Genomic DNA, 57,311 nt, shown 5'->3' on the forward strand with positions numbered 1-57,311 from the left:
GGCTGGTAGAGCACGGGGGTGCGACCGTGGTACTCGGTGGTGTAGATAAGGTTTACCTGCTCAACCGGAGAAGCTGTGATGCCGGGAGCCGTGACGTGACGGGTCAGTTTGGCGGCGAGGTCGGTGTAACGGTTCTGCATGGAGTCTCTTTTGTGGTGATTCTGGCGGGTTTGTAGAAATAGGCAAGAATCAAGCAGGATGTTGTCTTGATGGTAGAGGTGGTCTGGAGAAAAATGCAATCACATTTTGCGGCCTGGCCGCCCGAAACATAGAAAGGCAATGTCGATGAACAACTTTACTCTGCATACCCCGACCAAGATCCTGTTCGGCAAGGGCCAGGTTGCCCAGCTTCGTGAACAGCTCCCGAGCGATGCCCGCATCCTGATCACCTATGGCGGTGGCAGTGTGGTGCGTACCGGCCTGCTGGCCCAGATCCGCGACGAGCTGGCGGGCATGACACTGTTTGAATTCGGTGGCATCGAGCCCAACCCCACTTACGAGACCCTGATGGGGGCGGTGGCGCTGGCCCGCGCCGAGCGAATCGACTTTCTGCTCGCCGTCGGCGGCGGCTCAGTGCTGGATGGCACCAAGTTTATCGCTGCCGCAGCCCACTACGACGAGGCCCGGGATCCCTGGCACATACTCGAGACCGTTGGTAACGAGGTGCGCTCCGCCATTCCGCTCGGCGCCGTGCTGACCCTGCCGGCCACCGGTTCCGAGATGAACATGGGCGCCGTGGTGACCCGCCGCAGCACGGGTGACAAGGTGCACTTCTTCTCGCCCTTCGTGATGCCTCGCTTCGCCGTGCTGGATCCCGTGCTCACTTACACGCTGCCGGCTCGTCAGGTGGCGAACGGCGTGGTGGATGCCTTTATCCATATCCTGGAGCAGTACCTCACCTACCCGGTCAATGCCAAGGTGCAGGATCGCTTCGCCGAAGGCCTGTTGTTGACCCTTGTCGAAGAGGGCCCCAAGGCGCTGCTGGAGCCTGAAAACTACGAGGTGCGCGCCAACATAATGTGGAGTGCCACCATGGCCCTCAACGGTCTGATCGGTGCCGGTGTGCCCCAGGACTGGGCTACCCACATGCTGGGTCACGAGCTGACCGCCCTGCATGGCCTGGACCACGCCCAGACCCTGGCTGTGGTGCTGCCCGCCCTGTTGCAGGCCAAGCGCCAGCAGAAGCATGCCAAGTTGCTGCAATACGCAGAGCGGGTGTGGGATCTGCGCAGCGGCAGCGAGAGCGACCGTATCGACGGGGCCATTGCCGCCACCCGTGACTTCTTCGAGCGGATGGGCGTCAAGACTCGCCTGCGGGACTATGGTCTGAGCGAGTTGGGCATCGACACCCTGATCGGCAAGCTGGCGGAGCACGGCATGACCGCCATTGGCGAGCATGGCGATATCGACCTGGTGCAGAGCCAGCATATTTATGAAGCCGCCTGGTAACAGCACAGGGGCAGAACGTCGGGATCGAAACGATTAATTCAGAGGGGTCGGGGCCTGCCATTTGGCGGGTGGCCGGCCCCTTGTCTGTTACAAAACAGTTACTTTTCCTGTTTTCGCCCCGATATCTGTGATCGGAGCAGATTTCGTAAGAACAAAAAGCGCTAAGATAGAGGGCCGGTAAAACATTTTTTTTGACTGGTTGGATCACTTTTTCCAGTGCTTTTTACTGGTATAAGTCGCTAATTTGGTTTGTTTTTTTAAATCCAGGTCCGGGATGGGCTGAATTCTGTACGCGCACCATCGGGACTGCGGTTGTAATAAAACTCCAAAATTTGATACTAATCACCTTCGCGCCTGAGAAGCGGGGGCCTGACCATGACAGGAGGTTGAGGTAAAGCCTACTGATTTTCATAACAAAGGGCCCGTGACCTGCACTTTGGTCATGTCTTGTTTCGCCAGAAATGCGACACTGGGCAGCGATTGTTTATTAACCATCAGGGAATAGTCATGCAGATTGGAATACCGAGAGAGAGTCTCGCCGGTGAGACCCGGGTCGCAGCGACCCCGGCCACCGTTGAGCAGCTGAAAAAGCTCGGCTTCGAGGTCGCCATCGAGGCCGGTGCCGGCCAGCTGGCCAGCTTCGATGATGCCGCCTTCGAGGCTGCCGGTGCCAGCGTGGTACCGAGCGTCTGGCAAGCCGACCTTATCTTCAAGGTCAACGCGCCGACCGATGCCGAGATCGCACAAATTAAAGATGGTGCCACCCTGGTGAGCTTCATCTGGCCTGCCCAGAACCCTGAGCTGGTCAAGAAGCTGTCCGAGCGCAACATCAATGTGATGGCGATGGACATGGTGCCGCGGATCTCCCGTGCCCAGTCCCTCGATGCCCTCTCCTCCATGGCCAACATAGGCGGCTATCGCGCCGTGGTCGAAGCTGCGCACCAGTTTGGTCGCTTCTTCACCGGCCAGATCACTGCCGCCGGTAAAGTACCGCCCGCCAAGGTATTGGTGATCGGTGCCGGTGTGGCCGGTCTGGCTGCCATCGGTACTGCCGGTTCCCTCGGCGCCATCGTCCGTGCGTTCGATACCCGTCTGGAAGTGGCCGAGCAGATCGAATCCATGGGGGGTGAATTCCTCAAGCTGGACTTCGGCAGCGAAGATGGTGCCTCCAGCGATGGTTATGCCAAGGTCATGTCCGATGAGTTCATCGCAGCCGAGATGGCGCTGTTTGCCCAGCAGGCCAAGGAAGTGGACATCATCATCACTACCGCCCTGATCCCGGGTCGTCCGGCTCCCAAGCTGATCACCAAGGAGATGGTCGACAGCATGAAGCCGGGTTCCGTGATCGTGGATCTGGCGGCGGCGACGGGTGGCAACTGTGAATACACCAAGCCGACCGAGTTGTTCGTGACCCCCAACGGCGTCAAGGTGATCGGTTACACCGACCTGCCGGGTCGTCTGCCTGCCCAATCCTCCCAGCTCTACGGTACCAACCTGGTCAACCTGATGAAGCTGATGTGCAAGGAGAAGGACGGCCAGGTTGCCATCGACTTCGAAGACGTGGTCCAGCGCAACATGACGGTGATCCAGGCCGGTGAAGTGACCTTCCCGCCGCCCGCCATCTCCGTCTCTGCTGCGCCGCAGAAGCCCGCAGCTGCCCCGATCAAGAAGGCCGAAGCGAAGCAGCCCTCCAACAAGAAGTTCGTGTTCGGTGCCCTTGGCATCGCCGCCTTCGGTTGGGTGGCGGCCGTGGCACCTGCTGCCTTCCTGTCTCACTTCACCGTATTCATCCTGGCCTGCGTGGTCGGTTACTACGTGGTGTGGAACGTCTCCCACTCCCTGCATACGCCGCTGATGTCGGTCACCAATGCCATCTCCGGCATTATCGTGGTCGGTGCCCTGCTGCAAATTGGTCAGGGTTCTACGCTCGTCACCGCGCTCTCGTTTGTCGCCGTGCTGATTGCCAGTATCAACATCTTTGGTGGCTTCACAGTCACCCAGCGCATGCTGAAGATGTTCCGTAAGGATTAAGGGGGTTTAACGTGTCTCAAGGACTGGTAACAGCATCCTATATCGTTGCCGCCGTGCTCTTCATCCTCAGTCTCGCGGGACTGTCGAAGCAAGAAACGGCCAAGCATGGCAACTTGTTCGGTATCGCGGGTATGGCCATCGCCCTGCTCGCTACCGTATTCAACCCGGAAACCAGTGGCGTGCACTGGATCATCCTGGCCATGGTGATCGGCGGTGCCATCGGCGTGCGTCTGGCTCTCAAGGTCGAGATGACAGAGATGCCCGAGCTGGTAGCCGTGCTGCACAGCTTCGTGGGTATGGCGGCCGTGCTGGTGGGCTTCAACAGCTTCATCGACTTGCACCCGTCTGCGCCGGCCGAGGTGGTGGTGTCCGTCGGTTCCAACCTGGATGCGACTCTGGCTGCTGCCCGGGCGGCGTTCGAGCAGGCGGCCAGTGTCGCCCAGGTCGAGCACCTCTCCGGCGCCATGCTGAACATCCATCTGGTGGAAGTGTTCCTGGGCGTCTTCATCGGTGCCGTGACCTTCACCGGTTCCGTGGTGGCGTTTGGCAAACTGCGTGGCCTGATCTCTTCCAAGCCGCTGATGCTGCCCCATCGCCACAAGCTGAACCTGCTGGCCGTGCTGGCCTCTCTGGCGCTGATGGTCTACTTCGTCAATGCCGGTGGTTCTACCTTCGCCCTGTTGGTGATGACCCTGATCGCCTTCGCCTTCGGCTGGCATCTGGTTGCCTCCATCGGTGGCGCCGACATGCCGGTCGTGGTCTCAATGCTCAACTCCTACTCGGGTTGGGCGGCGGCAGCGGCGGGCTTCATGCTCTCCAATGACCTGCTGATCGTGGTGGGTGCCCTGGTAGGTTCCTCCGGTGCCATCCTGTCTTACATCATGTGCAAGGCGATGAACCGCTCCTTCATCTCCGTCATTGCCGGTGGCTTTGGCTCCGATGGCGTGGCCTCCACGGCCGACCAGGAGATGGGCGAATACCGCGAAACCAGCGCCGAGGAAGTGGCTGATCTGCTGAAGAACTCCAGCTCCGTCATCATTACCCCGGGCTACGGCATGGCGGTGGCGCAGGCCCAGTATCCGGTGGCCGAGATCACCCAGAAGCTGCGTGATCGCGGCATCAAGGTGCGTTTCGGTATCCACCCGGTTGCCGGTCGTCTGCCAGGCCACATGAACGTGCTGCTGGCGGAAGCCAAGGTCCCGTACGATATCGTGCTGGAAATGGACGAGATCAACGACGACTTCAACGATACCGATGTGGTATTGGTGATCGGTGCCAACGACACCGTCAACCCGGCTGCGATGGAAGATCCGGGCAGCCCGATCGCCGGTATGCCGGTGCTGGAAGTGTGGAAGGCGCAGAACGTCATCGGCTTCAAGCGCTCCATGAACACTGGTTATGCCGGTGTCCAGAACCCGCTGTTCTTCAAGGAGAACACCCAGATGCTGTTTGGCGATGCCAAGGCCAGCGTCGAGGCCATCCTGAAAGCGCTGTAAGCGTCGGCCAGGAAAGACAAAAGGAGGCTTCGGCCTCCTTTTTTATTACTCACTTTTTGGTATATCCTCAGCCAATGCATGGATGGAGATCACGGCATGATGTGGCGTAAAGGATGGATCCTGCTCTGCCTCTGGTGGGGATGGACGGTACAGGCGAACGAACAGCCGAGCCTGACTCTGTTGACCGAGTTGTGGCCGCCCTATGTGATGCGGCTGGACGACGGCAGTCTGGGGGGCGCCGATCTGGAGCTGGCCCGCAAAGTACTCACAAAAATGGGCTATCGCACCACAGTCAAGGTACTGCCCTGGAAACGGGTGCTGCAGGAGGCCAGATTCCAGAACGGGGATGCCATCGTCGATGCCTTCTTCGAAGAGCGGCGGCTGGAGTGGCTGCACTATCCGGATGAGCCGCTCTCCCAGAGTGGCGAAGTGATATTTTTCCCCCTGAACAAACCCGTCGACTTCCAGAGCCTCGCCAGCCTCAAGGGGCTGCATATCGGCACCCAGGCGGATTATGCCTATGGCGAAGCCTTCCTCACCGCGACCGAGTTCACCCGCTTTCCCATGACGGGAGAGAGCAACATGATCAAGCAATTGCACATGATGATGGCGGGGCGGCTCGATGCTGTTGTGATGAACCAGAGGGTGGGGTTGCATCTGCTCAAGGGGCAGGGGTTGCAGGATCTGGTGGGCCATAGCATCAAGACGGTGACCGACAACAACCGCAACTTTCTCGCCTTCACCCATAAACCCGGCCACGAGCGCCTGGCCTATCAGTTTTCCCTCGCCCTCAAAGCCTTCAAGCAGACCCCCGAGTATCAGGCTCTGCTGACCCGCTACGGGCTCTGAGGCGCGGCCAAGTCCCGTTTGTTGAGTCGTGTCACCAGGCGGGTCCTTTTGTTGTGCTCTCGTTCACAATCTGTGGCACTTTGCTGCCACTTGGGCATAATGCCTGCGCAAAAACCGATGCGGCTCAACTTTATTTGAGTCTTATTGCTTTAGCGTTACCCCAAGTTGACTGGATGACTCCTATGATGCAGGCCACCCCATTACGCCAAGCCAGTGCGTTGACCGATGAAGAGCGCCACCTGATCGCCAGCTTCGAACCTGCCGTGGAGGCGCTCTCCGCCCTGTTCGGCCCGGGTTGTGAAGTGGTGCTGCACGCTTTTGACAGCCTGCACGCTTCTGTCATCAAGATCGCCAACGGCCATATCACAGGCCGGGAAGAGGGGGCACCTGTCACCGACTTTGCCCTCAACAAATTGCAGAGCGCCGCAGGCAGCCAGTGGAGCAGCTACTTTTCCCGCACCCGGGAGGGGGGGCTGCTCAAGTCTTCCTCCATCACCATCAGCAACCGGGAGGGCAAACCCATCGGCATGCTGTGCGTGAACTTCAGCCTGGAGACGCCGCTCGGGGCCCTGCTCGATACCTTCTCGCTGCCCGCTGCGCCAGCGCCCCTCAACAACGAGACCTTTGCCAGCTCGGTTGACGATCTGGTCGCCCAGGTGATCCACAAGGTGGATCAGGATGCGAGCCTCGGCAGCAGCGTGCGCAACAAGGCGATCGTGCACCGGCTCTACGACATGGGCATCTTCGAGATCAAGGATGCCGCCCAGCTGGTGGCCGAGATGCTCGGCATCTCCCGTCATACCGTCTATCTGCATATCCGCAACCGCAAAGCGGATCTGAACGAACAATAACAGCCCGATCGTGGGCGCCAGAACATGAGAAACACAGCAATGAAAGCACAATGGATCGACTTTATTACCCTGCTCAAGCGTGAAGTGGTGCCGGCCCTGGGCTGCACCGAGCCCATGTCGGTGGCGCTGGCTGCTGCCAACTGCCGCAAGCTGCTGGGACAAACGCCGACCCGTGTCAGCGTCTGGGTCAGCGGCAACCTGTTCAAGAACGGCATGGGGGTCGGCGTGCCGGGTACCGGCATGATAGGTCTGCCGGTGGCCGCCGCCGTCGGGTTCACGGGGGGCAACCCGGATGCAGGGCTGGAAGTGCTCAATACCCTGACCCCGGCCCAGGTGGAAGAGGCCAAGGGGCTGTTGCCCATCATCAAGGTGGACGTGAAGGATGTGCCGGATGTGCTCTACGCCGAGGTACTGGCCGAGGTGGAGGGTCACAGTGCCCGTGTGGTGATCTGCACCGATCACACCCGCATCGTCTTGATGGAGCTGGATGGTGAAGTGCTGATGGAGCAAAACAGTGCCCCGGGCGTGCAGATCCAGCCCGCCAAGTCTGACAAGCCCGCCATGACACTGCGCGAAATCGTGGCGTTTGCGTTGGAGGTGCCGCTGGCGGAGATCGACTTCATCGGTGCCGCCGCCACCATGAATCAGGCGCTGGCGGATGAAGGGCTGCAGGGTTACGGCCTGCGCATCGGCAAGATCCTGACCGAGCAGGTGGAGCGCAAGCTGCTCTCGGACGATCTGATGACGCTGGCCATGCGGCTCTCCTCCGCAGCCTCCGATGCGCGGATGGACGGTGCCATGCTGCCTGCCATGTCCAACTCCGGCTCCGGCAATCAGGGCATAGCCGCCACCATGCCGGTGGTCGCCGCCGCCCGCTTCCTCAAGGCGAGCGACGAGCAGCTGACCCGGGCGCTGGTGATGAGCCATCTGGTGGCCATCTACATCAAGACCCATCAGAACAAGCTGTCGGCCCTCTGCGCCGCCAGCACGGCTGCCATGGGGTCGGGGGCTGCCATCACCTGGCTGCTGGGCGGCCAGTTCGAGCAAATTAGTCACTGCATCAACAACATGATCGGTGACGTTTCCGGTATCATTTGTGACGGCGCAGGCAGTGCCTGCTCCATGAAGGTCTCTACCTCCACCTCGGCGGCAGTCAAATCGTCGCTGATGGCCATCAACAATCTGCACGTGCCCCAAAGCGAAGGCATAGTCTCCGACGACGTGGACGAAACCATCGCCAACCTGGGTCGCCTCTCCAAACTGGGGATGCTGGATACCGATATCGAGATCATCAACATCATGCGGGCCAAGCAACAAGGCAAGGCCCAGTGATGCAAGGGGTGGCGCAGGCCACCCTCTGTTTTTCCGTCTGCTGACGCCACTCCGGCCACGGAGCGTCCGATGCGGTCGATGTCAGGGAGGTGCCTGCCCGGCATGTCCCGGTTTTGCGTCACCCCGGTTGCACCGGGGGACGTGCCGCCACGATGCGGCGAGTTTCAGGGAGGAGTGTGCGTACCGGGCACTCGTCCGTACACCTCGGGCCCGGCCCGATTATTTTGGGGAATATCGTCATGACTCTTAGCGTTATAGGTAATCTGGCCATTGCGGCCATCTTGCTGCTGTTTCTCTATCGCTTGCAGCAAAAACATGTGAGCTTCACCCGTCGGGTGTTTGCGGGTCTGGGGCTGGGCATACTGTTTGGTGCCGCCTTGCAACTGCTCTACGGGGCTGGTGCAGGGGTCATAGGCCAGACCATCGACTATCTGGATATCGTCGGCAGTGGCTATGTGAAGCTGCTGCAGATGATCATCACGCCGCTCATCATGGTCTCCATCATAGGGGCCATCCTCAAGCTTAATGGCGGCACTGCCCTTGGCAAGATCAGCGCCATGACCATAGGGGTGCTGATCTTCACCACCATGCTTGCCGCCGGCGCAGGCATACTGATGTCCAACCTGTTCGGTCTGACTGCTGAAGGGCTCACCGCCGGTGCCGCCGAGACCGCCAGGGGCGCTGCATTGCAGACCACCCTCGGCAGCGTCGAAAGCATGTCCTTTGCCAAGATGGTGCTGGAATTCATTCCGGCCAATCCCTTCCTCGACATGACAGGTTCGCGAAAGACCTCCACCATAGCCGTGGTGATCTTCTCCATTTTCATCGGTCTGTCCGCCACCGGCATAGCCCGCAAGAAACCCGAGATCTTCGAGAGCTTCGGCCGCTTCATGGAGGTGGCCCACGTCATAGTGATGCGGATGGTGACTCTGGTACTGCGCCTCACCCCCTATGGCGTGCTGGCGCTGATGGCCAAGGTGGTCTCCGGCTCCAACTATGCCGACATCCTCAACCTGCTCAACTTCGTCATGGCTTCTTACGGCGCCATTGCCATCATGTTCGCCGTGCATCTGCTGCTGGTGGGGCTGGTGGGGATCAATCCGCTGCGTTTTCTCAAGAAGATCATGCCGGTACTGGCATTTGCCTTTACCTCTCGCACCAGTGCGGGCTCGATCCCGATGAACGTGCAGACCCAGACCAAGGCGCTCGGCATTCCAGAGGGGATCGCCAACTTCGCCGCCTCCTTCGGCTCCACCATCGGCCAGAACGGCTGCGCAGGTATCTATCCGGCCATGCTGGCGGTGATGATAGCTCCCACTGTGGGGGTCAATCCCATGGATCCCGGTTTCATCATGACGCTGATCGCCATCATCACTGTCAGCTCCTTCGGGGTGGCCGGGATAGGTGGTGGTGCGACGTTCGCCGCCTTGATCGTGCTCTCAGCCCTGGACTTCCCGGTGGCGCTGGCGGGCCTGCTCATCTCCATCGAGCCGCTGATCGACATGGGCCGTACCGCCCTGAACGTCTCCGGTTCCATCACTGCGGGCACTGTCACCAGCCGCTTGCTGGGCGAGACAGACATGCAGGTGTTCAACAGCGAGCGCGCAGTGTGTCTGGACGGCGAAGAGTCCACCATCTGACCCGCTTGCCAGGGCAGGAGCCAGCCCCTGCCCATCGATAGACCAGAGGGAGGGCATGCCCTCCCTCTGCCATTGAAAGGAGAAAGTATGAGAATCCTGATCATAGGTGGCGAAGCCGCTGGTATGAGTGCGGCGGCCAAGGCCCGCCGTCTGGCCAAGGATGCTGAAATTGTGGTGTATGAGGCGTCCGAGGTGATCTCCTTCGGTGCCTGCGGCCTGCCCTATTTTGTCGGCGACGAGTTTCAGGAGCCGGGATACATGGCCGAGTTCACCCCCGAGCAGTTCGCCGCCAAGGGGATCGAGGTCAAGACGGGCCATAGGGTGCTGTCGCTCGATGCCAGCGCCGGTACTGTGCAAGTGGAGCACCAGGGTGATGTCTTCACCGACACATACGATCGTCTGATGGTCGCCACCGGTGCCCGTGAAGTGATGCCCCCCATTCCCGGCCTGCAGCAGCAAGGGGTGTTCGGCCTGCGCCGCATGGCCGACGGTCTGGCGCTGAAGGGGGCTGTGCAGGACAAGCGAAATACCCGGGCCCTGGTGATCGGCTCCGGCTTTATCGGACTTGAAGTGGTTGAGGCGCTGGTGCATCAGGGTAAAGAAGTGCGCCTCATCGAACTGGCGGATCGGGTCATCCCGGATGCCTTCGACAACGAAATCACCCGGCACATCGAAACCGAGCTGCGCGAGCAAGGGGTCTGTGTCCATCTGGGTGAGCGAGTCGAGGCTTTGCTGGGGGATGGCAGGGTGACCGGCGTGCGTACCGACAAGGGAGAGTATGAGGCCGATATAGTGGTGGTCTGCACCGGGGTCAAGCCCAACACCGAGTTCCTGGCCGACACCGGCATCAAGCGGCTGGCCAATGGTGCCATCGAGGTGGACAAGCAGGGCCGCACCTCGCTGGCCAACATCTGGTCGGCTGGCGACTGCGCCAGTGTCTGGCACAGCGTCAAGCAGCAGCAGGTCTATGTACCGCTCGCCACCATAGCCAACAAGCTGGGGCGCATGGTGGGCGAGAACCTGGCCGGGGCCGAGCAGGTGTTCCCGGGCACGTTAGGCTCTGCGGCGCTCAAGGTGCTGGGGCTGGAGGCGGGTCGCACTGGTCTCTCTGAGCAAGAAGCCCAGGCGATGGGCATCGATTACCGCACCGTCGTCATCAAGGACAAGTGTCACACCAACTACTGCCCAGGCCAGTCCGATATTCACGTCAAGCTGGTCTACGAGGCGGACAGCAAACGCCTGCTGGGGGGCCAGATCCTGGGTCGCAAGGGGGCGGTACACCGCATCGATGCGCTGGCGGTCGCCATCACAATGGGGGTCACTACCGAGCAGCTCGGCATGCTGGACTTTGCCTATGCGCCGCCTTTCTCCCGCACATGGGACGTGCTCAATGTGGCGGGCAACGTCGCCAAATAAAAAGCGAGGGTATGACGACACTGCATATATGCGCCGTCTCTCTCCTCCCGCACCTGGGATGTACTCAATGTGGCGGGCAATGTGGCCAAGTAGCTGACTGAAGATGGCGGCGCGTACACGGCGCTGTCATGCCAGTTGCACTCTGCAGGTAAATTGCAGACATAAAAAAACCGATGCCTGGGCATCGGTTTTTGTTGCTACCGGTCTAGCCGTTTCACTCAGCCGCGACCGAGGCGGTTATCCGGGTAGTTCTTGGCCAGCACTTCGCGGGCATGCTGAGCTAGGGCCGGCATCTTCAACGTGTCGTAAGACTCGACCATGATCTCCAGCGCCTTTTCGGTTTCAGCCGTGTCGGGATAGGTCTCGACAATCAGCTTGGCACGGTTGGCGGCGGCGATCAGAGCATCACGCTTCACGTAGTACTCGGCCACGCTCAGATCGTAGCGGGCAAGGCGGTTCTTCAGGCCGATCATGCGAGCACGGGCATCGGCGGCATAGACGCTGTTGGGATAATTCTGCAACAGTGTCTTGAAGTCCTGGAAGGCCTGACGGGCATAAGAGGGGTCTTTATCGTCCCGATTGATGCCCAGGAAGTCCTGGAAGAAGTTGTAATCGCCGGCCATGTTGGTCAGACCGCGCATATAGAACACATAATCGATATTTTTATGCGCCGGATTGAGGCGGATAAAACGGTCGATATTGGCGATCGCCTGAGCGGTATCGTCCTGTTTGTAATAGGCGTAAATCAGGTCAAGCTGAACCTGGTTGGAGTAGGCGCCGAAAGGATAGCGCGAGTCCAAAGCTTCCAGTAACTCGATAGCATTCACATAGTTACCGGCATCCAGCTTGAGGCGTGCTTTCTGGTACAGGGTCTCCGGCGGTTCGTCGGGTACCTTGGGTTTTGTGCTGGAACAGCCTGTGATCAAGGTAGCGACCAAGGCGAGTGACATCAGCAGGTGAGACTTCTTTCCCATCAACAACATCCGGTCCATTTCCACGAAATTGGCAAAGTATCCGTTATGCTTGGCTAAAAGAAAAGCTAGAATACCCGGATTATTTCGAATTGATACCCCCCGCTCAAGAGACCATACATGAGCCAGCATATTGAACTGACAGGCGAATTTCAGGATCACCAATTCGGGCAGCGACTCGACCAGGCCCTGGCCGAATTGTTTCCAGACTACTCCCGAACCCGCATCAAGGAGTGGATTTTACAGGACAGAGTGACCCTGGACGGTCAGGTTGCGAACACGCCGCGCGAGAAGGTACTTGCCGGGCAACAGGTGCATGTAGATGTCGAGCTGGAAGATGACACCCGCTGGGATGCCCAGGACATAGCACTCAACATCGTCTACGAAGATGAACACATTCTGGTGATCGACAAACCGGCCGGTCTGGTGGTTCACCCGGGCGCAGGCACGCCGGATGGCACCATTCTCAACGCCCTGCTGCACCGTTATCCCGACATCGCCGAGGTGCCTCGCGCCGGTATCGTGCACCGTCTGGACAAAGACACCACAGGTCTGATGGTGGTGGCCAAGACGGTACCGGCCCAGACCCATCTGGTGGAAGCGCTGCAGGCGCGCCAGATCACCCGTGAGTACGAAGCCATCGCCATCGGTCACATGACCGCAGGTGGCACGGTAGATGCCCCCATAGGTCGTCACCCTACCCAGCGTACCCATATGGCCGTGGTGCCCAATGGCCGTCCTTCCGTGACCCACTATCGGGTACATGAGAAGTTCCGTGGCCACACCCGTCTGCGTCTGCGACTGGAAACCGGTCGTACCCACCAGATCCGCGTACACATGTCTCACATCAAGCATCCGCTGGTAGGGGATCCCGCCTACGGTGGTCGTCTGCGCCCGCTGCGCAATGCGACACCCGAGCTGACCCTGGCGCTGCGTAACTTCAACCGTCAGGCGCTGCATGCCACCATGCTGCAACTGGCTCACCCCATCACGGGGGAAGTGATGCAGTGGCACTCGCCCACGCCGCAGGACATGCTGGATCTGATGGAAGTGATGCGGGCCGATACCCTCGCCAATCCGGATGATTTGGTCTGGAACTGATGAGCTGATAAACAAGGCTGTCCGCGACGGTTTCTGCCGTTGCCCGGCCTTGAAGCATGCCTGAAACGGGGCTCCTTGACTGGCAACAGCGAAGGAGCCCCGTTTTTATATGTAGAAATGTGAGAGGAGCCTCAGATGAAATGGATCGAACCCGACTGGCCGGCACCGGCTCGTGTCAGAGCGCTGTCGACCACCCGGGATGGCGGTGTGAGCCAGGGTGTCTTCGCCGGTCTCAACCTGGGAGCCCATGTGGGTGATGAAGTGGCGCGGGTTGAGGACAATCGGGCCCGCCTGCAGCAGGCGGCGCAGATCCCCGGGTCCCTCAGCTGGCTCAATCAGGTGCATGGCACCGCAGTGCATCAGGTCAGCAAGCAGTATGATGTCGTGCCGGATGCCGATGCAGCCTGTGCCCATGAGGCGGGGTTGGCTTGCATAGTGATGACAGCCGATTGCCTGCCGGTGTTGTTCTGTGACAGAGCCGGCACTGTCGTGGCGGCAGCCCATGCCGGTTGGCGCGGATTGTTGGGCAATGAGCAGGGTGGCGTACTGGAAGCCAGCATTCAGGCCATGGGGTGCAATCCTGCCGATATCCTCGCCTGGCTTGGCCCCGCCATAGGCCCCGGGGCCTTCGAAGTGGGGGGCGAAGTGCGCGACGCCTTTATGGCGCAGCAGGCCGAAGCAGAAGCTGCATTCGTACCTTCATCCAACGAGGGGAAATGGCTGGCGGATATCTACTTGCTGGCCAGGCTGCGGCTGGCCCGTGCCGGGGTCGGCGCCGTTTACGGTGGCGAGTACTGCACCTTCGGCGATGGCGAGCGGTTTTACTCGTATCGCCGCGATGGCCAGACGGGCCGCATGGCATCACTTGTCTGGTTGGCACAATAGCCTGTGCCCGGCTCTTTTCTCCGGAAAAGGGCCGGGATCCAGCCCATCCCCGCCTTGCAGAAAAAATAACCAGCCCCTGCCCTTGAAATAACCCGTACGGGCCTCATCTTTCTTGTCAGAAAGTTATGTTGTTTGCCGCGCAAGCGGCGTCTGCCTTGAAGGGGGAGTGCAATGCGCCTCGATCGTCTTACCAGCAAATTCCAGATTGCTATTTCCGATGCCCAGTCTCTTGCACTGGGTCGTGATCACCAATTTATCGAACCCGTCCATCTGATGACAGCGCTGGTCAATCAGGATGGCGGCTCCATTCGTCCACTGCTCACCCTGACCGGGATGGACATCAATACCCTGCGCTCACGCCTGGGGATTGAGCTGGATCGACTGCCCAAGGTGAGCGGCGTGGAGGGCGATGTTCAGCTCTCCAGCGGCCTCGGTCGCCTGCTCAACGTCTGTGACAAGCTGGCCCAGCAGCGCAAGGATCAGTTCATCTCTTCCGAGCTGTTCGTGCTGGCGGCCCTCGACGAGAAGGGCAACCTGGGTGAGCTGCTGCGTGCCCAGGGGCTGACCAAAGAGAAACTCGAAGCTGCCATCGACAAGGTGCGTGGCGGCAGAAAGATCGATGATGCCAACGCCGAGGAGAATCGCCAAGCGCTGGAGAAGTACACCATAGACCTCACGGAGCGGGCCGAACTCGGCAAGCTGGATCCGGTGATCGGTCGCGACGAAGAGATCCGCCGCACCATACAGGTGCTGCAACGCCGGACCAAGAACAACCCTGTGCTGATCGGTGCCCCCGGCGTCGGCAAGACCGCCATTGTCGAAGGGCTGGCCCAGCGCATCATCAACGGTGAAGTGCCGGAAGGGCTCAAGAACAAGCGGGTATTGTCGCTGGATATGGGGTCCCTGGTGGCCGGTGCCAAGTATCGCGGCGAGTTTGAAGAGCGGCTGAAAGCTGTACTCAACGATCTGGCCAAGGAGGAGGGCAACGTCATCCTCTTCATCGACGAGCTGCACACCATGGTCGGCGCCGGTAAAGGCGAGGGCGCCATGGATGCGGGCAACATGCTCAAGCCTGCGCTGGCCCGTGGCGACCTGCACTGCGTCGGTGCCACCACGCTGGATGAGTACCGTCAGTACATAGAGAAGGATGCAGCCCTCGAGCGCCGCTTCCAGAAAGTGCTGGTGGAAGAGCCGAGCGTGGAGGACACCATCGCCATACTGCGCGGCCTGAAAGAGCGTTATGAACTGCACCACCATGTGCAGATCACCGACCCCGCCATTGTGGCGGCAGCCCAGCTGTCTCATCGCTATATCGCGGATCGCCAGCTGCCGGACAAGGCCATCGACCTCATCGACGAGGCCGCCGCCAGCATTCGTCTGCAGATTGACTCCAAGCCGGAGTCTCTCGACCGGCTTGAGCGACGCATCATCCAGTTGAAACTGGAGCAGCAGGCGTTGATGAAAGAGGATGACGATGCCAGCCGCAAGCGGTTGGATCTCATCAGCAAGGAGATTGGCGAAAAGGATCGGGAATACAACGAGCTGGACGAAGTGTGGAAGGCCGAGAAGGCTGCCCTCGCCGGTACCCAGCACATCAAGGCGGCGCTGGAACAGGCCCGTCAGGATCTCGATGTCGCCCGTCGTGCCGGCGATCTGGGCCGGATGTCAGAGCTGCAGTACGGCCGTATCCCCGAGCTGGAGAAACAGCTGGATCTCGCCACCCAGGCAGAGATGCAGGAGACCAGCCTGCTGCGCAACCGCGTCACCGACGTAGAGATAGCGGATGTGCTGGCCCGCTGGACCGGTATTCCGGTGGCACGCATGCTCGAAGGGGAGCGTGACAAGCTGCTGCGGATGGAAGATAAGCTGCACAGCCGGGTGATCGGTCAGGAGGAAGCGGTCGAGGCCGTCTCCAACGCCATTCGTCGCTCCCGTGCCGGGCTCTCCGATCCGAACCGGCCCATAGGTTCCTTCCTGTTCCTCGGGCCGACCGGGGTGGGCAAGACAGAGCTGTGCAAGGCGCTGGCCGAGTTCCTGTTCGATACCCAGGATGCCATGGTGCGGATCGACATGTCCGAGTTCATGGAGAAACACAGTGTGGCCCGTCTGGTGGGTGCACCTCCCGGTTACGTGGGTTACGAGGAGGGGGGTTATCTGACCGAGGCGGTACGCCGTCGTCCCTACTCGGTGATCCTGCTCGACGAAGTGGAGAAGGCGCACCCGGATGTGTTCAACATACTGCTGCAGGTGCTCGATGATGGCCGTCTGACCGATGGTCAGGGTCGCACTGTCGATTTCCGCAACTCTGTGGTGATCATGACCTCCAACCTGGGGTCGGATCTGATCCAGGAGCACCACTCCGAGAAGGATTACGACGAGATGAAGGCCCTGCTGATGGAGGTGCTGACCCGCAGCTTCCGACCGGAGTTCATCAACCGGATCGATGAGACAGTGGTGTTCCATCCGCTCGGCGAGGATCACATCAAGTCCATTGCCCGCATCCAGCTCAAGAGCCTGATGGGTCGTCTGGAGGCCCAGGGTTACGAGGTGGAGGTGAGCGAGGCGCTGCTCGAGAAGCTGGTGCATGCCGGGTTCGACCCCGTCTACGGGGCACGGCCCCTCAAGCGGGCGATCCAGCACAAGGTGGAAAACCCGCTGGCCCAGGCACTGCTCTCCGGTCGCATCGTTCCCGGCAAGAAACTGCTGCTGGGGGCCGACAGCAACGGCCTGACCATGACCCAGTAATGGGATTGTCGATGAAAAACGCAGGCCCTGTGCCTGCGTTTTGTTTTCTGGGGGATTGAGATGATGAAGTTTTCCATCTTGGTGGATGATGATGTGCATCTACCCGGCTGCTTGCCTGAAAAGGGGCTGTCGTTACTGTTGGAGTGCGATGGCCTCAAAGTGCTGTTTGACAGCGGCCGTGGTCAGGTGTTGCAACACAATGCTGATGTGATGGGGATCGATCTCGCCTCGCTCACCCACGTGGTGCTGTCCCATGGTCATTATGATCATGTGGGCGGTATTGGTTCGCTACCCCTCTACTCACCAGCTATTCCTCTGATCGCCTGTCCGGATGTGTTCTGCGAGCGTGGCTATTTTCTATCGCTCCCCTTCTTGCGCCGCAACCTCTATCGCCTCTCGGGGGATCTTGAGCGGGAGTCGCTGAGCGCAAAGGGGCTTCTCCCCCACTGCTCCGCCGAGCCAGTGTGGCTCTCTGATCGTTTGGTGTTCCTCGGGAGCATTTCGCGGCGCGACAGGGCAACCCCTTCACTGCTTGGTTACATATTGCGAGGTGGGCGAATAGAGAAGGATGCCATATCGGATGATTCGGCGCTGGCCTACAAGAGCCCACGTGGACTCATCATCTTCATCGGCTGCGGCCACTCCGGGGTCGAGAACATAGTGCAACGGGCCAGGGAGGTGTGCGGTGATGAGCGGGTGCATGCCGTCATCGGTGGCCTTCACCTGAAGTTTTCCGGCCCGCAACGGGCGGTGGCGTTGGGTATGTATCTGCAACAGGAGGGAGTGGAAAGCCTCTTTGCCTGCCATTGCACCGGCAAGCGGAAAGTGGGGTTGCCACGGCAGACCAACATAGGTGCGGGGTTCGCATATGTATTTCCGCCATAAAAAAAACGGCAATCCTAAGATTGCCGGGAGGAATGTAGTCATGCGACCTGACGTGGGTTGAGCGGGTCGCAGGGGCAAGCCCCGGTTTCGCAGAGGGTCGGAATGATCCTCTCCTTACAGCATGCCCGTGATGCGCTCTCTCATCCCGGGCGGCCACACACCTGTCAGGCCTGACCTGAACGCCGCAGCATGCGGGTCAGACCCATTGAATCATCTTGCTTACAGCATGCCAGGGATGGCGGCCTTCATCTCTGAGGGCCAAACGCCGACCTGAACCTGACCTATATGCTCTTTTTGCAGCAGCAACATGGCCAGACGGGATTGGCCTATGCCGCCCCCTATGGTCTGCGGCATCCGCTCTGCCAGCAGATCCTGGTGCCAGTCATATTGCAGGCGACCTTCATCACCAGTGATGGCGAGCTGGCGGCGCAGGGCCTCTGCGTCCACCCGGATCCCCATGGAGGAGATCTCGAAGCTGTCTTCCAGCACCGGGTTCCACACCAGAATGTCACCGTTCAGACCCGCCAGACCCAGTTCGCTGTGGCTGCTCCAGTCGTCATAGTCCGGGGCGCGCACATCGTGACGCTCACCGTGGGAGAGTGCGCCGCCGATGCCGATGAGGAAGACTGCACCCAGCTCCTTGGCGATGGCGCGTTCGCGCCCCTTGGCATCGAGATCCGGGTAGCGGGCCAGCAGCGCTTCGCTGTGGAGGAACTGGATCTCTCCCGGCAGGAAGGGAGTCAGTTCGTGTTCGGCGCAGACGGCACGCTCGGTGGCCTTGATGGCGGCCCAGATGCCGCGCACGGTTTCTTGCAGATAGGCGAGATCGCGGCGCTCGCTCGGCATCACCTTCTCCCAGTCCCACTGATCCACGTAGACGGAGTGGATGGGGGTGAGCTTGTCTTCGTCCGGGCGCAGTGCCTTCATGTGGGTGTAGATGCCTTCACCCGGGCCGAAGCCGAAGCGACCCAGGGTCTGGCGCTTCCACTTGGCAAGGGAGTGAACCACTTCGTAGCTGTGTCCGGGGAGTGTCTTCACCTTGACCTGCACCGCATTCTCGCTGCCTGACAGGTTGTCCTGAGTACCATCTCCGACCCGGCTCAGAATGGGGGCTTGCACCTCCATCAGGCCCAGCTGCTGGGCGAGTTGGCGGGAGAACATCTCTTTGACGAAGCTGATCTGCTGTTGGCTGCGAATGTAGTGCTGTTTCATGCTGAATACCTGTCTAGAACCCGTTGGATGTGACGATTCTTCAACAGAACGAACACTAAATTCAATATTCGATAATAGAAATAGGCTTTACACATTTTTTTGTTCAAAATAAACCGCAAATTAATGAGATATCGTCAACGGGAGTGCAAAAAAGTGCCGGAAAATTATCGGATCGATAATCTCGATCAGGCCATCCTCACCGCCCTGATGGAGAATGCGCGGATCCCTTATGCCGAGTTGGCCAAACAGCTGGCGGTCAGCCCGGGTACCATCCATGTGCGGGTGGAGAAGATGAAGCAGGCGGGGATCATCGAGGGAACCCGGGTGCAGGTGAACCCCAAGAAGCTGGGTTACGACGTCTGTTGCTTCATCGGGATCAATCTCAAAAGCGCCAAGGATTACCCCTCTGCACTGGCCAAGTTGCAGGCGCTGGACGAGGTGGTGGAGGCCTACTACACCACGGGTCACTACAGTATCTTCATGAAGGTGATGACCCGCTCCATTGACGAGTTGCAGACTGTGCTGATCCACAAGATCCAGACCATAGACGAGATACAGTCCACCGAAACGCTCATTTCGCTGCAGAACCCGATATTGAGGGACGTGAAACCTTGACGAGCCGTCTGACCGTCGGGATCAGGGTTCGATATAGGGAATGCCGTACTTGTCGTAGATGGCCTTGAGTCGGCCATCCCGCTTCATGCGCAACAACTCGGCATCGTAGGCGGCCATCATGGCTGGTGTATCGGCATCGGCCTTGGCCCTGGTCCAGACGGTGTAGTAGGGGCTGGCCTTGAGTGGCTTGGGCAGGTAATCGAGTTTGCCCTCCAGCCCCTCCTCTCTGATCTGGGCGAAGGCGGTAACCAGCGGCATGGGCACTGTATCGATGCGCCCGGCGATCAGTTTGCGCAGTTGCAGCTGGTTGATGGGGATCTCCTGGATCTGATAGGCGGGGTCCTTGAGCGCCGCAGCCAGTTCGGGAGTGTAGGCAAAATCCTTGGTCAGCCCGATGCGCCAGGGTTTGAGGTCTTCCAGGGTATCGTAGCGGATCTTCAGCATGTCGGCCTTGCGCACGAAGAAGTGCCAGCTGTGACGCAGATGGGATTGCTGTGGATAGAGCAGGTAGCTCTCTCGCTCCGGCTTGTAGGAGTGGGTCATCACAAGGTCATACACGCCGGTCTCGGCATTGCGGGTGAGGCGGGCACCCGCATCGGTCAGTTCGATCTTGATGGGGATCTTGAGCTTGTTGAAGATGGCGGTGACCACGTCCACATCGAGTCCGCCAGGCTGGGCCTTGTCATCCAGAAACTTCAGCGGCGGCTCAAGGGTGCCGCCTATGACCAGTTCTTTGGCCTGGAGCCAGAGAGGGAACAGCAGACAGAGCAGGGGTAACTTTCGCAAACCACATCTCCTGCACGGAATAGGGAATCGCCCACGGGCATGATTCAAGTATATTGGCCCGAATATTCAACAGAGACGACCCCGGATGGCAAATCCTGAAATCGAAAGTGAGTTGGATGGCATCGACAGGTTATCTGTCTGCTTCTATCGTCTTGGCTTGAGTCTGGCAGCTTTATTGCTGGTGTGTCGAGGGGCCAGCCTGCTGATCGGGCAGGATTTTTTAGCGCCCTCAGTCTGGTTGACGGCGCTGGTGGTAGCCAGCGGGGTATGCGGACTCTGCCTGCATGTCTATGACAAGCGCATCCGTTTCATCTTGCAGGTGTTTGCCTGGGGTGCCCTGGTGCTGAGTGCCAGCGGAGCGCCCGAGGTGCTGGTATTGGGGGCGTCGTTGGCGACGCTCTCCGGACTGGCGTTCAAGGAGCAGTTCTGCTTCGCCATTCCGGGCATCAAGGCGCTGCCCCTGCTGTTGCCGTTGCTGTGGGGACTGGAGTGGGCACAACTGGGCTGGGCCGCCGCGCCGGTTGCCCTGGCGTGCGGCCTGTTGTTTGGCTTGCTCTGTCTGGCAAAGTGGCGGATGCCCCTGCACTTCGACATCGGTGACAAGGGGCGTTACCAGATTTAGGTCTGATGGCAGCCTTTCATCTGCTGATTGAGGGCTTGCATCACTTGATGGCGGCTGATGATGCCGATCACTTTGCCCTGCTCCAGCACCGGATAGATCTTGGGTTTTGCCCCGGTCATCTGGCGCGCCAGATCCAGAATGCTGTCGTCCGGGTCGACCGAGAGAGGCGTCCGGCTCATCATGTCTTCCACTTGAGTGCGGGTATCGCAGTGGTAGCTGCCGGTGATCAGACTGGGAATGCAGTCCTGTTCGGAGAGAAACCCGACCAGCTGTTGTTGGTCATCCAGCACAGGCAGGCCGCTCAGCCCTGAGTGGTGCAGCCGATCCAGCGCTTCGGCCAGACCGAGTTGCGGGGTGAGGAAGTGGGTCAGGCGACCCATGTGATCGCGAATATGTAGCATATGATGGCTCCAGAAGCGGGGTGTAGTGCCACTATGGGCGCGGTGAGGCGGACAAGGCCAGCGGTTTGTGCCATAGGGATTGATAGGTGTCGCCGTCGCGGGTATGCCAGTGGCTGGTGGCAATGACAAAAGGAGAGGTTATGCGTGCATTGGTAACGGGGTGTGGCCGTCGACTCGGTTTCTACCTGTGTGAACAGCTGGTGGCGGCAGGTTGGCAGGTAACGGGCAGCTATCGCAGCGAGCGACCCGAGCTGGCTCGGCTGCGTGCACTGGGAGTGACGCTGGTGCAGGCGGATTTCGCTTCTGAAGAGCAGGTCGGCCAGCTCATTGAGGTGCTGGCATCACAGCAGGATCTGGCGCTGGTGATCCACAACGCCTCGGCCTTCGAACCAGAGGCGGCAGATGCTGCGGCGCAGCTGGCCCAGTTCGATCAGTTCTATCGGGTACACATGGCGGCGCCATTTCGGCTCAACCGGGCGCTGGCGCCCCGGCTGGCCCGCAATGCCAATGCCAGCATCATCCATATCACGGATATCTATATTCACGCTCCGGCGCCCCAGTTTGCCAGCTATGTGGCCACCAAGGCCGGAGCCCACTCCCTTGCCATGAGCTTTGCCCGCGAACTGGCGCCTGCCATCCGGGTCAACACCATAGAGCCGGGCCCTATCCTGTTTCTCGACGAACATGGCGACGCGTGGCGCCAGCAAGTGCTGGCGAAGACGCCGCTGGCGCGGGAAGGCGGGCTTGAGCCTATCTGGCAGGCGGTGCAGCTACTGATGGGGAACGACTACATGACGGGGGCCAGCATCCGGGTAGATGGCGGCCGCAGCCTGGCGGTCATCTGAACCCTGACTGAGCCGCAAGGGGGTCAAGCCTACCTGCAGCTCCTCGATCACCTTGCCCTTCATCAGCCGGGTATGCAGTGGCAGCGTGACCTTGTGGTCATGCACTTCTCCCTGGCCATACAGCTCAGCCAGCAGTTCATTGAGATAGGCATCGACACGAGTCGCGGCAAAATCGTCTGCGGCACTGCTGGCAAGAATGTCAATATCCAGCGGCCGGTCGAGCACCTTGCAGTTCGGATCGCTGCGATCCCGGCCATGGGCCAGTTCCATGGCGATGAAGAGGGTTTTCAACTGCTGGGCTGTCAGCCCGCTTTCGGCAACGAACAGGCAGTTGAGGAAGTCGTGCCTGGAGTGCATTCCCACCGGTTTGGTCTGGATCACCGAACTCAGCTGCAGGCGGCCAAAGTGTTCAAGCAGTTCGCCAACCACCTGACTGACGTGAATATGGGGATCAAGATTCGATCCAATGCTGCACAGATAGAACATGCTCACCGATCCTTGGGTTGGGCTCATCTGAAATGTATACACGGCTCACGGTTATGGGATTAACTATGCATTAACATACATTTGTCTGTTGTGATCAGGCTCTTGTTGGCAAGAAAGGAGGTTTGCATGAGTGTGGAACTGAAATGGGCACTGTTGACCGCATCCAGCGCGTTGGCAATGATCCTGATTATCTGTGTGGCATCCGTCGGTCTGGCGTGAACCCCGTCCCTCATTTGCGGTATGAACCGGCCTCCTGGCCGGTTTTGCTTTTTGGGGGAGTGCAGATATGCTGACCCACCCATGATGAATCGAGACAGCACAAGATGACCAAGGTACGCCCACGTTCCTTGCTGCAAGTGGTATTGATGGGCTTCGTCCTGGTATTGATGCCGCTGGGCGGCATGATCTGGCACGACAGTCAGGCCCTCGAACACTTGAGCCAGTTGACCAGCGACGAGCTGGAGCGGGCGGTGCGCGATACCCGTCGGGCGACCCTGCTCACAACCCAGGCCATTGATCTGGAACGTACTCTTCGCCGTTATGCGGTACTGGGGGATGAGCGCATCCTGGCCAGTTACCAGCAGCAGCTTGCCAGTTACCGCAGCCTGCTCGCCGCTCATCAGGGCTCGATCCCGGATGCCGAGGCTTACACCGGCCTCGAGCAGGTGCTGGCCTGGCTCGAGAGCCTGCAGGATCTGGCCAAGGCCAGAGCCGCCTCGGCCAGCCCGCAATTTGATGAATTTAATCAAATTAATCAGCAGCTTGAAGTGATTACCCGAGGCCAGGTCGATGAGCATGTGAGCCGGGTACGCGCCATGATTGCAGAATTGATGAGAGAGATCTGGTGGGTCAGCGGTTTCGTGGCCGTGCTCAGCCTGCTGCTGGTGTTGTTGTTTACTTATCTGATTATCCACCCTGTGCGTCAGATTGAGTCGCGGATCTTGAGTCTGGGCGCGGGTGTGGAGCCGGACAAACGACCCGTGGACGGGCCGGCAGAGTTGGTGGTATTGGGGGAGCGGATCAACTGGTTGCACGACAAGCTCAAGGAGCTGGAACAGCAGAAATACCAGTTCCTGCGCCATGTTTCCCATGAGCTCAAGACGCCGCTGGCGGTGCTGCGGGAGGGCTCGGACCTGCTTGGCGAGCAGCTGGTGGGGCCGCTTACGCCGGATCAGCAGGAGATCTGCCAGATGCTGGAGGAGAACAGTCGCCGATTGCAGACCCTGATCGAACGTCTGCTCGATTTCAACCGCCTCAGCCAGCAGGAGGTGTTTACCCTGACGCCGGTGGCGCTGGCGCCCTTGCTGTCAGAGTTGACAGCTGAGTACCGGCTGGCGCTGGAATCCAAACAAATCAGTGTACACTTGCCGACCGATCCCATCATGCTGCAGGCGGAGCCGTATCGCTTGCGGTTGATCCTCGATAATCTGTTTTCCAATGCGGTCAGCTATGGCGCCAGGGGTGGCCGGATCTGGATCCGCGCCGGGCAGGATGCCAACGGCGGCTGGCTGGAGGTGGCCAACGAAGGGCCCGTCATTCCGGTAGCCGAACGGGAGCGGATCTTCGAGCCATTCGAGCAGGGCAGTATAGTGCGGCAAGGTTTGTTGAAAGGCTCCGGCATGGGGCTTTCCATCGCCCGCGAGTCGGCGATGAGCCTTGGCGGTGAATTGGTATTGATTGAAGACGAACAGGCTGATGTCTGTTTCCGGTTGACGTTGAAGTGAAGCAAAAGATGAAACAATGTGTTGTTCCGGTATTGATGATGGGCCTGCTCACAGGCTGTTCTTTGCTGCCAGCGCGTGACCCGGCGGCGTCGCCGGATCTCGCCCTCGCCAAGCGCATGGAGTTTGCCAACAAGGAGATGCAGGTACGCCTGCAATACTCGGACTGGCTGCTGGCCAGTCACGCTCAGCAGCGGGCGCAGGAGCGTCAGCGCCTCAAGGGTGCGACCGATGTCGAGAGCCGCGTCAGTCTGGCCATGGTCAATACCCACCCCTCCGAGTCGGTGGCAAACCGTCGGGCCGGGCTGGACAAACTCAAGAGCCTGCTGCCCGAGCTCGGGCTCGATGCCCAGGCTTTCCTGCGCAGCTGGATTGCGCTGGGTGAGGAGCTGCTGGTACGTGACAGCCGTCGTGACGACCAGAGTCAGGAGGTGCAGCGTCTGCGCCGCCAGATTGAACAGCTCTCCGCCATCGATGAACAGCTCAATCAACGCAAGCTCAACGGCAGTGGCGAGGCCCTGCCATGAGCCGGATCCTGCTGGTTGACGACGATGTCAGCCTGCTCAAGCTGATGAGCATGCGCCTGCGCAGCCAGGGCTACGAAGTGGATACCGCCGACAGCGCCGAAGGGGCGCTGGACAGATTGCGCCAGCAACGGGCCGATCTGGTGTTGAGCGACTTGCGCATGGCCGGCATGGACGGCCTGGCGCTGTTCGAGCGCATCCAGTCACAGTGGCTGGGGTTGCCTGTCATCATAATGACAGCCCACGGCACCATTCCCGATGCCATCCAGGCTACCCGCTCCGGGGTATTCAGTTTTCTCACCAAACCCATCGACAAGGATGAGCTGTTTGCCACCATAGAGCATGCGTTGAGCCTGACACGCCCAAAGCAGCAACAGGAGTGGCAATCGCTTATCCTGACCCGCAATCCGCAGATGGAACAGTTGCTGATCCAGGCCAATAGCATAGCCGGCATGGAAGTGCCCGTGCTGATCATGGGGCCGTCCGGTTCAGGCAAAGGGGTGATGACTCAAGCCCTGCATCAGGCCAGCAGTCGCCGTGACAAGCCGCTGCACGTCATCAACTGCGCCGCCTTGCCGTGGCCTGCGCTGGATCTGCAGCTGTTTGGCGAGGACGGTCAGTCCGGCCTGTTCGAACAAGCCAAAGGCGCGACACTGTTTCTCGACGAGATAGGAGATCTGTCGGAGTCGCTACAGGCCAAGCTGTTGCAGGTGTTGCAGGAGTACGGTCAGGGGACGCCCGAGGTGCGGGTCATCAGCTCCAGCCATCAGGATCTGGTGACGGCGATGGAAGAGGGGCGTTTTCGGGAAGATCTCTTCTACCGCCTCAATGTGGCCAACATCACCTTGCCACCTCTCAGCGCCCGCAGTGAAGATATTCCGCTGCTGGCCAGACAGGCGCTGGACGAATATCGCAGTCGTCACAGTGACTGTGCGGCCCTGGGTTTTTCACCCGAGTCGCTGGCCATGCTGGCGGCCGCAGCCTGGCCCGGTAACGTGCGTCAGCTCTACAGCGTGGTGGAACAGCTGGCGAGCCTCTGTTGCAGTCCTGTGATTGGGGTGTCCATGGTGGAGTCGGCCCTGAGTGGCGGCGGTGGTGGCATCCCCTCGTTCAACGAGGCGCGGGCCGAGTTCGAGAAGGAGTATCTGATCCGTCTGCTGCGTACCACTGAGGGCAACGTGACCCTGGCGGCCAACATGGCGGGCAGAAACCGTACCGATTTCTACAAGTTATTGAATCGGCACGGCATAGAGGCGGCAAACTTCAAGTCGAAGGGATAAGCCGGACAGTATAGGCTTGCGTCCCGGCGAAGGATTATTCGCTGGTGAGTGCCATTCAGGCGGGATCGACTACGGCGGTAGAGGTTTGGGCTTTCTGGGTTTTCTGGGATAGCCAGAGCCCGCTCGCTTTCATCAGGTAACCGAACAGCGCGCCTATCACCAGGGACGGCAGTATCAGGCGCCACTCCCCCGCGGCACCGAAGGTGGCGCAGCAACCGGCGAAGGTGCCGGGAATGTAGCCCAGCCACTGCTGCTTTGCCTGCACACACATCAGGGTCGCAACCACCCCCGTCATCATATAGCCCGCCATACCCGCTCCCCACCAGGCATCCCCGTGGATCAGCAGCAATGCCCACAGCATGCCGCTCCCATTGCACAGCATGGTTTGCAACAGCGCCTTGTAGCCACCGCTGGAGGCGAAGTAGCTGGTGCAGCCGAGAAAGCCGACCCAGGAGATGAGGCCGAGTGTGACGGCAACCCAGCCCCAGACGGCAGAGAGGATCCCGGTCGTGATGGCGATGGCGATCAATGGGCTCATGGCGTGACTCTTCAGTAGTGGAATTCGTAAAGAAAGGGAGCCTACCCCGCGCAGGGGGGGCGGCAAGCAGGGGCGAGATTGTGTGTGATCTTCATCACTCATTTCAACTCAGGAATACGCTTGCGCTCGCGAAAAAAATTCATTGGAGGCGTGCTCGACCCTGCACCATAGTTATGGGCCCTGTCCTGCTCATGGAGTGAGTCTGATGGCGCCAAATGTGATCGTTCCTCTGCTGGTATTCGTAGCATTGTTTCTGGTCGGAACCATGGCCAAGGCTCTGCCCCTTTACCAGCTCATGTAAATTTTCGTGAAATAAAACTCGGCCGGGGCAGGTCTTATGGTTGTTACCCTCATAGCCCCGGGAGTTTTTCCATGTTGATCAAGCGCCGTTCTTCTCATCATCCCACCGAACAGGATGTTACCCCGGAAGCCGTCTATCAGGATCGCCGCCTTATCCTGAAAGGGTTGGGGCTGGGGGCTGCGACCCTGGCGTTTCCCGCTCAGGCTGGCGTGCTCGACCTCTTCTCCGCCGACAAACCGGCACCTGCCGCATCGACCAGACCGCTCAACATTCGCGCCGCCGCCAGACCTGAGGGCGTGGTCATCACCCCGGAGGAGAAGGCCACCACCCACAACAACTTCTATGAGCTGGGTACTGACAAGGGGGATCCGGCTCGCAATGCTCACTACCTCAAGCCCGAGCCGTGGCAATTGCGGGTAGAGGGGGAGGTGGCCAAGCCCTTCACCTTGGATGTGTGGGACCTCATCAACAAGACAGAGCTGGAGGAACGCATCTACCGGCTGCGCTGCGTAGAGGCCTGGTCCATGGTGTTGCCCTGGAGCGGTATCAGTCTGGCGGAGCTCATTCGCCGTGCCGAGCCCACCAGTCGCGCCAAGTTCGTGGCCTTCGAGACCCTCTATGACCCCGAGCAGTTGCCGGGGCAGGCATCCCGTTCTCTTGGAGGGGGCATAGATTATCCCTATGTGGAGGGGCTGCGTATCGACGAGGCGATAAACCCGCTCTCCTTCCTGGCGATGGGCCTCTATGGCAAGACGCTGCCCGCCCAGAACGGGGCACCGATCCGGCTGGTGGTGCCCTGGAAGTACGGCTTCAAGAGCATCAAGAGCATAGTTTCCATCCGGCTGGTGGAAGAGATGCCACCGACCACCTGGAATCTGCTGGCATCGAACGAATATGGCTTCTACGCCAACGTCAACCCGGAGGTAGATCATCCGCGCTGGAGTCAGGCCAGCGAGCGCTTCATCGGGGAGGGTGGCATCTTCGGTGCCAAGCGTCAGCCTACCCTGATGTTCAACGGTTATGCCGACGAGGTAGCCTCGCTCTATCAGGGAATGGATCTGAGACAATGGTACTGAGACTGACAACAGCTCATACCAAGGGCCGCCCCCATGGGGTGGTCCTCCCTTATCAAGCCATGGATCCAAGAAAATGGTACTGAGACTGACAGCGGTTCACATCAAGGGCCTGCGAGTGCTGGTGCATCTGGGTTCTCTCGGCTTTCTGCTCTGGCTGGGGTATGCCTTGCCAGCCGGGTTGCTGGGGGGCGACCCTGTGCAGGGTTTGACCCACTATCTCGGCAAGGGGGCGCTCAATCTCTTGCTGATCACCCTGCTGGTGTCACCGCTCGCCAAGCGCTGGCGGCAGGGGCAGCTCATCAAGCTGCGCCGCCCTCTCGGGCTCTGGTGCGCGGCCTGGGCCGGGTTGCACTTTATGGTGTGGCTGGGGCTGGATCTGCAATTCGACTGGGAGCTTATTGGCGGCGAGCTGGTGAAGCGCAGCTACATACTGGTGGGGGCAGTGGCGCTCTTGTTGCTGGCGGTGCTCAGTCTGACCTCTATCCCCGCCCTGCTGCGGGCCATGGGGCCGGCCTGGCAGAAGTTGCACAACTGGATCTATGCCGTTGCCCTGCTGGTGCCGGTGCACTATTGGTGGTCGGTGAAGAGTGGCTGGCAGGAGCCGCTCATCTACCTGCTGCTGGCCTGTGCTCTGCTATGGCCACGGCGGGAGAAGTTGCTGCGCCCCTGGCGTCAGCGTCAACGCCAGAAGCTGAAAGAGGCGTGAGTTGCCGCTCAGGCATCACAGCGCAGAACTCGCATAGCAAAAGAGGCCTAATCGGCCTCTTTTTTGGTGATGTCGCCCGTGTAGGCATCGACCAGCAACTGCACTCGCTGTTCGTCGGCATCCAGGGTTTCTACCTCGAATTTATCCCCTTCCAGCTCCACTTCCCGAATGTCGTGGTACCCTTGGGCCAACAACAACTTGACCAGCGCCGGCATGTCGAGACGCGCCTGGGCCGCCCAGCCAAGGGTGGAGAAAAGGCAAAGGATCAGCAGGAAACTGCGTGGGATCATATTCATTCCGGATTCATGGCTGGCAGACTATAAACGGCATTATGTTAGGTTTTTGGAGATGAATCACCCATGAATAGAGCCCTGTCTCTGCTGGGGTTGCTGCTGCCCGTGATGGCGCAGGCGACCACGCCGAACGAGGCCTTGCTGCAACAAGCTGTCAGCGAGGGTCGGGTCAGGCCCTTTCATGAGGTGATGGAGGTGGCCTCCCTCCTGCCGGTGCGCGTGCTGCGCGTCGACCTGGGGGAAGAGGATGGCATCTGGCTGTATGAGCTCAAGCTCATCGACAGCGAGAACAGCGTGATCAAGGTCGGCTATCGCGCCGACAATCTGGAGATGGTGTGGCTCAAGGGCCACCATCTCGAGCGGCTGTTCGAACCACGCCCGCCGCAAGAGGAAGATTGACCTTTGGGTGGGTGCCAGGTTGGGCTCCAAACTGACAATCCGGCACAACTGTTCAACCTTCCCATCTCCGTTGACGCAAGAGTAACCCTGCTTTGGATACCCATTTATGCGAATTCTGATAGTTGAAGATGAGAAGACCCTGGCGGGCCAGCTGGCCGAACAGCTGCGTCTGTCCGGTTTCGTGACCGACCTTTGCCACGATGGCAACGAGGCCGGCTTTCTCGGCGAGACCGAACCTTATGACGCCATCATCCTGGATCTCGGCCTGCCGGGTCGCGATGGCCTGAGCGTGCTGAAAGAGTGGCGCAGCAAGGGGATAGATACCCCTGTGCTGGTACTGACCGCCCGAGGCCAGCTGCACGAGAAGATTGAGGGGCTCAATGCCGGTGCCGACGACTACCTCACCAAGCCGTTCCAGGTGGCGGAGCTGGTCGCCAGGGTGCAGGCGCTGGTGCGACGGGCAGCAGGCAATGCCAGTTCGATCCTGGAGATCGGCGGAGTGCGGCTCGACATGGCGGCCTCCCAGGTGTGGTACGAAGGCACCCCCATCAAGCTCACCGCCCACGAATTTCGGGTGCTGGGCTACCTGATGCAGCACAGGGGCAAGGTGGTGTCGCGCAGCGAGCTGATCGACCACATCTATGCCCAGGATTTTGACCGTGACTCCAATACCGTCGAAGTCTTCATCGGCCGGATCCGCAAGAAGACCCACGCCGATCTCATTGAGACTGTGCGTGGCCTTGGATACCGGATCAACGAATGAGTCGGGCCTTGATGCAACCCCTGCCAGGGTGCGGTGAATGAGGCTGGTCAGGACCCTGCGGGGGCGGCTGGTAGTCATAGCGCTGGTCTGGTGCGGTCTCTTCCTGTTTGCCACAGGTTTCAGCCTGCAGACCATGATGCGCAACTACTGGCAAGAGGCGGAAGCCGACGGCCTGCGCCTGCAGCTCTACGATCTGCTCTCCCGCCTCGAGATCCAGCCAGACGGCCTGCCCATCGTCACCGAACCCATGGCCGACCCCCGCTTTCGTCAACCCTATTCCGGCTACTACTGGCAGCTGGAGCTGGGGGATGAGGTGGTCAGCCGCTCGCGATCCCTGTGGGATGTGCACCTCAAGGTGCAGGGTCTGAAGTCGGCGTTCGGCGATCCGGATCTGTTTGTCGGCAGGGGACCTAACAAGGAGCCCCTGCTCATCATGACGCGTACCGTGCTGCTGCCCGGGTCGGATCGGACGTTTACTCTGGTGATGGCCAAGGACAGCAGCGCCTTGACCCAGACCCTCAAGAAGACCCGCATCAGCCTGTTCCTGGGCCTCGGCTTCGCCGCCACGGGTCTGGTGCTGGGCTTCATGTTCCAGATCGTCTATGGTCTGCGTCCGCTGCATCTGCTGCGCCGCGAACTGGGACGGGTACATCAGGGGCATCAGGAGGGATTCCGGCTGCGTTATCCGCTGGAGATACAGCCGCTGGTGGAAGACATCAACCGCCTGCTGCACCACTACAGCGAGCTGCTGCAGCGAGCCCGCTCCCACACCGGCAATCTGGCTCATGCCCTCAAGACGCCGCTCAGCATAATGCGCAATCAGGTGGCCCAGTTGTCGCCGGAGGATCAAGCCGCCATCGGTGAGCAGCTTGACCAGATCCAGCGTCACATCGACTATCACCTCGGCAAGGCGCGGGTGACCGGCGCCGCCAAGATCCTCGGGGTGTCGACCCCGGTGCGGGCACGGGTGGAGTACATCTGCCGCGCCTTCTCCCGTCTCTATCCGGGCAAGGAGGTGGATCTGCAGGTGCCAGCCAATCTGGCGGTCGGGGTGGAGGAGCAGGACTTCGACGAGATGGTGGGCAACCTGCTGGAGAACGCCTACAAGTGGTCGGCCGGTCAGCTGCGTATTTCCAGCGCCGAGCTGGGGGGCTGGATCACGCTGCGCATCGAGGATGACGGCCCCGGCATGAGCGAGGATCAGATCGCCAAGGCTGTGTTGCGCGGGGTACGGCTCGACGAGAAGGTGCCGGGCTCGGGGCTCGGCCTCAACATAGTCTCCGATCTGGCCGAGGCCTATCGAGGCAACCTCATCATGGGTCGGGCGGAGTTGGGTGGTCTGGCTGCGTCTCTGTCACTGCCCAAGGTGGCCAGGGTAGAGAGCTAGATATTATCAGCCCCGTTATGGGGCGGATGGAATTGTGGTGGTCTGGCTGCGTCCCTTCACTGCCCAAGGTGGCAAGGGGGGAAGGTCAGGCATAAGATAAGACACTTGTTCAAGCCTGAGGAAGGGTAGCAATGACAGACGATCCATGGGCACTATGTCACCTTGATGACTCGTTCGATTCCTCCGTGTTGGGGATCAAGGGGGCACAGCTTCAGTGGTTTGAAGACAGAGATAGCCTGATCGCATTCCTGCTGGAAGATTTCATCGATCTGCTGGCCGATGCAGGTGAGCTGGACGAAGACGAAGTTGCCAGCGCCCGCGAGCGCTTCACTCTGCTGGTGGAGCAGATCAGCGACGATCGTGCGTTGGTGGATGCGCTCAACGATCTTGCCTCCGGCCTGCGTCGTATCGCCTGGCTGGGACCGCTCTCCGAGCTGGCCGAAGTCAGTGATGACTTCGCCGCCGGCCTGCGCCGCTATTTCTGGACCCAATACGATGGCGACGAAGATGACCCGGATGCCTGGGTGCCGGAAGAGCTCTGGCCCCAGCTGGTGGAGTGCGCGGAAGAGTATATGCAGGAAGGCGACTTCTGAGTCACTTTGCCAATGCTCTGGCGGCAGAGCGGGTGGAGTGTACGGAAGAGTACATGCAAGAAGGCGACCTCTGAGTCACCACTGTCATAGCTAATTGACAGCAATAAAAAAACGGCGCCTGATGGCGCCGTTTTTGTTGGTCGAGTGTGGACTCAGCCGTTGGCCGGGACCGCGTGAGCGGTGTTGGCCAGTGCCGGGCCCCTGTATTTCTCGATCTGCAGCTGGGCCATGTGGCCGCAGTTGCCCTGCGCCAGGCTGGAGGTGCCCTCGTCGAAGGTCAGGCAGTTGACGTTGCCGTTCTTGCAGATGGCCCCCGCCTCACCCGGTTTGGCCGGGTCGAACCAGGCCCCTTCACAGATGCGCACCACGCCAGGACGTATGTCTTTCGACACCAGAGCGCCCACCAGGATCTGGCCGCGATCGTTGAAGGCGCGCACCAGATCCCCATCCTGAATGCCACGCGCCTTGGCATCATCCGGGTGGATCAGAATGGCCTCCCGATCGGCGATGGCGAATTTGTCTCGCAGTGGCGTGTTGTCCAGCTGTGAGTGCAGGCGCTGGGTCGGGTGCGAGGTGTTGAGCGACAGCGGATAACGGCTGGCCGCCTCGCTCTTCACCCACTCCTTGGGCTCATACCACTTGGGATGGCCGGCGCAGTCGGCATACCCCATGCCGGCGATGGTGTTGGAGAAGATCTCGATCTTGCCGGACGGGGTGCCGAGCGGGTTGAGCAAGGGATTCTCGCGAAAATCGGCGTGACGGATCCACTGGCGATTCGCCTCCGGAATGGGGAAGCGGATGTAGTTGTTGGATTCCCAGAACATGTTGAACGGCGGCAGCGCCACCCGCGCGCCACGGGCCTGGGCGGCCATGCCGTCATACATCTGTTTGAGCCACAGCATCTCGTCCTTGCCTTCGGTGTAGGCTTCCAGCAAGCCCAGCTTGGCGGCAATGGCGCTGAAGATGTCGAAGTCGTTGCGTGACTCGTGCTGGGGCGGTACGCACTGGTGCATGGGGAACACGTAGCGTTGGGAGTAATCGCCCCCCATCTCCAGATCGTTGCGCTCATAGCTGGTGGTGGCCGGCAGCACTATGTCTGCGTGCTTGGCGGTGGCGGTCCAGTAGGGTTCGTGGACTATCACCGTCTGCGGCTTGCGCCAGGCCTTGAGCAGGTTGTTGGTGTCCTGATGGTGGTGGAAGGGGTTGCCACCCGCCACATAGACCAGCTTGATGTCCGGATAAGTCACCTGACGACCGTTGAAGTCGATGGTCTTGCCTGGGTTGGCGAGACAGTCGGCGATGCGGGCTACCGGGATCGGGGCCGGGCTGTTCTTGGGCGCGTTGCCGGCCGAGATACCCGCCAGGATGCCGCCCTTGGCGGTGGGGCTGCCACCGGAGGAGTAGTGGTAGCTGAAGCCGTAGCCGCCACCGGGCAGGCCGATTTGGCCCAGCATGGCGGCCAGGGTCACCAGCATCCAGTTGGGCTGCTCGCCGTGATGCTGACGCTGCATGCCCCAGCCCGCCATGATCATGGTGCGCTTGGACGCCATGTCGAGGGCCAGCTGACGGATCACGGCGGCATCGACGCCGCAGACAGTGCTCGCCCACTCGGCGCTCTTCGGCTGGCCATCGTCCTTGCCCAGCAGGTAGGTGAGGAACTTGTCGAAACCGCTGGTGTAGCGATCGAGGAAGGCCTGATCGTGCTTCTGCTCGGTATACAGGGTGTGGGCCACCCCCAGCATCATGGCCACGTCGGTATAGGCGTTCGGCGCAATCCACTCGGCCCCGGCCAGTTTGGCGGTCTCGTTGTAGACCGGATCGATGCTGATGATGCGGGTACCCTTCTCCTTGAGCGCCTTAAAGCCGGCCTGACCTTCGTGGTCCGGCATGTTCCAGCTGTTCTTCAGAGTCACCTGGGCGTTGACGCCCCACAGCACCACCAGTTCGGCGTGTTCGATCACGTTCGGCCAGGCGGTCTGCTGCTCATACACCTCGATGGAGCCCATGACGTGGGACATGATCACCTGGGCGGCGCCAGCGGAGTAGTCACCGGCATAACCGGTGAAGCCACCGGCCAGGTTCATCAGGCGGTGCAGCAGGGTACGGCTGTTGTGGAACATGCCGACGCTCTTCCAGCCGTAGGAACCGGCGTGGATCGCCTGCGGGCCGAAGTCGCTCTGCACCCGGCCAATCTCGCCGGCTACCAGCTCGATGGCCTTGTCCCAGCTCACCCGGACCCATTCGTCGGCGCCGCGCAGCTCGGGTCTGGCACCAGGGCCGTGCTCCAGCCAGCTCTTGCGCACCATGGGGTACTTGATGCGGTTCTTGGCGTGAACCTGGAACGGGGCCATGTCGATGAGATCGTTCGGCGCCGGATCATCGGCCACCGGCTGGACGCGCACCATGCGGCCCTCTTCGACTATTGCCTCGAAGGCACCCCAGTGGGCGCCGGTCAGTATGCCTTTCTGGGCCGGGACCAGGGTCGGGAACTGTTCCAGCGCCGTGCTGATGGCCTGGGCCAGGGCACTCTTCGGGAAGATGCCGGCGAGCAGCGGCAGAGCCGCGCAGGCGCCGAGCCCCTTGAGAAGGTTGCGGCGGGACAGATTGGTTTTCTTATCGGTAAAAAAAGTCATGACGATTTCCTCTGTGCCAGCCTTAGTGCGCCGCGCTCATGTCACTGGCATGTTTCTGGACGTATTGGGTCAACATGCGAGCCTGTTCCGGGGTCAGGGAGGTACGGGATTCCATCCCCTTGATGACGCCGATCCACTGGTTGGCATTGAAGTGATCCAGCGCCGTGAGGCCGTGGCAGCCGGTACAGTTGTTGGACATCAGGGTGGAGGCGTATTGCCACAGCTTGCCCTGATCGCCGATGAGCTGGCTCTGATCCACCCAGGCGGTCAGCTTGACCTGATGCCAGGTGAGGTTGGTGGCGCTGTCGGTTTCGCTCTGGCCGGTGACCAGGGATTTCTTGGCGTTATCGCCGACCAGTACGCTGAGGATCCGCTTGCCGGGGGCGGCGTAGAACACTTCGCTCACGCCGTCCTGCTGCCAGCCTTCGATCTGCACCTGGGCGCGGCCATTCTCGTTGGCCAGTACTTCCACCTTGGTGGAGGGCATCAGGGTGCCTTCATCTGTCTTGGCGGCGGCATCGAGGAACAGCGGCGCCGTGGCGATGGCGTAACGGGTGGTGACGTTGGCCGGGGTCTGGGCGGCAGCCTGGGCCAGCTCGCTCGCACCGGCGGCAGCCAGCTCGCTCATGTCAGGCATGATGTGGGCGACACCGCGGTGGCAGTCGATGCAGGTCTGGCCTTCCTTGATGGCGACCGGGTGCTCGGCCCGGGCATTGGGGCGCTGGGCCAGAATGTCCATGGCGGCGTAGCTGTGGCAGCTGCGGCAGGTGGCGGAGTCATTGGCCTTGAGCTCGTCCCACACCGACTGGGCCATGCGCAGCTTGTGTGATTCGTATTTCTCTGGGGTATCGAGGGTGCCGATAGCCTCATGATAGATATCCTTCACGGCGCGGATCTTGGTCCACAGATAGGCGCTGGGTTCATTGGGGATGTGGCAGTCTGCACACTCGGCCCGGATGCCCTTCACGTTCTGGAAGTGGACGCTGCCCTGATACTCGGCCAGCGGGGTCTGCATGGAGTGGCAGGAGACGCAGAACTCGGTAGAACTGGTTTTATGCATCACTGTCACTGTGACACCCAATGCCGCGACGCCCAGCAGGGCCCCGAGCAGCAGGAGCCAGAACCAGGTCTTTCTCAATAATTTTCCAAGCATGGCGGCGTTTTCCTACGATCAAATATTACCAATATAGTAGTAGCTAGGGAGAGGTAGGGGCTTGACCTCTATCATGGTTTTTATTTTGTATTGTTATTTTAAATACATTTATTATTTCGTATTTTATCATTTAATTGAATTTAATTTAAATTCAGCTCTTTTGTTATCCCGTTCGCACTCGTTCGGGCCAAGTTTCATCATCTGGCTCGCATGAGCATCCTCAAGGGTAGTTGCATCCTTGACCCCGAGTCGCGTCGCTGACCGACAGCGTGCTCGTGATCACCGAACCCGCGGGTGGCCGGGCTTGGGCTTTGCAAAAGGCTCGGTATATACTGTTCGCATATACAGTATTCAGGTATGTTTGCCATGCGACTCTTTATCGCCGAGAAGCCCAGTCTGGGCCGCGCCATTGCCGATGTGTTGCCCAAGCCCCACAAGAAGGGGGAGGGCTTCATCGAGACTGCCGAGGGGGACGTGGTGACCTGGTGCATCGGCCACCTGCTGGAGCAGGCCGAGCCCGATGCCTACGACGCCGCCTTCAAGCAGTGGCGCATGGAGCAACTGCCCATCATCCCTGCCCAGTGGCAGCTGGTTGCCAAGCCCAAGACCAAAGCCCAGCTCACCGTCATCAAGCGGCTGATCAAGCAGGCCGACTGCGTGGTGAATGCCGGCGATCCGGACAGGGAAGGGCAACTGCTGGTGGACGAGGTGATCGATTTTCTCGGTTACCCCAAGACCAGGCCGGTGCAGCGCTGTCTCATCAGCGATCTCAACCCGCCGGCAGTGCGTCGTGCCCTCGACAAGCTCAGGGACAACAAGGAGTTCGTGCCGCTGGCGGTATCGGCGCTGGCCCGCAGCCGCGCCGATTGGCTCTATGGCATCAACATGACCCGGGCCTATACCCTGCTCGGTCGCAAGGGCGGTTGCAGCGAGCTGCTGTCGGTCGGCCGGGTGCAGACCCCGTTGCTGGGGCTGGTGGTGCGGCGGGATCTGGAAATAGAGGCCTTCGTACCCAAGCCCTTCTACGAGGTGCTGGCCCATGTGGTGACCGAGGGCAACGAGCGCTTCAGCGCCAAGTGGCTGCCTTCCGAGGCTTGCCTGCCCTGGCAGGACGAGGAGGGGCGGGTGCTCAACCGGGCGCTGGCCGCCAAGGTGGTGGAGCGGATCCAGGGTCAACCTGCATCGGTGGAAGGGCTGGAGGAGCAGACCCGCAAGCAGGCGGCGCCGCTGCCCTACAACCTCTCCAGCCTGCAGATCGATGCCGCCAAACGTTTTGGCATGGATGCCAAGCGGGTGCTGGATGTGTGTCAGGGGCTCTACGAGCGCCACAAGCTCATCACCTACCCGAGATCCGACAGTCGCCACCTGCCGAGCGATCATTTCAACCGGGCTGCCCAGGTACGGGAGGCCATAGCCGCGACCGCGCCGGCACTCGCCCGGGCGGTGAGCGAGGCGGACGGCAAGATCCGCAGCAAGGCGTGGAATGACAGCAAGGTGGATGCCCACCACGCCATCATTCCCACCGAGAAACGCGGCAACGAGGCCAGCCTCAGCGGCGATGAGGCCAAAATTTACGGTCTGGTGGCGCGCCAGTACCTGCTGCAGTTCTATCCCCCATTCGAGTACAACGACAGCAAGGTGCTGCTACGTATCGCGGGTGGCCTGTTCCAGGCCAAGGCGCGGCGGATCCTCAAGGCGGGCTGGAAGGCGCTGCTGGGGGTCGAAGAAGATGACGACGAAGAGAAAGCCGGTACCCTGCCCGCCCTGAAAGAGGGGGAGCAATTGCTGTGCGAGCGCGGCGAGCTGCTGGAGAAGATGACCCAGGCGCCCAAGTCGTTCACCGATGCCACCTTGCTGGCCGCCATGACCGGCATAGCCCGCTACGTGCAGGATCCCGAGATCCGCAAGACCCTGCGCGAAACGGACGGTCTTGGCACCGAGGCGACCCGGGCCGGTATCATAGACCTGCTGTTCAGGCGTCGTTTTCTGGTGCGCCAGGGCAAGAGCATCAAGGGCACGCCCACTGGACGGGCACTGATCCTGGCTCTGCCCGCCACAGCCACCACGCCGGACATGACGGCTCTGTGGGAGCAGAGCCTGGGCCAGATTGCCGAGCGGCACGCCAGCTATCAGCAATTTATGGGGCCACTGACAGATCAGTTGAACGCCTTGATTGAGGGAGCCCGGCAGGATTCTGGCGCCAGCTTCAGCGCCCTGCCCAAGGCGGCACCGGGGGCCGGCAAGCCGCGTTTTCCCCGTCGCAAGAGCAGTGCAGGCACCACTGGCACTCCTCGCAAGAGTGCCGGCAAGCGCCCGGCCAAGAGCAAGGCGACCTGAGTCGCCGCGCCGCAATACCAGGCTGGATAAGCCAAATAGAAAAGGGGCTCTTGGCCCCTTTTTCTATATTGCACCTGGACTAGCCTGTATAGACACTCTCTTCCGGGTACTTGATGCGGGTTTCGCTCGGGCGAGCCAGCATGAAGGCCAGGGTCAGCGGGCCGAGACGACCACAGATCATCACCAGTACCAGGATAAGCTTTCCCGGCTCGCTCAAGGAGGCAGTAATGCCGGTAGAAAGCCCCACAGTGGCGAACGCAGAGACGGTCTCGAACATGATTTTGTCGAACGGCAGATCCTCGGTCACCATCAGCAGGAACATCGCCAGCATCAGTACCATGGTGCTGACCATGATGATGGCCAGCGAGCGGGTCACTATCTGGGGTGACAAGGTGCGACCAAAGGCTGTGACATGGGGTCGCTTGCTCAGGAAGGCACGGGTCGCCAGCAGCACCACCGCAAAGGTGGTCACCTTGATACCACCGCCGGTAGAGGTGGTACCCGCCCCGATAAACATCAGCATCATCAGGAATAGCAGGGCCGCAGGGGTCATCAGCCCGATATCTATGGTATTGAAGCCCGCGGTCCGCGCACTGGCAGAGTGAAAGAAGGCAGCCAGCCACTGTCCACCAAAGGAGGTGGCGCCAAGAGTGCCCGGATTGTTGCGCTCCAGCAGCCAGAACATCAGGGTGCCCAGCAGCAGCAGGGCTGGGGTCATCACCAGCATCAGCTTGCTGTGCAGCTTCAGCTTGCGCCAGCGCCGGTTGCGCACCAGATCGACGACGACAGTAAAGCCGATCCCCCCGAGGACCAGCAGACCAGCGATGGTCAGGCTGATGATGGGGTCATCCCGGTAGTTCATCAGGTTATTGGAAAATAGCGAGAAACCGGCGTTGTTAAAGGCAGAAACCGCATGGAAGAAGCTGACGTAAAGGCCGTGTTCCCAGCCCATATCGGGCACCCAGCGGATGGCCATGACAGCGGTGCCGATCAGCTGGGCGATAAAGGCGAACAACACTATGCGTCTGACCAGCCCCACTATGTTGACCGAGCCCTCCTGTCCCAGCGCCTCCTTGGCCAGCACCTGCTGGCGCAGGCCGACCCGTTTGCTGAACATGGCGATCAGCAGCAGTGTCATTGTCATCTGACCCAGACCGCCAATCTCCATCAATATCAACAGGAAGATCTGCCCCTGCAGCGTAAAGGCGGTACCTGTATCCACCACACCGAGCCCGGTCACGCTGATGGCTGAGGTGGCGGTGAACAGGGCGTTGACGAAGGTCACTTCGCCATTGTGGCTGGAGGGTTGTACCAGAAAAATAGTGCCGATCAGCAGGATGACCAGAAAGCTGCCCAGGATCAGCTTGGCTTCGCTCCAGCGGGAGTTGTCATCCCGATGCAGGGCGAAGGCGTAGCTGCTGCGCCAATTGATCATAGGGTTTCCAGCCAGTGGTCGATGGCGTGTTTGTTGCCTGCCATGATCAGTATGTCGCCCAGTTGCAGCTCCATCTTGCCGGTCAGCACGTTATGCAGCACATCGCCTCGCTTGATGGCGAGCAGCTGGAAGTCATTCTGCTGCAGCAGATGCAAGTCACCGAGATTGCGGGCATTTTGCTGCAGACCGATAACGACTTCGGTCAGCACCATATCGTGGCCCAGCTCCAGATAGTCGAACAACCGGTTGTCCAGCATGCTCTGGGCGACCCGTCGGCCCATGTCCCACTCTGGATTGATCACCTTGTCGGCCCCGACTTTATGCAGGATTTTGGCGTGAAACTTGTCACGGGCCTTGACCCACACCTTCTTCACGCCCGCCTCTTTCAGGACGAGCGTGGTGAGTATGCTGGTCTCGAGGTTGTCACCGATGGCGACGAAAACGATGTCGAAGTTGGCCAGCCCCAGCTCGGCCACGGTAGCCTCATCGGTCGCATCGGCGACGACGACATGGCTGCACAGGGTGGCTATCTGGCGGGTCTTGCTTTCGTCGATATCAATCGCCAGCACCTCGGCATCCTGCCGTTGCAGCTCTTCGCACAGGGCGCTGCCAAACAGACCCAGTCCGATGACGGCAAATTGGTTGTTCATGAGTACTTCCTCGGGAGTCGGAGCCGGATACTCTACTCCAGCAGATCGAGTCCGAAAAGAGGGCGGGATTTTTCGTCCGGCGGGAATATAAGGTAGACTGCCCGCTTGCTATTGTCGGGACACGCAGATGAAACTCACCCCCCACGCCTCCTTGTTGACGCTCAACACCCTGGCCCTCGATGCCCACTGCCTCTGGCTGGCGGAGGTAGACAATCTTGATGACCTGCCGCAGATCCTGGCCAGACCTGAACTGGCAGAATTGCCGCGCCTGGTGTTGGGTGGCGGCAGCAATATATTGTTTTGCAATGATTTCGCTGGCCTGGTGGTACTCAACCGGCTGAAGGGTATCGCACTGCAGGATGAGGGGAATCACTGGCTGTTGCATGTGGCCGCCGGTGAGGACTGGCATCAACTGGTGTGTCATGCCCTGCAACAGGGCTGGTATGGTCTGGAGAATCTGGCGCTGATCCCGGGCACAGTCGGCGCCGCGCCGGTACAGAATATCGGTGCCTACGGGGTCGAGCTGGCTCGTTTCTGTGCCTATGTGGAGGCATTCAACTGGCAGAGTGGTCAGGTGGAGCGTATCAAGGCCGCCGATTGTCATTTCGGCTACCGTGACAGCATCTTCAAGCACGCCTGTCAGGATTCTCACTTCATTACCGCCGTCGGTCTGCGTCTGCCCAAGGCCTGGACGCCCATGCTGGGTTATGGCCCGCTAGCGGCGCTCGGTGACACGCCCACGGCGCAGGCCATTTTCGATACCGTCTGCGCCACCCGGATGGCCAAGCTGCCAGATCCCAACCTGCTCGGCAATGCGGGCAGCTTCTTCAAGAACCCCGTGGTAACGACGACGCTGGCCGACACGCTCAAGCAGCAATATCCGCAGATGCCCTGCTACCCGGCTGGGGAAGGGCAGGCCAAGCTGGCGGCTGGCTGGCTCATCGATCAGTGCGGTCTCAAGGGTTTTGCCATCGGCCGCGCAGCTGTCCACCAGGAGCAGGCGTTGGTGCTGGTCAATCTGGGGGGGGCCAGCGCCATGGAGCTCATCGCTCTGGCGGCCCATGTGCGCGACAGCGTGGAGCAGAAATTCGGGGTGGTGCTGGAGCACGAAGTGCGCTTCATGGGGCTGACCGGTGAGACTTGGCTCGATGAGGTACTGGCATGACGCTTACTCCCATCAGGCAGACGCTGATCACCCTGCTCAGCGATGGCCAGTTTCACTCCGGCGAGCAGCTCGGCGAGCAGCTCGGCATCAGCCGTGCGGCAGTGGGCAAGCACATGGCAGCGCTCAAGGAGCTGGGGCTGGACCTGTTCAGTCTGACTGGCAAGGGCTATAGGCTGGCGGTGCCAATGGCGCTGTACGATCAGGCGCAGTTGCAGGCGCTGGCCCCCATGGCGCCGGTGCACTGCTTCCCGGTGATCGACTCCACCAACCAGTATCTGCTGGAGCGAGTCAACCAGCTGCAGTCCGGCGAGAGTTGTCTGGCCGAGTGCCAGACTGCCGGTCGTGGTCGCCGTGGCAAGCCCTGGGTTTCCCCCTTCGGCTGCCAGCTGATCCTGAGCATGTATTGGCGACTCGAGCAGGGCATGGCGGCGGCCATGGGCCTCAGTCTGGCGGTCGGAGTGGCCGTGGTGCAGGCGCTGGAATCCCTGGGTTATCCGGGGGTCGAGCTCAAGTGGCCGAACGATCTCTATTATCAGGGCCGCAAGCTGGCGGGCATTCTGGTAGAGATGAGCGGCAGCGCCGGCGCCAGCTGCAACCTGGTGATCGGGGTGGGCCTCAATCTGGCGATGCCGGCCCGGGAGGGTGAGCGGATCGATCAGGCCTGGTCCGAGCTTCGCCACATACAGCCGGAATTGGTGGATCGCAATCTGCTGGCCGCCCGCATGCTTGGCCACCTGCAACAGGCCATGTTGACCTTCGAGCAGCAGGGGCTGTCGCACTTTGTCGATGACTGGAACCGGCTCGATCACTTCGCCGGTCGGCCGGTGCGCCTCTTGATGGGGGAGCAGGAGATCCGTGGCATCGCCCGTGGCATCGATGATCGCGGCGCCCTGCGACTGGAGATGAGCGAGGGGATCAAGTTCTATCTGGGGGGAGAGATTTCCCTGCGACGGGGCGACTGATATCCCGGTGTGCCAGAGACACCAATGGAAGAGGGGGCCTGCAGGCCCCCTCTTTGTTCATGTACTGTGCTCACCGGCCATCACTTGCGCAGTTTGATCTGCTCGATGGCATGCTCATGACCCTTGGTCAGGATCAGATTGGCCCGCTCCCGGGTCGGCAGGATGTTTTCCTGCAAATTGAGATAGTTGATATCTTGCCAGATGGTGTTGGCGATCTTGCTGGCTTCACTCTCCGCCAACTTGGCGTAGTGGTGGAAGTAGGAGTCCGGATCCGAGAAGGCACCGCTACGAAACTTGAGGAAGCGCTCGACATACCAGGTGCGCAGCAACTCGGTTTCGGCATCCACATAGATGGAGAAATCGACAAAATCTGACACGAAGACTCTATGGGGTTCCTGTGGATAGTCCATGCCGCTTTGCAGCACATTGAGTCCTTCCAGGATCAGGATATCCGGCTGTTCCACCACCTTCTTCTCATCCGGGATGATGTCGTAGATGAGGTGGGAGTAGACAGGCGCCTCTACCTTCTCATGGCCGGCGCGGATATTGGCGACAAACTCCACCAGATGGCGGATGTCGTAGGACTCCGGAAAGCCCTTGCGGCGCATCAGGCCCCGCTCTTCCAGCACCTTGTTGGGATAAAGGAAGCCATCCGTGGTGACCAGCTCTACCCGAGGATGCTCCGGCCAGCGCTCCAGCAGCGCCTGCATGATACGGGCCGTGGTGCTCTTTCCCCCCGCCACGCTGCCGGCGATGCTGATGATGTAAGTGCCCTTGCCGCGGGACTGGCCGAGGAACTGTTCCAGCACCCGGCTGCGGCGCTGCTTGGCCTTGACGTAGAGATTGAGCAGGCGAGAGAGGGGCAGGTATATCTCTTCCACCTCCTGCAATGACACCTTTTCATTGATACCGCGCAGGGTCTGCAGATCGTGTTCGGTCAGGGTCAGGGGGACCGCATCGCGCAATAACGCCCATTGTTCGCGGGTGAATTGCAAATAGGGGTTATGCTCTGTCGTCATGGTGTCATCACTGTTTCTTGGGCAGGGCGACCATACACCAAGGGGTGGGGAGCGACAAGCTATGCTGCGGATCCGAGCAGGGAGTGAGTCCTTTTTTGCATGCTTCCCGGCAATAATGCACATTTTGCAAGGCGCAATGGTTGCATCCCCAAAATCCTTACAATAAAATGCGCGACGCTTGGATGTCTGTCGTCTATTTGCCCGGCAAAAGCGATAAAACAACGGGTGCAAGCAGAATTACCGTTGTGGCATTTATGCACCGGAGGGGTTCCCGAGCGGCCAAAGGGATCAGACTGTAAATCTGACGGCTCTGCCTTCGAAGGTTCGAATCCTTCTCCCTCCACCATATTTCTCTGCGGTTTGAGTTCTTTGGGTTAGAGAAATGCGGGCATCGTATAATGGCTATTACCTCAGCCTTCCAAGCTGATGATGCGGGTTCGATTCCCGCTGCCCGCTCCAAGATGCTGATATGGCTCAGGCGATAGCAAGAGTCACACCTTAGCGGGTGAGTTCGGCAATCGAACCTGGCTGCCAGCACCAACCTCTCTTCCCTACCAGATTCAAATCCATCATATAAACTGTTCTGTGGTTAGCTTGCCACCGCGTACTCAGCGTTAGTTTAGAGGGACGATCATGTCTAAAGAAAAATTTGAGCGTAATAAACCGCACGTTAACGTGGGTACCATCGGCCACGTTGACCACGGTAAAACCACCCTGACCGCAGCTATCACCAACGTGCTGGCCAAGCACTTCGGTGGTAAAGCTTTCGCCTTCGACCAGATCGACAAGGCACCGGAAGAGCGTGAGCGTGGTATCACCATCAACACCTCCCACGTAGAATACGACACCGCCATCCGTCACTACGCGCACGTAGATTGCCCGGGTCACGCCGACTACGTTAAAAACATGATCACCGGTGCTGCCCAGATGGACGGCGCGATCCTGGTAGTAGCAGCGACCGACGGCCCGATGCCGCAAACTCGTGAGCACATCCTGCTGGGTCGCCAGGTTGGTATCCCGTACATGATCGTGTTCATGAACAAGTGCGACATGGTAGATGACGAAGAGCTGCTCGAACTGGTCGAGATGGAAGTTCGTGAACTGCTGACCGAATATGACTTCCCGGGTGATGACCTGCCGGTAGTTCGTGGTTCCGCGCTGAAAGCGCTGGAAGGCGACGCTGCATGGGAAGAGAAGATCATCGAGCTGGCCAACCACCTGGATACCTATATCCCGGAGCCGGAGCGCGCAATTGACCTGCCGTTCCTGATGCCAATCGAAGACGTATTCTCCATCGCTGGCCGTGGTACCGTAGTTACCGGTCGTGTAGAGCGCGGTATCGTCAAAGTCGGTGAGACCGTAGAAATCGTGGGTATCAAAGATACCGTTTCTACCACCTGTACCGGTGTTGAAATGTTCCGCAAGCTGCTGGACGAAGGTCGTGCAGGCGAGAACATCGGCGCGCTGCTGCGTGGCGTGAAGCGTGAAGACGTAGAGCGTGGTCAGGTTCTGGCCAAGCCGGGTTCAATCAAGCCGCACACCAAGTTTGAATCTGAAGTGTACGTACTGTCCAAAGAAGAAGGTGGTCGTCATACCCCGTTCTTCAAAGGCTACCGTCCGCAGTTCTACTTCCGTACTACCGACGTGACCGGTACCATCGAACTGCCGGAAGGCGTTGAAATGGTAATGCCAGGCGACAACATCAAAATGGTTGTTACCCTGATTGCGCCGATCGCGATGGACGACGGCCTGCGTTTCGCTATCCGTGAAGGTGGCCGTACCGTAGGTGCCGGTGTTGTAGCCAGCGTGATTGCTTAATCTTTGGCTTACATAAATAAAGCAAAGCCCCTATAATAGGGGCTTTCTTATGTAGGGGCGTAGTTCGAATTGGTAGAACAGCGGTCTCCAAAACCGATGGTTGCGGGTTCGAGTCCTGCCGCCCCTGCCATATACCTCGTCTCGTACGGGGCTTTTGTGTCTTTGGTTACGTCAGATACAGGTGGGTTGTATGAGTGTTAGTTCTGAGAGCCAGGGCGGAAGCAAGGATACCCTGCTTTGGGGCCTGGTTTTCATCATCCTGGCGGCCGCTGTAGTGGGTAATTACCTGCTCAACGATGTTGTCGCTGCCGTCCGCGCCCTGGGTGTGGTCGTTGTCATTGCTGCTGCTGGTGCAGTAGCCCTGCAAACCACCAAGGGAAAGGCGACACTGGCATTTGCCCGTGAGTCTCGCCTGGAAGTCCGCAAGGTCGTATGGCCGACCCGTCAGGAAGCCATTCAGACAACCCTGATTGTGCTGGCGGTGACTGCCGTGATGGGGCTGTTGCTGTTCATGCTGGACGGTGCCTTGGTCTGGTTGGTCAACTTGATTACCGGAGTGTAAGGATAAGCCATGACTGAACAACGTGAACAACGTATGAGATGGTATGTCGTGCAGGCATTCTCCGGCTATGAAGGTCGGGTAGCTAAATCCCTGCGCGAACATATCAAGATGCATGGCATGGAAGACATGTTCGGTGAAGTACTGGTCCCGACTGAAGAAGTGGTCGAGATGCGTGCTGGCCAGAAGCGCAAGAGTGAGCGCAAATTTTTCCCGGGCTACGTGCTGGTTCAGATGCTCATGGATGAAACCACATGGCACTTGGTGCGTAACGTACCGCGTGTGATGGGCTTCATTGGTGGCACCTCTGATCGCCCGGCTCCTATCTCTGATAAGGAAGCCGATGCGATCCTGAACCGCCTGCAAGATGCCCACGACAAGCCGCGTCCGAAAACCCTGTTTGAACCGGGTGAAATGGTGCGGGTTGCCGATGGTCCGTTCGCCGACTTCAACGGTACCGTTGAAGAGGTGGACTACGAGAAGAGCCGCGTGAAGGTCTCTGTTTTGATCTTCGGTCGCTCAACGCCGGTAGAACTGGATTTTGGTCAGGTCGAAAAGGGCTGATTAAACTCTGTACGTTAACGGTTGTCAGGGGCAGCGAATGTCACTATAATTCGCTGCCCCTTTATTAGTTGGGGAGCCGTTTGCAGGAGCATGTCTCCGAGGCGCTAGAACCCATTTCTGAGGTATTTTTCTAATGGCTAAGAAAGTCACAGCTTATATCAAGCTGCAAGTTAAGGCTGGCAGTGCTAACCCCAGCCCTCCCGTTGGTCCTGCTCTGGGTCAGCACGGTGTTAACATCATGGAATTCTGTAAGGCGTTCAACGCTCGTACAGAGAAGCTGGAAAAAGGCTCACCGACTCCGGTCGTGATCACCGTTTACAGCGACCGTTCCTTCACCTTCGAAACCAAGACTCCGCCTGCTGCCTTCCTGTTGAAGAAAGCTGCCGGTATCCAGTCTGGTTCAGCCAAGCCGAACAAAGACAAGGTTGGTAAGGTGACTGTTGCCCAGCTGCAAGAAATCGCCAAGACCAAAGAGCCGGATATGACCGGTGCCGATCTGGATGCAAAAGTACGTTGCATCGCAGGCTCCGCTCGTTCCATGGGCCTGGTAGTGGAGGATTAAGACAATGGCAAAACTTTCCAAGCGTATGCGCGTTATTCGCGAAAAAGTTGACGGTACCAAAGAGTACTCCATCAACGAAGCCATTGCCCTGCTGAAAGAACTGGCTACCGCCAAGTTCGTTGAAAGCGTTGACGTTGCTGTCAACCTGGGTATCGATGCTCGTAAATCTGACCAAAACGTTCGTGGTGCTACTGTACTGCCGCACGGTACCGGTCGTGATGTACGTGTTGCCGTATTCACCCAGGGTGCCAACGCCGAAGCTGCCAAAGCTGCCGGTGCTGAACTGGTTGGTATGGATGACCTGGCCGATCTGGTCAAGAAAGGCGAGATGAACTTCGACGTCGTGATCGCATCCCCGGATGCCATGCGTGTTGTTGGTCAACTGGGTCAAATCCTGGGCCCGCGTGGCCTGATGCCGAACCCGAAAGTCGGTACTGTAACCCCGAACGTTGCTGAAGCTGTGAAGAATGCCAAAGCTGGTCAGGTTCGTTACCGTAATGACAAGAATGGTATTATCCATACCACTCTGGGTAAGGTTTCTTTCGACGAAGTTCAGCTGAAAGAAAACTTGGAATCACTGCTGGTTGCCCTGAAAAAGGCCAAGCCGTCTTCCGCCAAAGGTATCTTCATCAAGAAAGTCAGCATCTCCACCACCATGGGTGCCGGTGTTGCCGTAGACCAAGCTTCTCTGGAAGCTCAGGGCTAATTGATGGATTTTACAAGGCGCAAAATTTAATCTATAATTTTGCGCCTTGATTGGTTGGGGGCTTCGACCTCCGTCCAAGACCGCAGGAGGCTGCAAAGCCTTAATCCTTCCTGCGTAGACGGTGCCGGAAACCCAGCGAGAAAGATTCTTTCTCTTCTGGAATCCTGCTACCGCATCGTTCCCCTCTGTTGTGAAGGTAGGGGGGATGTGTCAGTACTGAGTCATGAGACTCAGATTCAATCCAGGAGTTAAGCCAATGGCATTGGGACTCGAAGACAAAAAGGCAATTGTTGCTGAAGTCAACGAAGCTGCCAAAGGCGCCCTGTCCGCAGTTGTAGCCGATTCTCGCGGCGTCACTGTAGACAAGATGACCGTCCTGCGTAAAACCGCTCGTGAAGCCGGTGTGTACATGCGCGTTGTGCGTAACACCCTGCTGCGTCGCGCGGTTGAAGGTACCGAATTCGCGTGCCTGAACGACGTATTGACTGGTCCTACCTTGATTGCTTTCTCCAACGAACACCCGGGCGCTGCTGCTCGTCTGTTCAAAGAGTTTGCCAAAGCGAACCAAAAGTTCGAAATCAAGGCCGGCGCTTTTAACGGTGAGTTTATCGCCGCAGCACAAATTGATCGTCTGGCCACGCTGCCGACTTACGACGAAGCAATTGCGAAGTTGATGGCGACTATGAAAGAAGCCTCTGCTGGCAAGCTGGTTCGTACCATCGCTGCTGTGCGTGATCAGAAACAAGCTGCTGCTTGATTCTCGCCTATTTAGGCTGTTTGAGTTTATTCAACATCAGGAATTTTTGTCATGTCTATCACTAAAGACCAAATCATCGAAGCCGTTGCTTCCATGTCCGTAATGGAAGTTGTTGAGCTGATCGAAGCTATGGAAGAGAAGTTCGGTGTTTCTGCCGCTGTTGCTGTTGCTGCCGGTCCGGCTGCTGAAGCAGTAGAAGAGAAAACCGAGTTCGACGTAGTTCTGACTGCTGCTGGCGCCAACAAAGTTGCCGTCATCAAGGCCGTTCGTGCCGCTACCGGTCTGGGCCTGAAAGAAGCCAAGGACTTGGTAGAAGCCGCTCCTGCCAACCTGAAAGAAGCCATCTCCAAAGATGAAGCTGAAACTCTGAAGAAGCAGCTTGAAGAAGCTGGTGCTTCTGTTGAGATCAAATAATCTGCATTTATGTAGATTAGCCTGATAAAACAGGCTAGGGCTGGTGAATATTTGTTCACCAGCCTTTTTGCGCTGTAGACTGAGAGCATTTCACACCGTTTACGACTCTCGGTGCACCAGCAATCCGGACCGTATCATCGTCCGGGCCAACACAAAACGGTGTTGAGACAGAGCTGTCCCGCGGGACAGAGTGGGTCACTTATCAGCGAGCTGAGGAACCCTATGGTTTACTCTTATACCGAAAAAAAACGCATTCGTAAGGACTTCGGTAAGCGAGACCAGGTACTGGACACGCCTTATCTGTTGTCCATTCAGCTGGACTCCTTCAAGCAGTTCATCGAGGCTGACCCGGAAGGTGAATATGGCCTAGAGGCCGCTTTCCGTAGCGTTTTCCCGATCACCAGTTACTCCGGTAGTGCTGAGCTTCAGTATGTCAGCTATCGCCTGGGTGAGCCGGTATTTGACGTAAAAGAATGCCAGATCCGTGGAGTGACCTACTCCGCGCCGCTGCGTGTCAAGCTTCGTATGGTTCTGTACGATCGTGAAGCAGCTGCCGGCACCGTCAAAGACATCAAGGAACAAGAAGTATACATGGGCGAAATTCCGCTCATGACCGAGAACGGCACCTTTGTTATCAATGGTACCGAGCGGGTAATCGTCTCCCAGCTGCACCGTAGCCCGGGCGTCTTCTTCGACCACGATAAAGGCAAAACTCATTCATCCGGTAAGGTGCTGTATAACGCCCGCGTTATCCCCTACCGTGGTTCCTGGCTGGACTTCGAGTTCGATGCAAAGGACAACCTGTTTGTCCGTATCGACCGTCGTCGTAAATTGCCGGCTTCCATTATTCTGCGCGCCTTGGACTTCAGTTCCGAAGAAATCCTGGCCAACTTCTTCGAGACCATAGGTTTTGAAGTAAAAGATGGCAAGTTGATGATGGATCTGGTGCCGGAGCGCCTGCGTGGTGAAACTGCGACCTTTGACATCGTGGCCAATGGCGCCGTGGTGGTTGAGACCGGTCGTCGTGTGACTGCGCGTCACATCCGTCAGTTGGAAAAAGATGCCGTTACCCAGATTGAGGTACCGGTTGAGTATGTTGTTGGCAAAGTTGCTGCCAAGAACTACACACATCCGCAAACTGGCGAAATGGTTGTGACTGCCAACCAGGCATTGAGCCTGGAAGCGGTTGCCAACCTGTCCCAAGCCGGCTTCAAGCACTTCGAGGTTCTGTTCACCAACGAACTGGATCACGGTGCCTACATGTCCGAGACCCTGCGTATCGACTCCAGCTCCAGCCGTTTGGAAGCCCTGGTCGAAATTTATCGCATGATGCGTCCGGGCGAGCCGCCCACCCGTGAAGCAGCAGAACAGCTGTTCGAGAACCTGTTCTTCTCTTCCGAGCGTTACGACCTGTCTACCGTAGGTCGGATGAAGTTCAACCGTCGTCTGTCCCGTGAAGATGAGACCGGCGCTGGCACTCTGACCAAAGACGACATCGTCGAAGTCATGAAGCGCCTGATCGACATCCGTAACGGCAATGACGAAGTGGACGATATCGACCACCTGGGTAACCGTCGTATCCGTTCTGTCGGTGAAATGGCTGAAAACCAGTTCCGTGTCGGTCTGGTGCGTGTCGAGCGTGCGGTCAAGGAGCGTCTCTCCCTGGGCGACCTGGACACTCTGATGCCGCAGGATCTGATCAACGCCAAGCCGATCTCCGCCGCAGTCAAAGAGTTCTTTGGTTCCAGCCAGCTGTCTCAGTTCATGGACCAAAACAACCCGCTGTCCGAAGTCACCCACAAGCGCCGTATCTCTGCGCTGGGCCCGGGCGGTTTGACCCGTGAGCGTGCCGGTTTTGAAGTTCGAGATGTGCACCCGACTCACTACGGTCGTCTGTGCCCTATCGAGACTCCTGAAGGTCCGAACATCGGTCTGATCAACTCTCTGTCCGTGTACTCTCGTACCAACGAGTATGGTTTCCTCGAGACACCGTACCGTAAAGTCATTGACGGTGTGATCACCGACGAAGTGGACTATCTGTCTGCTATTGAAGAAGGCAAGTATGTGATCGCACAGGCTAACGCCGCGACCACCGAAGATGGCCGTCTGAAAGATGAATTGATCCCGTGCCGCCATAAAGGTGAATCCACCTTTATGAACGCCGACCAGATCCAGTATATGGATGTGAGCCCGCAGCAGATCGTATCTGTGGCAGCCGCTCTGATCCCCTTCCTGGAACACGATGATGCTAACCGAGCCCTGATGGGTTCGAACATGCAACGTCAGGCCGTACCGACTCTGCGTGCTGACAAGCCGCTGGTAGGTACCGGTATGGAACGCGCCGTGGCCGTTGACTCCGGTGTAACCGTAGTGGCCAAGCGTGGCGGCATGATCGACTACGTCGATGCCTCCCGTATCGTTATCAAGGTCAACGAAGATGAGCTGCTGCCAGGCGAAGCCGGCATCGACATCTACAGCCTGACCAAGTACACCCGTTCCAACCAGAACACCTGTATCAACCAGCGTCCTTGCGTGATGTTGGGTGAGCCGGTCATGGCCGGTGACGTGGTTGCTGATGGCCCGTCTACCGATCTGGGCGAACTGGCGCTGGGCCAAAACCTGCGCGTCGCGTTCATGCCGTGGAACGGTTACAACTTTGAAGACTCGATTCTGGTGAATGAGCGTGTTGTTCAGGAAGATCGCCTGACCACCATCCATATCCAGGAACTGGCCTGTATCTCCCGTGACACCAAGCTGGGTCCGGAAGAGATCACTGCCGACATCCCGAACGTGGGTGAAGCCGCACTGTCCAAGCTGGACGAGTCCGGTATCGTCTACGTGGGTGCCGAAGTGAAGGGCGGCGACATTCTGGTCGGCAAGGTAACACCGAAAGGTGAAACCCAGCTGACGCCGGAAGAGAAGCTGCTGCGCGCCATCTTCGGTGAGAAGGCCTCCGATGTGAAGGACTCCTCCCTGCGTGTGCCGAACGGTGTGTACGGTACCGTGGTTGACGTGCAAGTCTTTACCCGCGATGGCGTGGAAAAAGACAAGCGCGCCAAAGAAATCGAAGAGATGCAGCTGAAGGAAGCGAAGAAGGACTTGACCGAAGAGTTCAAGATCTTGGAAGACGGCATTTTCGGCCGCTCCCGCAACCTGCTGCTGGCCGCCGGTTACAGCGAAGATCGTCTGAACAAGCTGGATCGTACCAAGTGGTTTGAATTGGCCATCGAAGATGAAGCCAAGCAGATCGAGCTGGAACAGATCGCCGAACAGCACATCGAGCTGAAAGCCGACTTCGACAAGAAGTTCGAGAACAAGCGTCGCAAGATTATCCAGGGTGATGATCTGGCGCCGGGCGTACTGAAAATCGTCAAGGTTTACCTGGCAGTCAAGCGTCGCATCCAACCGGGTGACAAGATGGCAGGCCGTCACGGTAACAAGGGTGTTATCTCCAAGATCTGCCCGGTCGAGGATATGCCTCATGACGAATACGGCCGTCCGGTCGACATCGTACTGAACCCCTTGGGCGTACCGTCCCGTATGAACATCGGTCAGATCCTCGAAGTACACCTGGGCCTTGCTGCCAAGGGTATCGGCGAGAAAATCGACCGCATGATCAAGGAACAGCGCGCGTTGCACGAGATGCGTGACTTCCTGCAACAGGTCTATGACCTGGGCGAGAAGGACACCAAGCAAGTGGACATCGCCGAGCTGTCTGACGACGACGTACGTACCCTGGTGGGTAACCTGCGCAAGGGTCTGCCGGTCGCTACACCTGTCTTTGATGGTGCCAAAGAGCACGAAATCAAAGCCTTGCTGAAGCTGGCCGATCTGCCGGAATCCGGTCAGATCTCCCTGTTCGACGGTCGTACCGGCAACGTCTTCGAGCGTAAGGTCACCGTGGGTTACATGTACATGCTGAAGCTGAACCACTTGGTCGATGACAAGATGCATGCGCGTTCTACCGGTTCTTACAGCCTGGTTACCCAGCAACCGCTGGGTGGTAAGGCGCAGTTCGGTGGTCAGCGTTTCGGTGAGATGGAAGTGTGGGCCCTGGAGGCTTACGGTGCGGCATATACCCTGCAGGAAATGCTGACCGTCAAGTCTGACGATGTGAATGGCCGTACCAAGATGTACAAAAACATCGTGGATGGCGACCACCGTATGGAGCCGGGCATGCCCGAATCCTTCAACGTACTGTTGAAGGAAATCCGCTCTCTGGGTATCAACATCGAGCTGGACGAAGAGTAAGAGCTCGCTCTTATTGTTCGAGAATTGACGTGGGCGCCCCGCTGCTTTGGCAGTAGGGGCGCCGAGGTTAGACTCCTGACAGGGGAAACACGTGAAAGACTTACTCAAGTTTTTGAAGGCTCAGACCAAGACCGAAGAGTTTGACAGTATTAAGATCGGTCTGGCCTCTCCTGACATGATCCGCTCCTGGTCATTCGGTGAGGTCAAAAAGCCTGAGACCATCAACTACCGGACTTTCAAGCCGGAACGTGATGGTCTGTTCTGTGCCCGTATCTTCGGACCGGTGAAGGACTACGAGTGTCTGTGCGGCAAGTACAAGCGCCTGAAACACCGTGGTGTGATCTGCGAGAAGTGTGGCGTAGAAGTGACCCAGACCAAGGTCCGTCGCGAGCGTATGGGCCATATCGAGCTGGCCAGCCCGACTGCCCACATCTGGTTCCTGAAGTCCCTGCCGTCCCGTATCGGTCTGCTGCTGGACATGACCCTGCGTGACATCGAGCGCGTGCTGTATTTCGAATCCTATGTAGTGATCGAACCCGGCATGACCAACCTCGAGCGCAGCCAGATGCTCTCCGAAGAGAATTATCTGGACGCACTGGAAGAGTGGGGCGACGAATTTGACGCCAAGATGGGTGCCGAAGCAATCCTTGCATTGCTGCGTGCCATCGATCTGGAAGGTGAAGTCAAGACCATGCGTGAGGAGCTGGATCAGACCAACTCCGAAACCAAGCGCAAGAAGACCACCAAGCGTCTGAAGCTGATGGAAGCCTTCCTGCAGTCCGGCAACAAGCCGGAGTGGATGATCATGACAGTGCTGCCTGTGTTGCCGCCGGACCTGCGTCCGCTGGTACCGCTGGACGGCGGCCGTTTCGCGACTTCCGATCTGAACGATCTGTATCGTCGCGTGATCAACCGTAACAACCGCTTGAAGCGTCTGCTGGACCTGGCTGCACCGGACATCATAGTGCGCAACGAAAAGCGCATGCTGCAAGAGTCCGTGGATGCCCTGCTGGACAACGGCCGTCGTGGTCGTGCCATCACAGGTTCCAACAAGCGTCCGCTGAAATCCTTGGCCGATATGATCAAGGGTAAGCAAGGTCGTTTCCGTCAAAACCTGCTGGGCAAGCGCGTCGACTATTCTGGTCGTTCCGTTATCACCGTAGGTCCGACCCTGCGTCTGCATCAGTGCGGTCTGCCGAAGAAGATGGCGCTGGAACTGTTCAAGCCGTTCATCTATGGCAAGCTGGAATCCCGCGGTCTGGCGACCACTATCAAGGCCGCCAAGAAGATGGTGGAGCGTGAAGAAGCTGTCGTTTGGGATATCCTGGACGAAGTGATCCGCGAACACCCGGTTCTGCTGAACCGTGCACCGACCCTGCACCGTCTGGGTATCCAGGCGTTTGAACCGACCCTGATCGAAGGCAAGGCCATCCAGCTGCACCCGCTCGTTTGTGCCGCCTATAACGCGGACTTCGATGGTGACCAGATGGCGGTCCACGTACCGCTGACCCTGGAAGCCCAGCTGGAAGCGCGTGCGCTGATGATGTCTACCAACAACATCCTGTCGCCTGCCTCCGGTGAGCCGATCATTGTTCCTTCCCAGGACGTGGTCTTGGGTCTGTACTACATGACCCGTGCCCGTATCAACGCCAAGGGCGAAGGTATGGTGCTGGCCGGCCCGAAAGAGGCCGAGAAGGTATATCGCGCCGGTCTGGCCGATCTGCATGCTCGCGTCAAAGTACGTATCACCGAATATCTCCGTCAGGCAGATGATTCGCTGGTAGAGCGTACCGAGCTGAAGAACACCACTGTTGGTCGTGCGATCCTGAGCCTGATCCTGCCGAAAGGCATGGAATATGCCCTGATCGATGAGCCCAAGGTGCTGACTGCTGCAGAGCAGGCCGATCTGGATGCCAATCCGCAGAACTGGATCAAGAGTGTTTCCAACAAGGCGTTGGGTAAAAAGCTTATTTCCCGTCTGCTGAACACCTGCTATCGCAAGCAGGGCCTGAAGGACACCGTTATCTTCGCTGACCAGCTGATGTATACCGGTTTCCATTATGCGGCCCTGTCCGGTGCGTCCGTTGGTATCGATGACATGGTCATCCCGGATGCCAAGAAAGACATCATCGCCGCTGCCGAAGCCGAAGTTGCCGAGATCCAGGACCAGTTCCTGTCCGGTCTGGTGACCGCGGGCGAACGCTACAACAAGGTTATCGATATCTGGGCCAGCGCCAACGAGCGCGTCTCCAAGGCCATGATGGAGAACTTGTCCAAAGAGCGTGATGTCAACTCCCTGGGTGAAGAAGAAGAGCAAGCGTCGTTCAACAGCATCTTTATGATGGCCGACTCTGGTGCGCGGGGTTCCGCAGCCCAGATCCGTCAGCTGGCCGGTATGCGTGGCCTGATGGCCAAGCCCGATGGCTCCATCATCGAGACCCCTATCGTGGCTAACTTCCGCGAAGGTCTGAACGTACTGCAGTACTTTATCTCCACTCACGGTGCCCGTAAGGGTCTGGCGGATACCGCACTGAAGACGGCTAACTCCGGTTACCTGACTCGTCGTCTGGTTGACGTGGCACAAGACATGGTGATCACCGAGGACGATTGCGGCACTGTTGAAGGTCTGTGGATGACTCCGCTGATCGAAGGTGGTGACGTGGTCGAGCCGCTGCGTGAGCGCGTGCTGGGCCGTGTGGTTGCCGATGACGTGATCAAGCCGGGTACTGAAGACGAAATTCTGGTAGCGCGCAACACCCTGCTCGACGAGCAGCTGTGTGACCTGCTGGAGCGCAACTCCGTTGACCGTGTGAAGGTACGTTCTGCCATCACCTGTGAGACTGACTTCGGTAACTGTGCTCACTGCTACGGCCGTGATCTGGCCCGTGGCCACCTGGTTAACAAGGGTGAGGCTGTCGGTGTTATCGCCGCCCAGTCCATCGGTGAACCGGGTACCCAGCTGACCATGCGTACTTTCCACATCGGTGGTGCCGCATCCCGAGCTGCTGCCGAGAGCAGCATCCAGGTCAAGAACACAGGTAGCATCAAGCTGCAGAACGCCAAGTTCGTTCACAACAGCGATGACAAACTGGTTATCACTTCCCGTTCTACCGAACTGACCATCATGGATGACATGGGCCGTACCAAGGAAAGCCACAAGCTGCCTTACGGTTCCGTGCTGGAAGTGAAAGATGGCCAGGCCGTGAGCGCCGGTGACACAGTCGCCAACTGGGATCCGCATACCCACCCGATCATCACTGAAGTGGCGGGTCGCCTCCAGTTCGAGCACATGATCGATGGCGTGACTATCACTCGTCAGACCGACGAGCTGACCGGTCTCTCCTCCATCGTCGTACTGGATGTCAACGAACGTCCGAGCGCCGGTAAAGAGATGCGTCCGACCGTGAAGCTGGTCGACCAGAACGGCAAGGATGTCATGATCCCGGGTACCGACGTTGCCGCCCAGTACTTCCTGCCGGGCAAGGCGATCGTGAACCTGGAAGATGGTGCCAACGTGGGCGTGGGTGACGCGGTCGCGCGTATCCCGCAAGAGTCCAGTGGTACCAAGGACATCACCGGTGGTCTGCCGCGCGTTGCGGATCTGTTCGAAGCACGTCAACCGAAGGAACCGGCTATCCTGGCCGAGATCTCCGGTACCATCTCCTTCGGGAAAGAGACCAAGGGCAAACGCCGTCTGGTCATCACCCCGACTGATGGTGGCGACGTCTACGAGGAGATGATTCCGAAGTGGCGTAACCTGAACGTGTTCGAAGGTGAAAAAGTTGAGAAGGGTGAAGTGCTGGCAGACGGTCCTGAATCTGCTCACGACATCCTGCGTCTGCGCGGTATCAGCCCGGTCGCCAACTACATTGCCAACGAAGTGCAGGACGTTTACCGTCTGCAAGGCGTTAAGATCAACGACAAGCACATCGAAGTCATCGTTCGTCAGATGCTGCGCAAGTGCGAGATCCTGAGCGCTGGCGACACTGACCTTATCGAAGGCGAGCAGGTTGAAGTGGCTCGCGTGAAGATTGCCAACCGTAAGCTGGTTGCCGAGGGTAAGACTCCGGCCACCTTCCGTCATATCCTGATGGGTATTACCAAGGCATCCCTGAGCACAGAGTCCT

The 57,311-nt window shown here is 59.1% G+C and carries 50 protein-coding genes and 3 tRNA genes (2 of these 53 running past the window's edge); 40 read left to right on the forward strand and 13 right to left on the reverse strand.

The window, feature by feature from the left end; genetic code table 11:
- On the reverse strand, positions 1–140 hold the 5' portion of the coding sequence (locus AC1P02_RS06350) for an AraC family transcriptional regulator (RefSeq protein WP_021140787.1). Its footprint begins 763 nt before the window's first position; 140 of the gene's 903 nt are visible here — the first part of the coding sequence; the start codon lies at positions 138–140; its stop codon lies off the left edge, out of view.
- 145 nt (positions 141–285) lie between these two features.
- Between AC1P02_RS06350 and yqhD the strand changes: the two genes are divergently transcribed.
- The 8 genes from yqhD to AC1P02_RS06390 all read left to right on the forward strand — a co-directional run bounded on the left by yqhD (position 286) and on the right by AC1P02_RS06390 (position 11,064).
- Positions 286–1,449 (forward strand): alcohol dehydrogenase, encoded by a 1,164-nt coding sequence (gene yqhD, locus AC1P02_RS06355; RefSeq protein WP_165484210.1) that lies wholly within the window; start codon positions 286–288, stop codon positions 1,447–1,449.
- Between the two features lie 507 nt (positions 1,450–1,956).
- A complete protein-coding gene (locus AC1P02_RS06360; protein ID WP_021139838.1) occupies positions 1,957–3,480 on the forward strand; it encodes a Re/Si-specific NAD(P)(+) transhydrogenase subunit alpha in 1,524 nt (507 codons plus the stop codon).
- Between the two features lie 11 nt (positions 3,481–3,491).
- A complete protein-coding gene (pntB, locus tag AC1P02_RS06365; RefSeq protein ID WP_005318456.1) occupies positions 3,492–4,976 on the forward strand; it encodes a Re/Si-specific NAD(P)(+) transhydrogenase subunit beta in 1,485 nt (494 codons plus the stop codon).
- A gap of 96 nt (positions 4,977–5,072) precedes the next feature.
- Positions 5,073–5,825, forward strand: a complete 753-nt coding sequence (locus AC1P02_RS06370; RefSeq protein ID WP_087756971.1) for a substrate-binding periplasmic protein — start codon at positions 5,073–5,075, stop codon at positions 5,823–5,825.
- A gap of 182 nt (positions 5,826–6,007) precedes the next feature.
- Positions 6,008–6,676: a helix-turn-helix transcriptional regulator gene (locus AC1P02_RS06375; protein ID WP_212541083.1), complete on the forward strand. Its 669-nt coding sequence runs from the start codon at positions 6,008–6,010 to the stop codon at positions 6,674–6,676.
- A gap of 24 nt (positions 6,677–6,700) precedes the next feature.
- Positions 6,701–8,008, forward strand: a complete 1,308-nt coding sequence (locus AC1P02_RS06380; RefSeq protein WP_485184605.1) for an L-cysteine desulfidase family protein — start codon at positions 6,701–6,703, stop codon at positions 8,006–8,008.
- A 239-nt stretch (positions 8,009–8,247) separates the two neighbouring features.
- Positions 8,248–9,648 carry an L-cystine transporter gene (locus tag AC1P02_RS06385; RefSeq protein ID WP_485184607.1) on the forward strand — a complete coding sequence of 467 codons (1,401 nt, stop codon included), beginning with the start codon at positions 8,248–8,250 and terminating at the stop codon, positions 9,646–9,648.
- Positions 9,649–9,735: 87 nt separating this feature from the next.
- Positions 9,736–11,064, forward strand: coding sequence for a CoA-disulfide reductase (locus tag AC1P02_RS06390; RefSeq protein WP_485184609.1), 1,329 nt, complete (start codon positions 9,736–9,738; stop codon positions 11,062–11,064).
- Positions 11,065–11,282: 218 nt separating this feature from the next.
- Here the strand turns inward: AC1P02_RS06390 and AC1P02_RS06395 are convergent, their stop codons facing one another.
- Entirely contained in the window at positions 11,283–12,038 is a 756-nt protein-coding gene (locus AC1P02_RS06395) for an outer membrane protein assembly factor BamD (RefSeq protein ID WP_034523948.1), read from the reverse strand.
- Positions 12,039–12,155: 117 nt separating this feature from the next.
- Here AC1P02_RS06395 and rluD point away from each other — a divergent pair, with 117 nt between their 5' ends.
- The 4 genes from rluD to AC1P02_RS06415 all read left to right on the forward strand — a co-directional run bounded on the left by rluD (position 12,156) and on the right by AC1P02_RS06415 (position 17,651).
- Positions 12,156–13,136 carry a 23S rRNA pseudouridine(1911/1915/1917) synthase RluD gene (rluD, locus tag AC1P02_RS06400; RefSeq protein WP_005318472.1) on the forward strand — a complete coding sequence of 327 codons (981 nt, stop codon included), beginning with the start codon at positions 12,156–12,158 and terminating at the stop codon, positions 13,134–13,136.
- A gap of 135 nt (positions 13,137–13,271) precedes the next feature.
- A complete protein-coding gene (gene pgeF, locus AC1P02_RS06405) occupies positions 13,272–14,021 on the forward strand; it encodes a peptidoglycan editing factor PgeF (RefSeq protein ID WP_485184612.1) in 750 nt (249 codons plus the stop codon).
- Between the two features lie 171 nt (positions 14,022–14,192).
- The gene (clpB, locus tag AC1P02_RS06410; RefSeq protein ID WP_485184614.1) at positions 14,193–16,766 is read left to right on the forward strand and encodes an ATP-dependent chaperone ClpB; all 2,574 of its coding nucleotides are present in this window, start codon (positions 14,193–14,195) and stop codon (positions 16,764–16,766) included.
- Positions 16,767–16,826: 60 nt separating this feature from the next.
- Complete coding sequence (locus AC1P02_RS06415) at positions 16,827–17,651, forward strand: MBL fold metallo-hydrolase (RefSeq protein ID WP_059113725.1); 825 nt, start codon at positions 16,827–16,829, stop codon at positions 17,649–17,651.
- Between the two features lie 219 nt (positions 17,652–17,870).
- On the opposite strand, the gene asnA is transcribed toward AC1P02_RS06415, so the two are convergent.
- Positions 17,871–18,863 carry an aspartate--ammonia ligase gene (gene asnA, locus AC1P02_RS06420; RefSeq protein WP_087756978.1) on the reverse strand — a complete coding sequence of 331 codons (993 nt, stop codon included), beginning with the start codon at positions 18,861–18,863 and terminating at the stop codon, positions 17,871–17,873.
- 153 nt (positions 18,864–19,016) lie between these two features.
- Here asnA and asnC point away from each other — a divergent pair, with 153 nt between their 5' ends.
- A complete protein-coding gene (gene asnC / locus AC1P02_RS06425; RefSeq protein ID WP_005318482.1) occupies positions 19,017–19,478 on the forward strand; it encodes a transcriptional regulator AsnC in 462 nt (153 codons plus the stop codon).
- A gap of 21 nt (positions 19,479–19,499) precedes the next feature.
- On the opposite strand, the gene AC1P02_RS06430 is transcribed toward asnC, so the two are convergent.
- Positions 19,500–20,264: a substrate-binding periplasmic protein gene (locus tag AC1P02_RS06430; protein ID WP_485184617.1), complete on the reverse strand. Its 765-nt coding sequence runs from the start codon at positions 20,262–20,264 to the stop codon at positions 19,500–19,502.
- An 85-nt stretch (positions 20,265–20,349) separates the two neighbouring features.
- On the opposite strand from AC1P02_RS06430, the gene AC1P02_RS06435 reads away from it, so the two are divergent.
- Positions 20,350–20,886, forward strand: a complete 537-nt coding sequence (locus AC1P02_RS06435) for a DUF2301 domain-containing membrane protein (protein WP_021139848.1) — start codon at positions 20,350–20,352, stop codon at positions 20,884–20,886.
- Here AC1P02_RS06435 and AC1P02_RS06440 read toward each other — a convergent pair.
- Entirely contained in the window at positions 20,883–21,287 is a 405-nt protein-coding gene (locus tag AC1P02_RS06440) for a CBS domain-containing protein (RefSeq protein ID WP_021139849.1), read from the reverse strand. The two genes, AC1P02_RS06435 and AC1P02_RS06440, sit on opposite strands and share 4 nt — an antisense overlap.
- A 140-nt stretch (positions 21,288–21,427) precedes the next feature.
- Here AC1P02_RS06440 and AC1P02_RS06445 point away from each other — a divergent pair, with 140 nt between their 5' ends.
- On the forward strand, positions 21,428–22,132 hold the full coding sequence (locus AC1P02_RS06445) for an SDR family oxidoreductase (protein ID WP_485184619.1): 705 nt from the start codon (positions 21,428–21,430) through the stop codon (positions 22,130–22,132).
- Here AC1P02_RS06445 and AC1P02_RS06450 read toward each other — a convergent pair.
- Positions 22,058–22,618 (reverse strand): 2-amino-4-hydroxy-6-hydroxymethyldihydropteridine diphosphokinase, encoded by a 561-nt coding sequence (locus AC1P02_RS06450; protein ID WP_485184621.1) that lies wholly within the window; start codon positions 22,616–22,618, stop codon positions 22,058–22,060. The genes AC1P02_RS06445 and AC1P02_RS06450 overlap by 75 nt on opposite strands.
- A gap of 126 nt (positions 22,619–22,744) precedes the next feature.
- Between AC1P02_RS06450 and cydH the strand changes: the two genes are divergently transcribed.
- The 4 genes from cydH to AC1P02_RS06470 all read left to right on the forward strand — a co-directional run bounded on the left by cydH (position 22,745) and on the right by AC1P02_RS06470 (position 26,143).
- Entirely contained in the window at positions 22,745–22,837 is a 93-nt protein-coding gene (cydH, locus tag AC1P02_RS06455) for a cytochrome bd-I oxidase subunit CydH (protein ID WP_096071838.1), read from the forward strand.
- A gap of 104 nt (positions 22,838–22,941) precedes the next feature.
- Complete coding sequence (locus AC1P02_RS06460; protein WP_485184623.1) at positions 22,942–24,342, forward strand: sensor histidine kinase; 1,401 nt, start codon at positions 22,942–22,944, stop codon at positions 24,340–24,342.
- 8 nt (positions 24,343–24,350) lie between these two features.
- Positions 24,351–24,866: a hypothetical protein gene (locus AC1P02_RS06465; RefSeq protein ID WP_058395097.1), complete on the forward strand. Its 516-nt coding sequence runs from the start codon at positions 24,351–24,353 to the stop codon at positions 24,864–24,866.
- Complete coding sequence (locus AC1P02_RS06470; RefSeq protein WP_005318504.1) at positions 24,863–26,143, forward strand: sigma 54-interacting transcriptional regulator; 1,281 nt, start codon at positions 24,863–24,865, stop codon at positions 26,141–26,143. Before AC1P02_RS06465 ends, AC1P02_RS06470 begins: the two co-directional genes overlap by 4 nt.
- A 55-nt stretch (positions 26,144–26,198) precedes the next feature.
- Here AC1P02_RS06470 and AC1P02_RS06475 read toward each other — a convergent pair whose 3' ends face one another.
- Positions 26,199–26,681 (reverse strand): DUF1097 domain-containing protein, encoded by a 483-nt coding sequence (locus AC1P02_RS06475; protein ID WP_021139854.1) that lies wholly within the window; start codon positions 26,679–26,681, stop codon positions 26,199–26,201.
- A gap of 372 nt (positions 26,682–27,053) precedes the next feature.
- Between AC1P02_RS06475 and msrP the strand changes: the two genes are divergently transcribed.
- Both msrP and msrQ read left to right on the forward strand, forming a co-directional pair.
- Positions 27,054–28,058, forward strand: a complete 1,005-nt coding sequence (gene msrP, locus AC1P02_RS06480) for a protein-methionine-sulfoxide reductase catalytic subunit MsrP (RefSeq protein ID WP_485184626.1) — start codon at positions 27,054–27,056, stop codon at positions 28,056–28,058.
- Between the two features lie 73 nt (positions 28,059–28,131).
- Positions 28,132–28,764 carry a protein-methionine-sulfoxide reductase heme-binding subunit MsrQ gene (gene msrQ, locus AC1P02_RS06485; RefSeq protein WP_219591442.1) on the forward strand — a complete coding sequence of 211 codons (633 nt, stop codon included), beginning with the start codon at positions 28,132–28,134 and terminating at the stop codon, positions 28,762–28,764.
- A gap of 47 nt (positions 28,765–28,811) precedes the next feature.
- On the opposite strand, the gene AC1P02_RS06490 is transcribed toward msrQ, so the two are convergent.
- Positions 28,812–29,060 carry a PepSY domain-containing protein gene (locus AC1P02_RS06490; protein ID WP_005318514.1) on the reverse strand — a complete coding sequence of 83 codons (249 nt, stop codon included), beginning with the start codon at positions 29,058–29,060 and terminating at the stop codon, positions 28,812–28,814.
- Positions 29,061–29,123: 63 nt separating this feature from the next.
- Between AC1P02_RS06490 and AC1P02_RS06495 the strand changes: the two genes are divergently transcribed.
- The 4 genes from AC1P02_RS06495 to AC1P02_RS06510 all read left to right on the forward strand — a co-directional run bounded on the left by AC1P02_RS06495 (position 29,124) and on the right by AC1P02_RS06510 (position 32,199).
- Entirely contained in the window at positions 29,124–29,456 is a 333-nt protein-coding gene (locus AC1P02_RS06495; RefSeq protein ID WP_005318516.1) for a PepSY domain-containing protein, read from the forward strand.
- Positions 29,457–29,562: 106 nt separating this feature from the next.
- Positions 29,563–30,219: an AHA_4052 family stress response regulator transcription factor gene (locus AC1P02_RS06500; protein WP_005318517.1), complete on the forward strand. Its 657-nt coding sequence runs from the start codon at positions 29,563–29,565 to the stop codon at positions 30,217–30,219.
- A gap of 37 nt (positions 30,220–30,256) precedes the next feature.
- Complete coding sequence (locus AC1P02_RS06505; RefSeq protein WP_021139858.1) at positions 30,257–31,606, forward strand: sensor histidine kinase; 1,350 nt, start codon at positions 30,257–30,259, stop codon at positions 31,604–31,606.
- Between the two features lie 131 nt (positions 31,607–31,737).
- Positions 31,738–32,199 carry a hypothetical protein gene (locus AC1P02_RS06510; protein WP_058395093.1) on the forward strand — a complete coding sequence of 154 codons (462 nt, stop codon included), beginning with the start codon at positions 31,738–31,740 and terminating at the stop codon, positions 32,197–32,199.
- Positions 32,200–32,351: 152 nt separating this feature from the next.
- On the opposite strand, the gene torA is transcribed toward AC1P02_RS06510, so the two are convergent.
- Together torA and AC1P02_RS06520 are read right to left on the reverse strand one after the other, a co-directional pair.
- On the reverse strand, positions 32,352–34,832 hold the full coding sequence (gene torA, locus AC1P02_RS06515; RefSeq protein ID WP_485184629.1) for a trimethylamine-N-oxide reductase TorA: 2,481 nt from the start codon (positions 34,830–34,832) through the stop codon (positions 32,352–32,354).
- A gap of 22 nt (positions 34,833–34,854) precedes the next feature.
- Positions 34,855–35,985 (reverse strand): NapC/NirT family cytochrome c, encoded by a 1,131-nt coding sequence (locus AC1P02_RS06520; RefSeq protein WP_042870161.1) that lies wholly within the window; start codon positions 35,983–35,985, stop codon positions 34,855–34,857.
- A 366-nt stretch (positions 35,986–36,351) separates the two neighbouring features.
- Between AC1P02_RS06520 and AC1P02_RS06525 the strand changes: the two genes are divergently transcribed.
- On the forward strand, positions 36,352–38,322 hold the full coding sequence (locus AC1P02_RS06525; protein WP_485184630.1) for a DNA topoisomerase III: 1,971 nt from the start codon (positions 36,352–36,354) through the stop codon (positions 38,320–38,322).
- A gap of 79 nt (positions 38,323–38,401) precedes the next feature.
- Here the strand turns inward: AC1P02_RS06525 and AC1P02_RS06530 are convergent, their stop codons facing one another.
- Together AC1P02_RS06530 and AC1P02_RS06535 are read right to left on the reverse strand one after the other, a co-directional pair.
- Positions 38,402–39,757 carry a TrkH family potassium uptake protein gene (locus tag AC1P02_RS06530; RefSeq protein ID WP_113721032.1) on the reverse strand — a complete coding sequence of 452 codons (1,356 nt, stop codon included), beginning with the start codon at positions 39,755–39,757 and terminating at the stop codon, positions 38,402–38,404.
- Positions 39,754–40,407, reverse strand: a complete 654-nt coding sequence (locus AC1P02_RS06535; RefSeq protein WP_005318531.1) for a potassium channel family protein — start codon at positions 40,405–40,407, stop codon at positions 39,754–39,756. The genes AC1P02_RS06530 and AC1P02_RS06535 overlap by 4 nt, the downstream gene beginning before the upstream one ends.
- 127 nt (positions 40,408–40,534) lie before the next feature.
- On the opposite strand from AC1P02_RS06535, the gene murB reads away from it, so the two are divergent.
- Both murB and birA read left to right on the forward strand, forming a co-directional pair.
- The gene (murB, locus tag AC1P02_RS06540; protein WP_485184633.1) at positions 40,535–41,572 is read left to right on the forward strand and encodes a UDP-N-acetylmuramate dehydrogenase; all 1,038 of its coding nucleotides are present in this window, start codon (positions 40,535–40,537) and stop codon (positions 41,570–41,572) included.
- Positions 41,569–42,534, forward strand: a complete 966-nt coding sequence (birA, locus tag AC1P02_RS06545; RefSeq protein WP_485184635.1) for a bifunctional biotin--[acetyl-CoA-carboxylase] ligase/biotin operon repressor BirA — start codon at positions 41,569–41,571, stop codon at positions 42,532–42,534. Before murB ends, birA begins: the two co-directional genes overlap by 4 nt.
- Positions 42,535–42,614: 80 nt before the next feature.
- Here birA and coaA read toward each other — a convergent pair whose 3' ends face one another.
- Entirely contained in the window at positions 42,615–43,553 is a 939-nt protein-coding gene (coaA, locus tag AC1P02_RS06550; RefSeq protein ID WP_011898271.1) for a type I pantothenate kinase, read from the reverse strand.
- A gap of 261 nt (positions 43,554–43,814) precedes the next feature.
- Between coaA and AC1P02_RS06555 the strand changes: the two genes are divergently transcribed.
- The 12 genes from AC1P02_RS06555 to rpoC all read left to right on the forward strand — a co-directional run.
- A tRNA-Tyr gene (locus AC1P02_RS06555) sits at positions 43,815–43,899 on the forward strand.
- Positions 43,900–43,937: 38 nt separating this feature from the next.
- Positions 43,938–44,012, forward strand: a tRNA-Gly gene (locus AC1P02_RS06560).
- Positions 44,013–44,186: 174 nt separating this feature from the next.
- A complete protein-coding gene (gene tuf / locus AC1P02_RS06565) occupies positions 44,187–45,371 on the forward strand; it encodes an elongation factor Tu (protein WP_011898272.1) in 1,185 nt (394 codons plus the stop codon).
- 53 nt (positions 45,372–45,424) lie between these two features.
- Positions 45,425–45,501: transfer RNA gene (locus AC1P02_RS06570), tRNA-Trp, on the forward strand.
- A gap of 60 nt (positions 45,502–45,561) precedes the next feature.
- Entirely contained in the window at positions 45,562–45,933 is a 372-nt protein-coding gene (gene secE, locus AC1P02_RS06575; protein ID WP_005318552.1) for a preprotein translocase subunit SecE, read from the forward strand.
- Positions 45,934–45,942: 9 nt separating this feature from the next.
- Entirely contained in the window at positions 45,943–46,494 is a 552-nt protein-coding gene (gene nusG / locus AC1P02_RS06580; RefSeq protein WP_005318554.1) for a transcription termination/antitermination protein NusG, read from the forward strand.
- Positions 46,495–46,627: 133 nt separating this feature from the next.
- The gene (rplK, locus tag AC1P02_RS06585; protein ID WP_005318556.1) at positions 46,628–47,056 is read left to right on the forward strand and encodes a 50S ribosomal protein L11; all 429 of its coding nucleotides are present in this window, start codon (positions 46,628–46,630) and stop codon (positions 47,054–47,056) included.
- A gap of 4 nt (positions 47,057–47,060) precedes the next feature.
- Positions 47,061–47,762: a 50S ribosomal protein L1 gene (gene rplA / locus AC1P02_RS06590; protein WP_005318560.1), complete on the forward strand. Its 702-nt coding sequence runs from the start codon at positions 47,061–47,063 to the stop codon at positions 47,760–47,762.
- 256 nt (positions 47,763–48,018) lie between these two features.
- Positions 48,019–48,519 (forward strand): 50S ribosomal protein L10, encoded by a 501-nt coding sequence (gene rplJ / locus AC1P02_RS06595; RefSeq protein WP_005318563.1) that lies wholly within the window; start codon positions 48,019–48,021, stop codon positions 48,517–48,519.
- A 51-nt stretch (positions 48,520–48,570) separates the two neighbouring features.
- Positions 48,571–48,933 (forward strand): 50S ribosomal protein L7/L12, encoded by a 363-nt coding sequence (rplL, locus tag AC1P02_RS06600; protein ID WP_005318565.1) that lies wholly within the window; start codon positions 48,571–48,573, stop codon positions 48,931–48,933.
- A 222-nt stretch (positions 48,934–49,155) separates the two neighbouring features.
- Positions 49,156–53,184, forward strand: coding sequence for a DNA-directed RNA polymerase subunit beta (gene rpoB / locus AC1P02_RS06605; RefSeq protein ID WP_005318568.1), 4,029 nt, complete (start codon positions 49,156–49,158; stop codon positions 53,182–53,184).
- Positions 53,185–53,275: 91 nt separating this feature from the next.
- Positions 53,276–57,311, forward strand: the 5' portion of a protein-coding gene (gene rpoC, locus AC1P02_RS06610) for a DNA-directed RNA polymerase subunit beta' (RefSeq protein WP_005318570.1). Its footprint extends 269 nt past the window's final position; 4,036 of the gene's 4,305 nt are visible here — the first part of the coding sequence; the start codon lies at positions 53,276–53,278; the stop codon falls past the right edge of the window.

This window comes from Aeromonas sp. TS_SC_11, assembly GCF_057318915.1.

Coding starts and splice junctions, on each gene's coding strand:
- AC1P02_RS06535 (WP_005318531.1), bottom strand. CDS start 40,407: ATGAACAACCAATTTGCCGTCATCGGACTGGGTCTGTTTGGCAGCGCC.
- AC1P02_RS06490 (WP_005318514.1), bottom strand. CDS start 29,060: ATGAATATGATCCCACGCAGTTTCCTGCTGATCCTTTGCCTTTTCTCC.
- AC1P02_RS06470 (WP_005318504.1), top strand. CDS start 24,863: ATGAGCCGGATCCTGCTGGTTGACGACGATGTCAGCCTGCTCAAGCTG.
- rplJ (WP_005318563.1), top strand. CDS start 48,019: ATGGCATTGGGACTCGAAGACAAAAAGGCAATTGTTGCTGAAGTCAAC.
- AC1P02_RS06525 (WP_485184630.1), top strand. CDS start 36,352: ATGCGACTCTTTATCGCCGAGAAGCCCAGTCTGGGCCGCGCCATTGCC.
- AC1P02_RS06375 (WP_212541083.1), top strand. CDS start 6,008: ATGATGCAGGCCACCCCATTACGCCAAGCCAGTGCGTTGACCGATGAA.
- AC1P02_RS06520 (WP_042870161.1), bottom strand. CDS start 35,985: ATGCTTGGAAAATTATTGAGAAAGACCTGGTTCTGGCTCCTGCTGCTC.
- clpB (WP_485184614.1), top strand. CDS start 14,193: ATGCGCCTCGATCGTCTTACCAGCAAATTCCAGATTGCTATTTCCGAT.
- AC1P02_RS06500 (WP_005318517.1), top strand. CDS start 29,563: ATGCGAATTCTGATAGTTGAAGATGAGAAGACCCTGGCGGGCCAGCTG.
- AC1P02_RS06370 (WP_087756971.1), top strand. CDS start 5,073: ATGATGTGGCGTAAAGGATGGATCCTGCTCTGCCTCTGGTGGGGATGG.
- AC1P02_RS06450 (WP_485184621.1), bottom strand. CDS start 22,618: ATGTTCTATCTGTGCAGCATTGGATCGAATCTTGATCCCCATATTCAC.
- rpoB (WP_005318568.1), top strand. CDS start 49,156: ATGGTTTACTCTTATACCGAAAAAAAACGCATTCGTAAGGACTTCGGT.
- AC1P02_RS06445 (WP_485184619.1), top strand. CDS start 21,428: ATGCGTGCATTGGTAACGGGGTGTGGCCGTCGACTCGGTTTCTACCTG.
- cydH (WP_096071838.1), top strand. CDS start 22,745: ATGAGTGTGGAACTGAAATGGGCACTGTTGACCGCATCCAGCGCGTTG.
- rluD (WP_005318472.1), top strand. CDS start 12,156: ATGAGCCAGCATATTGAACTGACAGGCGAATTTCAGGATCACCAATTC.
- msrP (WP_485184626.1), top strand. CDS start 27,054: ATGTTGATCAAGCGCCGTTCTTCTCATCATCCCACCGAACAGGATGTT.
- AC1P02_RS06475 (WP_021139854.1), bottom strand. CDS start 26,681: ATGAGCCCATTGATCGCCATCGCCATCACGACCGGGATCCTCTCTGCC.
- msrQ (WP_219591442.1), top strand. CDS start 28,132: ATGGTACTGAGACTGACAGCGGTTCACATCAAGGGCCTGCGAGTGCTG.
- AC1P02_RS06495 (WP_005318516.1), top strand. CDS start 29,124: ATGAATAGAGCCCTGTCTCTGCTGGGGTTGCTGCTGCCCGTGATGGCG.
- AC1P02_RS06385 (WP_485184607.1), top strand. CDS start 8,248: ATGACTCTTAGCGTTATAGGTAATCTGGCCATTGCGGCCATCTTGCTG.
- AC1P02_RS06390 (WP_485184609.1), top strand. CDS start 9,736: ATGAGAATCCTGATCATAGGTGGCGAAGCCGCTGGTATGAGTGCGGCG.
- AC1P02_RS06360 (WP_021139838.1), top strand. CDS start 1,957: ATGCAGATTGGAATACCGAGAGAGAGTCTCGCCGGTGAGACCCGGGTC.
- AC1P02_RS06530 (WP_113721032.1), bottom strand. CDS start 39,757: ATGATCAATTGGCGCAGCAGCTACGCCTTCGCCCTGCATCGGGATGAC.
- rplK (WP_005318556.1), top strand. CDS start 46,628: ATGGCTAAGAAAGTCACAGCTTATATCAAGCTGCAAGTTAAGGCTGGC.
- nusG (WP_005318554.1), top strand. CDS start 45,943: ATGACTGAACAACGTGAACAACGTATGAGATGGTATGTCGTGCAGGCA.
- pgeF (WP_485184612.1), top strand. CDS start 13,272: ATGAAATGGATCGAACCCGACTGGCCGGCACCGGCTCGTGTCAGAGCG.
- AC1P02_RS06460 (WP_485184623.1), top strand. CDS start 22,942: ATGACCAAGGTACGCCCACGTTCCTTGCTGCAAGTGGTATTGATGGGC.
- birA (WP_485184635.1), top strand. CDS start 41,569: ATGACGCTTACTCCCATCAGGCAGACGCTGATCACCCTGCTCAGCGAT.
- AC1P02_RS06435 (WP_021139848.1), top strand. CDS start 20,350: ATGGCAAATCCTGAAATCGAAAGTGAGTTGGATGGCATCGACAGGTTA.
- rplA (WP_005318560.1), top strand. CDS start 47,061: ATGGCAAAACTTTCCAAGCGTATGCGCGTTATTCGCGAAAAAGTTGAC.
- tuf (WP_011898272.1), top strand. CDS start 44,187: ATGTCTAAAGAAAAATTTGAGCGTAATAAACCGCACGTTAACGTGGGT.
- AC1P02_RS06440 (WP_021139849.1), bottom strand. CDS start 21,287: ATGCTACATATTCGCGATCACATGGGTCGCCTGACCCACTTCCTCACC.
- AC1P02_RS06395 (WP_034523948.1), bottom strand. CDS start 12,038: ATGGGAAAGAAGTCTCACCTGCTGATGTCACTCGCCTTGGTCGCTACC.
- asnA (WP_087756978.1), bottom strand. CDS start 18,863: ATGAAACAGCACTACATTCGCAGCCAACAGCAGATCAGCTTCGTCAAA.
- AC1P02_RS06465 (WP_058395097.1), top strand. CDS start 24,351: ATGAAACAATGTGTTGTTCCGGTATTGATGATGGGCCTGCTCACAGGC.
- AC1P02_RS06415 (WP_059113725.1), top strand. CDS start 16,827: ATGATGAAGTTTTCCATCTTGGTGGATGATGATGTGCATCTACCCGGC.
- torA (WP_485184629.1), bottom strand. CDS start 34,832: ATGACTTTTTTTACCGATAAGAAAACCAATCTGTCCCGCCGCAACCTT.
- rplL (WP_005318565.1), top strand. CDS start 48,571: ATGTCTATCACTAAAGACCAAATCATCGAAGCCGTTGCTTCCATGTCC.
- murB (WP_485184633.1), top strand. CDS start 40,535: ATGAAACTCACCCCCCACGCCTCCTTGTTGACGCTCAACACCCTGGCC.
- secE (WP_005318552.1), top strand. CDS start 45,562: ATGAGTGTTAGTTCTGAGAGCCAGGGCGGAAGCAAGGATACCCTGCTT.
- AC1P02_RS06505 (WP_021139858.1), top strand. CDS start 30,257: ATGAGGCTGGTCAGGACCCTGCGGGGGCGGCTGGTAGTCATAGCGCTG.
- AC1P02_RS06380 (WP_485184605.1), top strand. CDS start 6,701: ATGAGAAACACAGCAATGAAAGCACAATGGATCGACTTTATTACCCTG.
- yqhD (WP_165484210.1), top strand. CDS start 286: ATGAACAACTTTACTCTGCATACCCCGACCAAGATCCTGTTCGGCAAG.
- coaA (WP_011898271.1), bottom strand. CDS start 43,553: ATGACGACAGAGCATAACCCCTATTTGCAATTCACCCGCGAACAATGG.
- AC1P02_RS06510 (WP_058395093.1), top strand. CDS start 31,738: ATGACAGACGATCCATGGGCACTATGTCACCTTGATGACTCGTTCGAT.